General features: G+C 42.8%; 58 protein-coding genes, 1 other RNA gene and 1 riboswitch (2 of these 60 cut by a window edge). Of the genes, 28 read left to right on the top strand and 31 right to left on the bottom strand.

Features of this window, described 5'->3' with window-relative positions; all coding sequences use genetic code 11:
• On the top strand, positions 1–783 hold the 3' portion of the coding sequence (locus ACZIX4_RS14885; protein ID WP_463336423.1) for a DUF5672 family protein. Its footprint begins 15 nt before the window's first position; 783 of the gene's 798 nt are visible here — the last part of the coding sequence; its start codon lies off the left edge, out of view; its stop codon occupies positions 781–783.
• 3 nt (positions 784–786) lie between these two features.
• Here the strand turns inward: ACZIX4_RS14885 and ACZIX4_RS14880 are convergent, their stop codons facing one another.
• Positions 787–1,848: a glycosyltransferase family 4 protein gene (locus tag ACZIX4_RS14880; protein WP_463336422.1), complete on the bottom strand. Its 1,062-nt coding sequence runs from the start codon at positions 1,846–1,848 to the stop codon at positions 787–789.
• Between the two features lie 86 nt (positions 1,849–1,934).
• On the opposite strand from ACZIX4_RS14880, the gene ACZIX4_RS14875 reads away from it, so the two are divergent.
• The 7 genes from ACZIX4_RS14875 (at position 1,935) to ACZIX4_RS14845 (ending at position 8,803) form a co-directional block, all read left to right on the top strand.
• A complete protein-coding gene (locus ACZIX4_RS14875) occupies positions 1,935–3,038 on the top strand; it encodes a DegT/DnrJ/EryC1/StrS family aminotransferase (protein WP_463336421.1) in 1,104 nt (367 codons plus the stop codon).
• 1 nt (position 3,039) lies between these two features.
• Positions 3,040–4,170 (top strand): hypothetical protein, encoded by a 1,131-nt coding sequence (locus ACZIX4_RS14870; protein ID WP_463336420.1) that lies wholly within the window; start codon positions 3,040–3,042, stop codon positions 4,168–4,170.
• A 148-nt stretch (positions 4,171–4,318) separates the two neighbouring features.
• Positions 4,319–4,924 (top strand): L-threonylcarbamoyladenylate synthase, encoded by a 606-nt coding sequence (locus tag ACZIX4_RS14865; protein ID WP_463336419.1) that lies wholly within the window; start codon positions 4,319–4,321, stop codon positions 4,922–4,924.
• Entirely contained in the window at positions 4,925–6,355 is a 1,431-nt protein-coding gene (locus ACZIX4_RS14860) for a CCA tRNA nucleotidyltransferase (protein WP_463336418.1), read from the top strand.
• A 91-nt stretch (positions 6,356–6,446) separates the two neighbouring features.
• Positions 6,447–7,487 (top strand): COX15/CtaA family protein, encoded by a 1,041-nt coding sequence (locus ACZIX4_RS14855; protein ID WP_463336417.1) that lies wholly within the window; start codon positions 6,447–6,449, stop codon positions 7,485–7,487.
• 94 nt (positions 7,488–7,581) lie between these two features.
• Positions 7,582–7,764 (top strand): CsbD family protein, encoded by a 183-nt coding sequence (locus tag ACZIX4_RS14850; protein ID WP_411409640.1) that lies wholly within the window; start codon positions 7,582–7,584, stop codon positions 7,762–7,764.
• Positions 7,765–7,930: 166 nt separating this feature from the next.
• The gene (locus tag ACZIX4_RS14845) at positions 7,931–8,803 is read left to right on the top strand and encodes a cupin-like domain-containing protein (RefSeq protein ID WP_463336416.1); all 873 of its coding nucleotides are present in this window, start codon (positions 7,931–7,933) and stop codon (positions 8,801–8,803) included.
• Here the strand turns inward: ACZIX4_RS14845 and ACZIX4_RS14840 are convergent.
• The 3 genes from ACZIX4_RS14840 to ACZIX4_RS14830 all read right to left on the bottom strand — a co-directional run bounded on the left by ACZIX4_RS14840 (position 8,800) and on the right by ACZIX4_RS14830 (position 11,488).
• Entirely contained in the window at positions 8,800–9,225 is a 426-nt protein-coding gene (locus tag ACZIX4_RS14840) for a DoxX family protein (protein ID WP_463336415.1), read from the bottom strand. The genes ACZIX4_RS14845 and ACZIX4_RS14840 overlap by 4 nt on opposite strands.
• Before the next feature lie 88 nt (positions 9,226–9,313).
• Complete coding sequence (locus ACZIX4_RS14835) at positions 9,314–9,811, bottom strand: MepB family protein (protein WP_463336414.1); 498 nt, start codon at positions 9,809–9,811, stop codon at positions 9,314–9,316.
• Between the two features lie 3 nt (positions 9,812–9,814).
• Positions 9,815–11,488, bottom strand: a complete 1,674-nt coding sequence (locus ACZIX4_RS14830) for an amino acid permease (protein ID WP_463336413.1) — start codon at positions 11,486–11,488, stop codon at positions 9,815–9,817.
• Positions 11,489–11,711: 223 nt separating this feature from the next.
• On the opposite strand from ACZIX4_RS14830, the gene ACZIX4_RS14825 reads away from it, so the two are divergent.
• The 9 genes from ACZIX4_RS14825 (at position 11,712) to ACZIX4_RS14785 (ending at position 17,419) form a co-directional block, all read left to right on the top strand.
• The gene (locus ACZIX4_RS14825) at positions 11,712–12,350 is read left to right on the top strand and encodes a peroxiredoxin (RefSeq protein WP_463336412.1); all 639 of its coding nucleotides are present in this window, start codon (positions 11,712–11,714) and stop codon (positions 12,348–12,350) included.
• Positions 12,351–12,378: 28 nt separating this feature from the next.
• Positions 12,379–12,693, top strand: coding sequence for a thioredoxin family protein (locus tag ACZIX4_RS14820; protein ID WP_463336411.1), 315 nt, complete (start codon positions 12,379–12,381; stop codon positions 12,691–12,693).
• Positions 12,674–12,934 carry a DUF6952 family protein gene (locus tag ACZIX4_RS14815; RefSeq protein ID WP_322625781.1) on the top strand — a complete coding sequence of 87 codons (261 nt, stop codon included), beginning with the start codon at positions 12,674–12,676 and terminating at the stop codon, positions 12,932–12,934. Before ACZIX4_RS14820 ends, ACZIX4_RS14815 begins: the two co-directional genes overlap by 20 nt.
• Positions 12,935–13,180: 246 nt before the next feature.
• On the top strand, positions 13,181–13,687 hold the full coding sequence (locus tag ACZIX4_RS14810) for an N-acetyltransferase family protein (protein WP_463336410.1): 507 nt from the start codon (positions 13,181–13,183) through the stop codon (positions 13,685–13,687).
• 181 nt (positions 13,688–13,868) lie between these two features.
• Positions 13,869–14,222, top strand: a complete 354-nt coding sequence (gene rplS, locus ACZIX4_RS14805; RefSeq protein ID WP_411409631.1) for a 50S ribosomal protein L19 — start codon at positions 13,869–13,871, stop codon at positions 14,220–14,222.
• 243 nt (positions 14,223–14,465) lie between these two features.
• On the top strand, positions 14,466–15,884 hold the full coding sequence (locus ACZIX4_RS14800) for an alkaline phosphatase (RefSeq protein ID WP_463336409.1): 1,419 nt from the start codon (positions 14,466–14,468) through the stop codon (positions 15,882–15,884).
• A 66-nt stretch (positions 15,885–15,950) separates the two neighbouring features.
• Complete coding sequence (locus ACZIX4_RS14795; RefSeq protein ID WP_463336408.1) at positions 15,951–16,421, top strand: hypothetical protein; 471 nt, start codon at positions 15,951–15,953, stop codon at positions 16,419–16,421.
• Entirely contained in the window at positions 16,387–17,016 is a 630-nt protein-coding gene (locus ACZIX4_RS14790) for a YiiX family permuted papain-like enzyme (protein ID WP_463336407.1), read from the top strand. The genes ACZIX4_RS14795 and ACZIX4_RS14790 overlap by 35 nt, the downstream gene beginning before the upstream one ends.
• Positions 17,003–17,419, top strand: coding sequence for a hypothetical protein (locus ACZIX4_RS14785; RefSeq protein ID WP_463336406.1), 417 nt, complete (start codon positions 17,003–17,005; stop codon positions 17,417–17,419). The genes ACZIX4_RS14790 and ACZIX4_RS14785 overlap by 14 nt, the downstream gene beginning before the upstream one ends.
• Before the next feature lie 15 nt (positions 17,420–17,434).
• On the opposite strand, the gene ACZIX4_RS14780 is transcribed toward ACZIX4_RS14785, so the two are convergent.
• The 3 genes from ACZIX4_RS14780 to ACZIX4_RS14770 are packed head-to-tail and all read right to left on the bottom strand — an operon-like array spanning position 17,435 to position 20,610.
• Complete coding sequence (locus tag ACZIX4_RS14780; RefSeq protein WP_463336405.1) at positions 17,435–18,373, bottom strand: NAD(P)H-dependent flavin oxidoreductase; 939 nt, start codon at positions 18,371–18,373, stop codon at positions 17,435–17,437.
• A 17-nt stretch (positions 18,374–18,390) separates the two neighbouring features.
• Entirely contained in the window at positions 18,391–19,998 is a 1,608-nt protein-coding gene (locus tag ACZIX4_RS14775; RefSeq protein ID WP_463336404.1) for a S8 family serine peptidase, read from the bottom strand.
• 39 nt (positions 19,999–20,037) lie between these two features.
• A complete protein-coding gene (locus ACZIX4_RS14770) occupies positions 20,038–20,610 on the bottom strand; it encodes a CAP domain-containing protein (protein WP_463336403.1) in 573 nt (190 codons plus the stop codon).
• Positions 20,611–20,788: 178 nt separating this feature from the next.
• Between ACZIX4_RS14770 and ACZIX4_RS14765 the strand changes: the two genes are divergently transcribed.
• The 4 genes from ACZIX4_RS14765 (at position 20,789) to ACZIX4_RS14750 (ending at position 25,229) form a co-directional block, all read left to right on the top strand.
• Positions 20,789–21,652, top strand: a complete 864-nt coding sequence (locus ACZIX4_RS14765; protein WP_463336402.1) for an EamA/RhaT family transporter — start codon at positions 20,789–20,791, stop codon at positions 21,650–21,652.
• Between the two features lie 122 nt (positions 21,653–21,774).
• Positions 21,775–21,888, top strand: a riboswitch (SAM riboswitch).
• Positions 21,889–22,025: 137 nt separating this feature from the next.
• Positions 22,026–23,201, top strand: coding sequence for a trans-sulfuration enzyme family protein (locus ACZIX4_RS14760; RefSeq protein WP_463336401.1), 1,176 nt, complete (start codon positions 22,026–22,028; stop codon positions 23,199–23,201).
• Between the two features lie 51 nt (positions 23,202–23,252).
• Positions 23,253–24,476, top strand: coding sequence for a homoserine dehydrogenase (locus ACZIX4_RS14755; protein ID WP_463336400.1), 1,224 nt, complete (start codon positions 23,253–23,255; stop codon positions 24,474–24,476).
• Positions 24,477–24,638: 162 nt separating this feature from the next.
• Positions 24,639–25,229, top strand: coding sequence for an LURP-one-related/scramblase family protein (locus ACZIX4_RS14750; protein ID WP_463336399.1), 591 nt, complete (start codon positions 24,639–24,641; stop codon positions 25,227–25,229).
• A 67-nt stretch (positions 25,230–25,296) separates the two neighbouring features.
• On the opposite strand, the gene tpiA is transcribed toward ACZIX4_RS14750, so the two are convergent.
• The 7 genes from tpiA to ACZIX4_RS14715 form a co-directional block, all read right to left on the bottom strand.
• Positions 25,297–26,052, bottom strand: coding sequence for a triose-phosphate isomerase (gene tpiA, locus ACZIX4_RS14745; RefSeq protein WP_463336398.1), 756 nt, complete (start codon positions 26,050–26,052; stop codon positions 25,297–25,299).
• Entirely contained in the window at positions 26,052–26,552 is a 501-nt protein-coding gene (locus ACZIX4_RS14740; protein ID WP_463336397.1) for a TlpA family protein disulfide reductase, read from the bottom strand. The genes tpiA and ACZIX4_RS14740 overlap by 1 nt, the downstream gene beginning before the upstream one ends.
• 56 nt (positions 26,553–26,608) lie before the next feature.
• Positions 26,609–27,304, bottom strand: a complete 696-nt coding sequence (locus tag ACZIX4_RS14735) for a hypothetical protein (RefSeq protein ID WP_463336396.1) — start codon at positions 27,302–27,304, stop codon at positions 26,609–26,611.
• Between the two features lies 1 nt (position 27,305).
• The gene (locus ACZIX4_RS14730) at positions 27,306–28,382 is read right to left on the bottom strand and encodes an ABC transporter permease (RefSeq protein WP_463336395.1); all 1,077 of its coding nucleotides are present in this window, start codon (positions 28,380–28,382) and stop codon (positions 27,306–27,308) included.
• Positions 28,379–28,573 carry a hypothetical protein gene (locus ACZIX4_RS14725; protein WP_463336394.1) on the bottom strand — a complete coding sequence of 65 codons (195 nt, stop codon included), beginning with the start codon at positions 28,571–28,573 and terminating at the stop codon, positions 28,379–28,381. The genes ACZIX4_RS14730 and ACZIX4_RS14725 overlap by 4 nt, the downstream gene beginning before the upstream one ends.
• Positions 28,570–29,679, bottom strand: a complete 1,110-nt coding sequence (locus ACZIX4_RS14720; protein ID WP_463336393.1) for a MauE/DoxX family redox-associated membrane protein — start codon at positions 29,677–29,679, stop codon at positions 28,570–28,572. Before ACZIX4_RS14720 ends, ACZIX4_RS14725 begins: the two co-directional genes overlap by 4 nt.
• Before the next feature lie 223 nt (positions 29,680–29,902).
• The gene (locus ACZIX4_RS14715; protein ID WP_463336392.1) at positions 29,903–30,445 is read right to left on the bottom strand and encodes a DUF1599 domain-containing protein; all 543 of its coding nucleotides are present in this window, start codon (positions 30,443–30,445) and stop codon (positions 29,903–29,905) included.
• 82 nt (positions 30,446–30,527) lie between these two features.
• On the opposite strand from ACZIX4_RS14715, the gene folP reads away from it, so the two are divergent.
• Positions 30,528–31,355: a dihydropteroate synthase gene (folP, locus tag ACZIX4_RS14710; protein WP_463336391.1), complete on the top strand. Its 828-nt coding sequence runs from the start codon at positions 30,528–30,530 to the stop codon at positions 31,353–31,355.
• 175 nt (positions 31,356–31,530) lie between these two features.
• Here the strand turns inward: folP and ACZIX4_RS14705 are convergent, their stop codons facing one another.
• From ACZIX4_RS14705 to rpsA, 4 genes are all read right to left on the bottom strand, one after another.
• On the bottom strand, positions 31,531–35,466 hold the full coding sequence (locus ACZIX4_RS14705; RefSeq protein ID WP_463336390.1) for a choice-of-anchor I family protein: 3,936 nt from the start codon (positions 35,464–35,466) through the stop codon (positions 31,531–31,533).
• Between the two features lie 186 nt (positions 35,467–35,652).
• Positions 35,653–36,156 carry a hypothetical protein gene (locus tag ACZIX4_RS14700; RefSeq protein ID WP_463336389.1) on the bottom strand — a complete coding sequence of 168 codons (504 nt, stop codon included), beginning with the start codon at positions 36,154–36,156 and terminating at the stop codon, positions 35,653–35,655.
• A gap of 83 nt (positions 36,157–36,239) precedes the next feature.
• Positions 36,240–36,794 carry a fasciclin domain-containing protein gene (locus ACZIX4_RS14695; RefSeq protein WP_463336388.1) on the bottom strand — a complete coding sequence of 185 codons (555 nt, stop codon included), beginning with the start codon at positions 36,792–36,794 and terminating at the stop codon, positions 36,240–36,242.
• Positions 36,795–36,955: 161 nt separating this feature from the next.
• On the bottom strand, positions 36,956–38,740 hold the full coding sequence (rpsA, locus tag ACZIX4_RS14690) for a 30S ribosomal protein S1 (RefSeq protein ID WP_463336432.1): 1,785 nt from the start codon (positions 38,738–38,740) through the stop codon (positions 36,956–36,958).
• A gap of 338 nt (positions 38,741–39,078) precedes the next feature.
• Here rpsA and ACZIX4_RS14685 point away from each other — a divergent pair, with 338 nt between their 5' ends.
• Positions 39,079–42,390, top strand: coding sequence for a T9SS type B sorting domain-containing protein (locus ACZIX4_RS14685; RefSeq protein ID WP_463336387.1), 3,312 nt, complete (start codon positions 39,079–39,081; stop codon positions 42,388–42,390).
• 22 nt (positions 42,391–42,412) lie between these two features.
• Complete coding sequence (locus tag ACZIX4_RS14680) at positions 42,413–43,120, top strand: class I SAM-dependent methyltransferase (RefSeq protein ID WP_463336386.1); 708 nt, start codon at positions 42,413–42,415, stop codon at positions 43,118–43,120.
• Positions 43,121–43,176: 56 nt separating this feature from the next.
• Here ACZIX4_RS14680 and ACZIX4_RS14675 read toward each other — a convergent pair whose 3' ends face one another.
• The 13 genes from ACZIX4_RS14675 to ACZIX4_RS14615 form a co-directional block, all read right to left on the bottom strand.
• Complete coding sequence (locus ACZIX4_RS14675; protein ID WP_463336385.1) at positions 43,177–43,581, bottom strand: DUF2059 domain-containing protein; 405 nt, start codon at positions 43,579–43,581, stop codon at positions 43,177–43,179.
• A gap of 30 nt (positions 43,582–43,611) precedes the next feature.
• Positions 43,612–44,244, bottom strand: coding sequence for a 7-carboxy-7-deazaguanine synthase QueE (locus ACZIX4_RS14670; RefSeq protein WP_463336384.1), 633 nt, complete (start codon positions 44,242–44,244; stop codon positions 43,612–43,614).
• Between the two features lie 105 nt (positions 44,245–44,349).
• Entirely contained in the window at positions 44,350–46,038 is a 1,689-nt protein-coding gene (locus tag ACZIX4_RS14665) for a tetratricopeptide repeat protein (protein WP_463336383.1), read from the bottom strand.
• A gap of 34 nt (positions 46,039–46,072) precedes the next feature.
• Positions 46,073–46,999 (bottom strand): PstS family phosphate ABC transporter substrate-binding protein, encoded by a 927-nt coding sequence (locus ACZIX4_RS14660; RefSeq protein ID WP_463336382.1) that lies wholly within the window; start codon positions 46,997–46,999, stop codon positions 46,073–46,075.
• Positions 47,000–47,005: 6 nt separating this feature from the next.
• Positions 47,006–47,425: an energy transducer TonB gene (locus tag ACZIX4_RS14655; RefSeq protein WP_463336381.1), complete on the bottom strand. Its 420-nt coding sequence runs from the start codon at positions 47,423–47,425 to the stop codon at positions 47,006–47,008.
• 5 nt (positions 47,426–47,430) lie between these two features.
• Positions 47,431–47,670: a hypothetical protein gene (locus ACZIX4_RS14650; RefSeq protein ID WP_463336380.1), complete on the bottom strand. Its 240-nt coding sequence runs from the start codon at positions 47,668–47,670 to the stop codon at positions 47,431–47,433.
• A gap of 15 nt (positions 47,671–47,685) precedes the next feature.
• On the bottom strand, positions 47,686–48,519 hold the full coding sequence (locus ACZIX4_RS14645) for an energy transducer TonB (RefSeq protein ID WP_463336379.1): 834 nt from the start codon (positions 48,517–48,519) through the stop codon (positions 47,686–47,688).
• Between the two features lie 29 nt (positions 48,520–48,548).
• Positions 48,549–49,100: an ExbD/TolR family protein gene (locus tag ACZIX4_RS14640; protein ID WP_463336378.1), complete on the bottom strand. Its 552-nt coding sequence runs from the start codon at positions 49,098–49,100 to the stop codon at positions 48,549–48,551.
• A gap of 24 nt (positions 49,101–49,124) precedes the next feature.
• Complete coding sequence (locus ACZIX4_RS14635) at positions 49,125–49,787, bottom strand: ExbD/TolR family protein (RefSeq protein ID WP_463336377.1); 663 nt, start codon at positions 49,785–49,787, stop codon at positions 49,125–49,127.
• A gap of 85 nt (positions 49,788–49,872) precedes the next feature.
• On the bottom strand, positions 49,873–50,706 hold the full coding sequence (locus ACZIX4_RS14630; RefSeq protein ID WP_463336376.1) for a MotA/TolQ/ExbB proton channel family protein: 834 nt from the start codon (positions 50,704–50,706) through the stop codon (positions 49,873–49,875).
• 472 nt (positions 50,707–51,178) lie between these two features.
• Complete coding sequence (locus tag ACZIX4_RS14625; protein WP_463336375.1) at positions 51,179–51,895, bottom strand: hypothetical protein; 717 nt, start codon at positions 51,893–51,895, stop codon at positions 51,179–51,181.
• Positions 51,896–51,939: 44 nt separating this feature from the next.
• Entirely contained in the window at positions 51,940–54,423 is a 2,484-nt protein-coding gene (locus ACZIX4_RS14620) for a TonB-dependent receptor plug domain-containing protein (protein WP_463336374.1), read from the bottom strand.
• Positions 54,407–56,131, bottom strand: a complete 1,725-nt coding sequence (locus tag ACZIX4_RS14615; protein ID WP_463336373.1) for a M23 family metallopeptidase — start codon at positions 56,129–56,131, stop codon at positions 54,407–54,409. The genes ACZIX4_RS14620 and ACZIX4_RS14615 overlap by 17 nt, the downstream gene beginning before the upstream one ends.
• 175 nt (positions 56,132–56,306) lie before the next feature.
• Here ACZIX4_RS14615 and ACZIX4_RS14610 point away from each other — a divergent pair, with 175 nt between their 5' ends.
• The 4 genes from ACZIX4_RS14610 to rny all read left to right on the top strand — a co-directional run.
• Entirely contained in the window at positions 56,307–56,597 is a 291-nt protein-coding gene (locus tag ACZIX4_RS14610) for a hypothetical protein (RefSeq protein WP_463336372.1), read from the top strand.
• Between the two features lie 8 nt (positions 56,598–56,605).
• The gene (locus ACZIX4_RS14605; RefSeq protein ID WP_463336371.1) at positions 56,606–56,893 is read left to right on the top strand and encodes a cell division protein ZapA; all 288 of its coding nucleotides are present in this window, start codon (positions 56,606–56,608) and stop codon (positions 56,891–56,893) included.
• 66 nt (positions 56,894–56,959) lie between these two features.
• Positions 56,960–57,067, top strand: a non-coding RNA gene (gene ssrS, locus ACZIX4_RS14600) — 6S RNA.
• Between the two features lie 52 nt (positions 57,068–57,119).
• On the top strand, positions 57,120–57,671 hold the beginning of the coding sequence (gene rny, locus ACZIX4_RS14595; RefSeq protein WP_463336370.1) for a ribonuclease Y. 1,011 nt of this gene lie beyond the right edge of the window; only the first 552 of its 1,563 coding nucleotides appear in the window; its start codon is at positions 57,120–57,122; its stop codon lies off the right edge, out of view.

Genomic DNA, 57,671 nt, shown 5'->3' with positions numbered 1-57,671 from the left:
GTAGTAGTACCTATTTATAAAACAGCACTGAGCAATTATGAAATGTTATCGCTAAAGCGGTCGCTTAAAATATTAGGCAGCCACCCTTTTGCTATAATATGTCCTGAAGGACTGAACCTTAGCCCGCTGGAAAACCTTTTAAATACTGTACGGTACGAAATAAAAACTTTTAACCCCGATTATTTTACCGGGCTTGAAGGCTACAACAGGCTTATGCTGTCTGAAGAGTTTTATAATAGTTTAAGCAGCTATGAATACCTGCTTATATGCCAAACCGATGTGTATGTTTTTGAAGACAAGCTATTGTACTGGTGCAATAAAGGATATGATTATATAGGCGCACCCTGGATTGCCTCTAAGCAAACGTTGTTTAAAAAACTGGAACTGCGATTAAAAAACCTTATAAAGAAGAAAAAGAAAAACACAGACCATTTCTTTAAAGTGGGTAATGGTGGTTTTTCGTTGAGGAAAACTGCAACCATGGAGCGTATTGTTACCGGGCAAAAAGAGAAAATAGAACACGCATTACAACATCGCGATGAGCGCAACTACCATATAGAAGACGTATATTTTTCTATTGCCGCCCCACAGCATACCGAAATGAAAATACCGGGCTATATGGAAGCTGTGGATTTTGCCATGGACCGAAAGCCAAATATAGCTTACAAACTAAATAACAACAAGTTACCATTTGCCTGCCACAGGTTTTTCAATAAAAATGTAGATAAATTCTGGTTACCGATTATAGATAAAATTGAAAATTTTGAAGTACCTTCTTTATAAGGCCTAACCTAATACCGGTTTCCACCTTTTGGCAATAATTTTCGACCTGAATTCTAATGCCTTTTCCCTGGCTTTTTGCTGCAGGGTAGGATAACGTTTTGGGCATAGGATTACCAATGTTTCTTCCATACGGCCTTCATCAATAAGGTAACCGTTTTCCATATCCTTAATTATCTCAGCAGGACCGGTGTGGTTTGTGGCTACAGGCACGCATCCGCAGCTCATAGCCTCTATAAGCACAAGACCGAAAGCTTCTTCCCACCTTGGCGTTTTAAAGGAATTAAGCAATACATAGTGGTGCTGGCGGTATTCCTCTGCAATTTTTTTAGGGTCGCTTATATATCCTTTGTAATGGATGTTAGGATATTTAGCCGCATATTCTTCTACCTTACACTGCAAGTCGCCTTTGCCTATTATGGTAAATGTTTTATGGGGATTTACAGCAAAATATTCCAGCAGCCCTTCAAGTCCTTTTTCGCGCATAAACCTGCCTGCATATACAAACTTGTTTGGCACCTTTGCTTCATTGCACCTGCCTTCATCTGTAAACACTGCACTCTTAAACGAATGATATACTACCGAAATTTTTTCAGCATCTATTTTATAATTCTCCAGCAGTTGTTGCCTTGATTTTTCAGATACGGCAAAAATATGTTCTGTATCCTGCTCTAAAAAAAGCCTCCATCGGCCCATTACTTTTGGTGTCATTTTTTTAGACCTCGGTTGGTTACTACCATCCCATACGGTCCAGGATGTATGGTAAAACACCCTGTGGTTTTTCAGGAAAAACCACACAAATAATATTTTATGGTCATACGGGGCTATACCCAGTACAATCTTTTTGTTTTTAGAAAAGAGAAGGGATAGTAAGAAAAAAGCATTAACAACCTGCTTCCACGCACGTGCAAACCTGCCCTTAAAAAGGCTTTTAAAAAACTGGTCTAAAATAGAAAACTCCCTGTAATACACCTTACCGTGATTTTTCTCCAGCAGGAAATCTAACCCGGTATAATGCGAGTTTTCACCACGTTTGTGGAGTACATATACAATTTCTTTCGTATTCATTAATAGTTGTTTAGCCCGTGGTAAATATATAAAATTTCTTTATACTGTAATTTACAGTACATTTGTTTAAGAAAATTTAACCCTGAATGATAAAATTCCTCGACCTTCAAAAAGTAAACCTTATGCATCGTGATGCTATAGAGTCAAGGCTAATCAGTACTTTCAGAAGCGGATGGTACCTTTTAGGCGAGGAGGTAAAAAAGTTTGAAGCAAACCTGGCTGATTACATTGGCACACAGAATATAATCGGCGTAGCAAACGGCCTCGATGCACTCAGGCTTATCTTCAGGGGATATATAGAACTTGGCATTATGCAGGAATGTGATGAAGTAATTGTACCTGCCAATACGTTTATAGCATCGGTACTGGCACTGACCGATTGCGGCCTTACTCCCGTTTTTGTGGAGCCTGATGAAACCACCTTTAATATTGACCTCAATAAAATAGAGCATGCCATAACGCCAAAAACCCGTGCCATAATGATAGTACACCTGTACGGACGGGTAAGTTTTAGCAAAGGGCTGAAACAATTGGCACAAAAACACAACCTGAAGATTGTTGAGGATAACGCACAGGCCATCGGTGCCGAATGGAACGGCATTAAAGCGGGCAACCTGGGCGATGCTGCCGGATTTAGTTTTTATCCCGGGAAAAATTTAGGTGCATTGGGCGATGGCGGTGCTGTGGGTACTAATGACAATGCTTTGGCTAACGTAATACGTTCCATAGCCAACTATGGTACTTCCGCAAAATATGTGAACAAGTATAGGGGGCTAAATTCCCGCCTTGATGAAATACAGGCTGCTGTACTGGACGAAAAGCTAAAGCACCTGGACAACGAAAACAACCGCAGGCAACAAATAGCAGCATATTACATTAACAATATTACAAATCCGCTAATTGTTACACCTACGGCACCCGAAGATGCAAAGGAACACGTATGGCACCTGTTTGTTATCCGTACCGCTGAACGCGACAGGCTACAGCAATACCTTACCGATAATGGTATACAAACGCTGATACACTACCCTATCCCTCCGCACAAGCAGGAGGCTTACACAGAGTACAACCATTTGTCTTTCCCTATTACAGAGCTAATACATAACGAGGTACTAAGCCTGCCTATAAGCCCTGTATTAACCGATGAAGAAATAGCAACTGTTGTTAATGCTTTAAATAAATTTAAATAACATGAAAAAGATAATTATCCTGTTATCCTTGACTGTGGGATTTAAAGGATATACCCAGGAGAGTGTCGGAAAAACAATGAATATTAAACCGGGGACAAACTACCCTGAAAACATGCCCAACATCCAAAAATGGATAATCGAAACTATAGGAAACAAAAAAACTATTAACGACTTTAAGGATATCGGACCCGGTGGTAAAAATTTCTCATTTGTAGACGCAAAGCCTAATGTCATTAATTTCCCCTTCACTAACGGAATTAAACTTTCGTTTAAAACTGACAGTAAAAAAACTGACGGTGCCCAGGCTTCGCAAACTCTCGGTTTAAATGCCCAACTGCCCGTCTTAGAAATAGACCCCGACTTCAACCCCTCAACGCTAAGCTATACAGCTAAAGAATATTTTGACACCACAATTAAGGCTAAATCTGTTAGTGGTATAGACCTCATTGATGGTGCTGCTAAACTTTTGCCACGTAATCGTGAGAAAGATAAAATGCTGGTTTTGATTGACACCATAAATAGTTTTTACCACGTGGCGCTCCCCTATCCTAAAACAAATACAGCAGAGGGAGTTGCTGATGTATTATCTCAAAACAAGCAAACCCATACATTACAATTATTCTACGACATATTTATTGCCGATGCCAACGAAGAAAAATCGCTAAAAAAATTAAATGCCTTTTATAAAAAAGTTTATCTTTTTAGTGAAGACGCTACAAAACAAATTGACGAGCTAAGAGTTTACAACATAAAAGTTAATATGCATAAGCAACCTGAAACGCTGGATTTCCCTATCAGTTTGGCAAAATCAGGGACTGCTGCAAGTAAAGCAACACCTTTGAAATTTCAATGTAATGATGTAGAAGCAAAACTTGATTATAAGAACAAAAATCTTACTATAGTAATTAATTCAAGGAATGAACAACCCGTAGTCCTTGTAAATGCATTTAAATCTCAGGTTACAATTACACAAACGTCTAACAGCACAACGAGGGTTGAGGAATGGATCCCGGTAAAAAATGAAGCAACTATGGTTAAACAGTTCGTTATCGTAGTCACAGAAACTTCAGTAACCGTTTTAGCCAAGGGAAGTGCAAAAATATACAAGCTTGTAGAAAACAAAAATAACTGAACCACATCTTTTTACCATAGCAGAAAAGATTCTTGTTTTTCAAGTACGGGCTAAGATCTGCATATATAATTGTGGTTCAATTTAAATTTAGATGAATGCCCACTGTATTCACACCTAAAAAGCAGTAATTTTGCCATAAAATTGTACCATGATGCATCCATTAGACCGAATGAATATGAATGAGGATGACCTCATAAAACAGGAAGTACACAATGCTTACGAAGCCATTAAGGCGGGTGGCATTATCCTTTACCCTACCGATACCGTTTGGGGTATAGGCTGCGATGCAACAAATCCCGAAGCAATAAAGAAAATATACGCCCTGAAGCAGCGCGAGGAAACCAAAAGCATGATAGTACTGGTTAACGGCGACCGCATGATGTGGGATGTTTTTAAAAATATTCCTGAAACTGCCTGGCAGATACTGGACCTCAGCGAGAAACCTACCACGCTTGTTTTGGACAACCCAAAAAATGTAGCTCAAAACATTATAGCTCCTGATAATACACTGGGTGTACGCCTCGTGAAAGAACCGTTTTGCTATAAGCTTATGGAACGGATGAAAAGGCCACTGGTTTCCACCTCAGCTAATATAAGCGGGCAGCCTACCCCTACACAATTTAAAGAAATTGACCACCATATTTTGGACGGCGTAGACTATATCGTAAATTTGCAACACGAAAAAGTTGCCGCTAAGCCATCGGCTATTATAAAGCTGGGCAACGACATGACGGTTAAAGTGATACGCCCTTAAATGGAAAACAAAACTTCATATAAAGAAGCCCTTAATAACAAGATTTTTGAAATAACCTCGCAGGCTGCTGCATCGCTTAATGTAAAAAGCTATGTAATAGGCGGTTTTGTACGCGATTACCTACTGCAACGCGGCCTTAAAAAGGACATTGACATTGTAGCGGTGGGTAGCGGTATAGAACTTGCTAAAGAGGTTTCCGGCCTAATAAAAGGCAAACCGAAAGTCCAGATTTTTAAAACCTATGGCACTGCCATGCTGAAGTACGAGGATATTGATGTAGAGTTCGTAGGTGCCCGCAAGGAAAGCTACCGCAGCGACAGCCGCAACCCTATTGTGGAAACCGGCACGCTGGAAGACGACCAGAACCGTCGTGACTTTACCATAAATGCACTGGCGCTTTCACTTTCTGAAGATGATTTTGGCACTTTGGTAGACCCGTTTAACGGCGTGGAAGACCTTGCCAATAAAATCATCCGTACACCGCTTGACCCGGACATTACTTATAGTGATGACCCGCTGCGTATGATGCGTGCCATACGCTTTGCTACACAGCTTAACTTTACCATAGAGGAAGAATCGCTGAAAGCTATTGAGCGTAATAAAGAACGCATCAAAATCATTACCGGTGAGCGTATTACCGACGAACTTAATAAGATACTATCGGCTCCCATACCATCTATAGGCTTTAAGCTGTTATACGATACCGGGCTGCTGGACATTATATTGCCTGAACTCACGGCACTAAAAGGCGTAGAGGAAGTAGAAGGCCAAACCCACAAAGACAATTTTTACCACACCCTTGAAGTTGTTGACAATATCAGCCGCAATACGGAAGACGTTTGGCTGCGTTGGGCAGCACTACTTCATGATATAGGTAAAGCACCCACGAAGCGTTTTGTAAAAAAACAAGGGTGGACGTTCCACGGGCATGAGTTTGTGGGTGGAAAAATGGTAAAAAAACTGTTTGAACGCCTGCACATGCCGCTGAACCATAAGATGAAGTTTGTATCTAAAATGGTAATGCTGAGTTCGCGCCCTATTGTATTGGCACAGGACATTGTTACCGACAGCGCCGTACGCAGGCTGGTTTTTGATGCCGGTGAGGACATCGACAGCCTGATGACGCTTTGCGAGGCCGACATTACCACCAAGAACCCGAACAAGTTTAAAAAATACCACAATAACTTTAAGATTGTACGCCAAAAGATTGTTGAAGTGGAAGAGCGCGACCACGTGCGTAACTTCCAGCCGCCTATTACCGGGGAGGAGATTATGGAATTGTTCAACCTGAAGCCTTCAAGGGAAATCGGGGTGCTGAAAGAAGCTATTAAAGAAGCCATACTTGAAGGTGAAATACCGAATGAGTATGAAGCAGCCTACTCATTTATGATGGAAAGGGCGAAAAAGCTGGGATTAGAAGTTGCAAAATGATAAATATCATAATCCGCTTTTAGTTCCTGAACTATTTTTGCGCACTAAATTACTTTATAACCCTGCTACTTTGCAGCTTTGAAATTTTACTATGAAACGAATGTTCCCAAAAATCACCAAGACAGCCCTTATACTGGTTTACCTAGTTATTGTTGCGGGTGCACTGGTACGTATGACCGGCAGTGGCATGGGTTGCCCGGACTGGCCAAAATGTTTTGGGTATTACATTCCGCCTACTGATATAAAAGAGCTGCAATGGGCACCGAACCGTGATTTTAAGCACGGGCAGGTGATTATTAAAGACGATAAGCTTTGGGTAGCACGACAGGATTTTAAAACCGGGGCAACTTATAACGAATCCGATTGGGAGCATTATACCAAACATGACTATGCTGAGTTTAACCCCGTACATACCTGGGTAGAATACATTAACCGCTTAACGGGTGCTCTTGCAGGTGTGGCGGTATTCTTTATGGCTATAGCGTCGTTTTCATTTTTCAGGACTAAATCGAGTATCATACTATTGTCCTGGCTTGCGGTTTTCCTTATGGGATTCCAGGCGTGGCTCGGTGCCACCGTGGTGTACAGCGTACTTAATCCGGTAAAAATCACCCTGCATATGGTAGTGGCACTTATTATTGTAGGTGTTATACTGCTGATATTAGATAAAGCCAAAGAAATAACCCATACCGAAAAAGCATACAAATACGACGGTTTCTTTAAAAAACTGCTTTGGGTTACACTTATCGCTACACTTATACAAGTGGTACTGGGTACCGAGGTACGCCAATTTGTAGACGACCGCATCAAGCTACTGGGTCATGAAAACATACATCTGGTAATGCAGGATCCCATTATCAATTTCTATATCCACAGGTCATTCTCCATAGTGGTACTGGCACTAAATATATGGCTGTTCATAATGAACAAACAAAAAGACCTTGGCTTCAACAAAACATCATGGGTACTGGTATTACTGCTTGTAGAAGTAGCTTCGGGTATTGCCATGTACAACTTTGATTTCCCGTTTGCATCGCAAAGCATACACGTAGTTACGGCTTCTATCCTATTCGGCTTACAGTTCTATATGATACTGGAAAGCAGGAGGAGTAAACCGGCTATTACGGCATAAAACTTTAGCATCCCTTTATAAAACCCTTGGCAGTCTTTTAAGGTTATACGGTGTAATTTTACACTACTGAAATAACCTAAAAACAAAAATTGTTATGCCAAATTCAACAGAAATAAAAGGCCACTGGGATGAGCTGAAAGGAAAGCTTAAACAAAAGTATGCCGAACTTACCGACGACGACCTAACGTACGAAGAAGGTAAAGACGATGAAATGTGGGGACGCCTGGAGCAGAAGCTGGGCAAAGCGAAAAAAGAAATACTTTCTATTTTTCAGTAATTGAACCCTTTCCCTCACGGGCACATAACCACATTACATAACTGTCCTGTAAACAGAAAGATACTGTTTGCCGGACAGTTTTTATTTACCCCTATTACAAAAAATTATGCATTCATAATAAGGTGTCAGTATTTTCGGTACATTTGATGTACACGAAACCAGTATTATGAATTTTGATTTTAATGAGATAGACCGGGTAGAAAAACTAACCCGCGACGAATTTGTGGAACGTTACTACAAACCTCAGAAACCTGTAGTTATTACACATCAGCTTGAAGACTGGCCAGCTTTTGAAAAATGGAATTTTGCCTTCCTGAAAAAGGAAGCCGGTGATAAGATAGTACCGCTCTACGATAACCGAAAAACCGACCATACCAAAAAGGTAAACGAACCCGACTTTACCATGACCATGGCTGAGTATGTTAGCATACTGGAAAAAGGCCCCACACAATTACGTATTTTCCTTTTTAACCTGCTGAAAGAAGTACCTTCTATGAAAGCTGACATACGTTGGCCTAAGCTTGGGTTACGCCTGATAAAAAGCCTGCCGCTTGTATTTTTTGGGGGTGAGGGCGCTAAGGTATTTATGCACTACGATATAGATTTCCCAAATATACTGCATATACACTTCCAGGGGCGAAAACAGTGTGTACTGGTAAGCCCTGATGATACCAAATACATGTACCGCCTGCCCTACTCATGGATATGCAATGAGGACATTGATTTTGACAATCCTGATTTTGAGAAATTCCCGGCGCTGAAAAAAGTAAAACCTTACATCACCCACCTGGAACATGGCGAAATGCTGTACATGCCCGAAGGCTGGTGGCATTACATGAAATACGAAACACCGGGATTTTCGCTTAGCCTGCGTTCGCTTGCCGGCCGCCCTAAGAACCTGCTGAAAGGCCTTGCAAACGTAACCTTTAACCGTATATACGATAACTGGATGCGCCGCCGCAAAGGCCAGGCATGGCTGGACCATAAGGCCGAAGAAGCCATACGCAGGACTAATAAACTGTTGCAGGAAGAGGCTTAATCTGTTTTCTTTTTCTTTAAAGCCTGTAAAGAACCACAGCTCCATAACGGCCATAATACTAACAGCGGGTGCAGGAATAAACGGGTAAGCCTAAGGCTGTCGCTATTCAGCCCGAAAGCATCTACGTGGTTGGCATACTGGGCGTAGTTGCCCGGGAAGATTGCCACAAAAAATGCAGCTACTACCCAGCCTACCGTTACCCTGTATTTGGTAAGGGCAAGTAATGACAGTCCAAGCAGTATCTCTACCACTCCTGAGAGTATTACAACAAGATCGGGATCCAGCGGTACCCAAGATGGTACTTGTGCGCTAAAGGTTTCTCGGACAAAAGTCAAGTGGCCTGTACCGGTAAAAAGCAACAGGCATCCCAACAATATCCTGAAGATATTTTGGGAGGTGGAATAGGTTTGAGGAGTTTCCATAAGTATTGGTTAAATTTTGTAACATAAAGTTAGCCAAATATTTAACACAAAACATATTCAGAAAAATCTTTCGTTGAATTTTGATTTATTATCGACTAAACAACCCGGCTACTTTTTCAGGATTAGAAAAAGTATTGTCTTTAGTTGGAACAAAATAGAGTAACTGCCACTTTTGGGTAGTTGCAGCCCGTTTGCTTTGTGGTACATCCCATGGAGGATATACCCTGAATGCACGCTTGCCTTCTTTTCCGTTGGCGGTAAATATCTTTTGGTTACAAAGCACCGCGCACGAAAAAATAAAATATCCGCTATGCGCGTCATTTTCCACACAGATAATAACGGTACTTATGTTATCCTCTTCACTAAAAGGTTCAATCGGGCCATTACCCTCCCTTTTCCACAGCGTTACAAACTGTCCGTTTTTGGTAGGCGTAATTTTGCTTTTACGAAACAGCATTTTACCATGGTCTGCCGTAGTGAATTGGCAGGCATTGTACTCTGCGCTTTCTTTTTCGGGGACGATATGAGTAATAGTAAGCCCTACAGACTCGAATATATTTAATTCAGCAGAAAAGTCTGTTGCCATTTATCAGGCCTTTACATTCAGCTTGCTGTGGCTTCTTCCGTAAGCAAAGTAGAAGATAAGACCAAGCACCAGCCATAGGCCAAACCATGCCCAGTTGCCCAATGACATGCCTGTAAGCAGGTAGCAGCACGATACCAAGCCAAGCACCGGTATCAGCGAAAGGTTTTTAAGGAACGACAGCACCGCCATAACTATGCACAGTACAAAGAATACCAGCATGGTTACGTTTGCAGTGGCATCTCCGGAAAAATCAAAGGTATTGGTAAAGAAGTCCGGGAATGCATACTGTATTACAGCTACACCTCCCACTACAATAAGCGGGAATATAAACTTAGCGTTGATATACGGAATCCTGAATTTACCCCGGGTCTTATTTTCCTCACTTTCGGCTTCGCTGTGCGGGCTAAGTAGTAATACACCACCACACACCAGCACAAATGCAAACAGCGTACCTATACTGGTAAAGTCAAGCACGAACGTCTCATCAGTAAAGAATATTGGTAATCCCACCACAAAACCGGTTACTATCGTAGCAAAGCCCGGCGTTTTAAACTTAGGATGTATGTTAGAGAATTTCTTTGGCATAAGGCCGTCGCGGCTCATGGTCATCCATATACGCGGTTGCCCTAACTGGAACACCAGCATTACACTGGTCATGGCTACCACAGCAGCGATTGAAACTATGAACAGCATCCATTTTACGCCTTTAAGAGCAAAGATTTCAGCAAGCGGGTCGGTAACACCAAGCTTATCGTAAGGCACCATACCGGTAAGCACAAGCGCCAGTATTATATACAACACGGTACAGATTACCAGTGAGTATATCATACCCTTAGGCAGGTCGCGCTGTGGGTTCTTTGATTCCTCCGCAAGGGTAGACACGGCATCAAAACCTATATAGGCAAAGAACACCGCCGATACACCACCCATAACGCCACCAAAGCCGTTTGGCATAAAAGGTGTCCAGTTATCTATGTCAATGTAGAAACAGCCTACCACAATTACTAAAACAATGATGATAAGCTTCATATATACCATAAGGTTGCTCAGGTTTTTAGATTCCTGTGTGCCACGGTATACAAGATAGGTAATCAGCACATTTATAAGCACAGCAGGTAAATCGAAGATAATCTTCAGGCTACCCAGCATAGGCGCGTTTTGCCATGCTGTAAACCCTTCTCCCGCTTTATTTTCAATGAAGTTACGATGGGCTTCGGTATAGTTAATAGTAAGCCATTGGGGAATGTGAATATGGAAGGCTTCGAGTAACTTAGTAAGATAACCGCTCCATGAAAATGCGATATAAATGTTACCAATGGAATATTCCATAATCAGCGCCCAGCCGATTATCCAGGCGAATAGCTCGCCAAAAGATACATAGGCATACGTATAAGCACTGCCCGATACAGGCACACGGCTGGCGAATTCGGCATAGCACATGGCGGTAAATCCGCACGCTACAGCACACATAATATACAACAATATTACACCCGGCCCGCCTGAAAAACAGGCATTGCCTATGGCACTAAAGGTACCACCGCCTATGATGGCTGCCACCCCGAAAAATGTAAGATCTTTTACTGTAAGTACCTTATGCAGGCCGGTATGTTCGCCGTCGCCACCCTGTTGCAAAATTTTACTTAAGGGTTTGGTACGGAAAAGGTCTTTTAATGCCATTTGTGTAAAATTATTGGTATAACAGACAAATATAGAAAACTAAAAATAAATGTGAAACCCGCTTGCATAATTCACTATTTATAGTTAAATTAAATTTAATAGATTTTGTCTATTTTAAAATAAAGAAATATGATGCTTATCATGCCCTGAAAGCGGCTTTTGCGTGTATTTTTGCAAAAGAAATTTTAAGCCGATTTACATTAAAACTTTAAAATAACAAACTATGGCATTAGTAGGAAAAAAATTCCCAAACATTGCAGTAGACGCTATTGACCACATGGGCGACTACCTTTCTATCAACGTTTTTGAAAAAGCAGTAAATGAAAAGAAAAAAGTACTTCTTTTCTGGTACCCTAAAGATTTTACTTTCGTATGCCCTACTGAGCTTCACGCTTTCCAGGCTGCCCTTGGCGAGTTTGAAAAAAGGAATACAGTAGTTATAGGCGCTTCTTGCGATACTAACGAAGTACACTTTGCATGGCTAAACACTGCTAAAGATAATGGTGGTATAGAAGGTGTTACCTACCCTATTATTGCAGATACTAACAGGAACCTGGCTAACATTCTTGGTATCCTTGACATAGAATCTGGCGAATACAACGACGAAACAGACACAGTTATCCTTAAAGGCAGCAACGTTACCTACCGTGCTACATACCTTGTAGACGAGGATGGTAAAATATTCCACGAAAGCGTAAACGATATGCCTCTTGGCCGTAACGTAAATGAATACCTGCGCCTTGTAGATGCTTACACTCACGTACAGGTAAAAGGTGAAGTATGCCCGGCTAACTGGGAAGAAGGCAAAGAGGCCATGACAGCAGACCGTGATGGTGTTGCTTCTTACCTTGCATCTAACTAATTTTTTTAACCGATAAACGATTACCATCATGTTACAGGAACTTGATAAAGATAACCTTGCCGAAATTGTAGCGGCAGAGCCGGTTGTTGTTGTGCAATACTCGGCAGGATGGTGCGGTAACTGCAGGATCATGAAGCCGAAGTTTAAGAAACTGGCAGGCGACCATGAAAATGTAACCTTTGTACTTGCAGATGCCGAAAACTATCCTGAATCGCGCAAGCTGGCCAAGGTAGACAACCTGCCTACATTTGCCACCTTTAAAGGCGGGCAGCTGGTAAGCCAGGTGCAGACAAACAAAGTAGAAATCTTAACCGAACTTGTAAATGAAGTTACCAGTAATTAAGCACCTTACGGAGTTTATAGAACAAAATGACCAGGACTATATTATAGAAACCCTGGAAGTTTTGGAAGCGCTTACCGAAGTGCCTTCGCTTAAAGACGAGGAGCTTGATGTGGTGGGAGAACTTATCTCTAACATGTATGGTGCGCTTGAGGTACAAAAACTTATGAAAGACGGAATGAGCAAAAAGGAAGCGCTGAATGCATTTATGATGCGCGTACTTGGAGCCATAGATAAAAACTAAATTATTCCATACTTTGGGAAAGGCGCTTCCGGAAACGGAGGCGCTTTTTGTTTTCTTCCATTTCGACCACAGCGCAACGACAAGAGGGCTTTGCCCGAACTGGCGAAGCAAGTGGAGAAATCTCAAATACTTATATAGAGATTTCTCGACTCCGTTTCTCTTCGCTCGAAATGGAAAACGTATGACCTTCCACTTTGCTAAAACAATTTTAATGTAGACTTTTGTGTAACCAAATTATAAGCAAACATGGAATATTCTTTCAGGCAGGCTATTGCCAATGATGCCCCTGAGATATGGGAAATTTTACAGGCCGCCATAGCGCGCCGTAAAGCCGACGGCAGCAAGCAGTGGCAGGACGGCTACCCCAACCCCGATGTGGTAAAGGCAGATATAGACAAACAAATAGGCTACGTAATTACCGTTGACGGTACAGTAGCCGGTTACAGCGCTATATTGATTAACGATGAACCCGCCTACGCAGATATAGATGGCAAATGGCTTACCGACGGCGACTTTGTGGTGTATCACCGTGTGGCGATTTCAGAGCAATTTTTAGGGCTGGGGATTGCGCAGAAAATGTTGGGCTATATTGAAGATTATGCCCTTCAAAATAATATTAAGAGCCTTAAGGTAGACACCAACTTTGACAATCCCGGCATGCTGAAAATACTGGATAAGCTTGGTTATACTTATTGCGGCGAAGTCTTCTTCAGGGGCAGTGCAAGGAAAGCTTTTGAGAAGGTATTGGAGTAACAACATGGCTCGGCAGGCAGCTAATCCCAAGACACTCAAAATATTAAATTACTGCAAATTAGGATATAATTTTCCTTTGCATTTCAAAAAATAGATTTATATTTGCACCCTCATTCGGGCCAACCTCTGGCGAAAATCGTGAAAACGTTGCCCCGGTTAAACTATTTTAAACTAAAAAATCATGTCTGATCTTTTAAAATTCGTTCAGGACGAGTTCATCGGAAAAAAAGATTTTCCTGAGTTTAACTCAGGTGACACAATCACTGTGTACTACGAAATTAAAGAAGGTGAAAAAACCAGGACTCAGTTCTTCAAGGGTGTAGTTATCCAGAAGAGGGGTGCAGGTGTTACCCAAACATTTACCATCCGCAAAATGTCGGGTGCTGTAGGTGTAGAGCGTATCTTCCCACTTAACATGCCGGCACTTCAGAAAATTGAAGTTAACCAACGTGGTAAAGTTAGAAGGGCACGTATATTCTACTTCCGCGAACTTACCGGTAAAAAAGCTAAGATCAAAGAAAAGAGAAGAAGGTAATTTTCCATCTTATCAGATACAAAAATCCTCATACGCAAGTATGGGGATTTTTTGTTTAGAGACTGAATCAGATTATTAGAATTTTAGATTGTTGGAGTTTTCGACACTTTACATGAGGCACACTCTTCATCGAACAATCTAAAATTCCAATAATCGAATGATCAAACCCACGTTAATTTACCTCTTCTTAAAACTACATTCCGTTTTTGTGGTTAACTTTGGCAAAATTCCAATACAATATCCATGGACAGGAGAAGGTTTTTCCGCAACGGTTCGCTCTTTACACTTGGGGCTACCCTTATCAACCCGTTTGAAAGTACTGCCCGCGTATTAGACGACGGCATCAACAATAAAAACAAGAAGGCCAAAAATATCATCTTTATGGTGAGCGACGGTATGAGTACCGGTACGCTTAACATGGCCGACCTGTACCTGAACCGTAAAACCGGTAAGGGCAGCAACTGGATCCAGCTATATAAAGACAACCGTGTAGCCAATGCCCTTATGGATACCGCTTCGGCAAGTTCTATAGTTACTGATTCGTCTGCAGGTTCATCATCTTGGGGTGGCGGCCAGCGTGTGAAAAACGGCGTACTGAACATTGGCGCTAACGGCGAGAAGTACATGCCAATTTGGCAAAAATTCAAAAAAGCAGGTAAAATGGCCGGTTGTGTAACCACAGTGCCTATTACACACGCTACCCCGGCAGGCTTCTGCGTGAATAACGACAGCCGTAATGCGATGGAGGATATCGCTGTAGATTACCTCAACTTAGGTTTCGACATTATGATGGGTGGCGGTAATGACTACTTTAACGCAGACCACCGTAAGGACAAACGCGATATGTATGCCGAATACAAAGCCAAAGGATGGCAGGTAGCCCGCACACGCAACGAAATGCTGGCTACACAACCGGGCAAGCCTGTACTGGGCGTTTTTGCTGATAATGGCTTACCTTACAGCATTGACAGGCGCAGCAGCAAGGAACTTACCGAGAACACCCCTACCCTTGCCGAAATGGCACAGAAGGCAATAGACCACATGAAAAACCACAAGAATGGTTTTGTACTGCAAATAGAAGGCGGTAAGGTAGACTGGGGTGCACACGCCAATGACATTGGTGCACTGCTGTATGACCAGATAGCCTTTGACGAAGCTGTGAAGGCAGTAATCGACTTTGCTGAAAAAGATAAAGAAACACTTGTTATTATTACTACCGATCACGGTAATGCAAACCCGGGTGTGATTTACGGTAAAAGTGCCAATGATAACTTTGACAACATACAGAAGTTTACCAATACCAATGAGTGGCTGCTAAATGAAATAAAACCCGACTGGACTACTGCTAAAGTACAGGAGTTGGTTAAATACGCCAATAACCACACCATTGCCGAAGATGAGGCTAAAAGTATACTAAGCCATTATACCGGTATTGACAAGGAAGAAGGCGGGCTGTACAATTACAAAAAACTACCGTTCAAGGCTTTTTCAGAAATGCAGCAGGCGTATACCAGCGTGGGATGGATAAGCATGGACCACAGTGCAGACTATGTAAACCTTGCTATGTTTGGGCCAGGAAGCGACCTGCTGAAGCCGTTTGTAAAAAATACCGACCTGCACTACCTGATGCTTCAGGCTGCGGAAGTGGAGAATAAGTTTTAACATAAAAATTTCTATATTAGATGCCACGTTAACCACGTGGCATTTTTTATTTAGAACCAACCCGACATGGCAGCAACCGGTAAAGTACCTGAAAAATTTATCATTAGGAACAGCTATGCAATGGGCATATTTTTAGTGCTGTTTGCTCTTGTTGCCCTAATTATTGTTCTTGCTTCCGGCAACCAAAAATCAGCCCAGGAAGGTTTCTTTCTATATGTTATGATAGCAATTGCTGTTTTCACATTGTTTAAGGGACTTAAGCTCATTATAGACCAAAAACCTAAAATAATTATCAGCGCTGAAGGCATAGATTCTGAAAAAGCAGGTTTTGTTTCCTGGGAATATATAACAGACGAAAGGATGACTGAAAATGATAACAGTGACAGCTCATCGTTTTTCCTTGAATTTAAAAACCGTGGGGTTGATAAAAAAATTGAAATCAGCTACATGTCTGTTAAACCAAAAAGATTAGCCGAAGTATTACCCATTTACCGTCAAGCTTATGAAGAAAATACTGCTGCTCATAATCATTTGTAGTGTCGCATTTGCCTGCAAAAAGAACCACGTTGCCAAGCCTGATAAGCTGCATAACGGCGACATTATTTTCCAAACCTCAACATCGGCACAAAGCAAGGCGATACAACTGGCTACGCATTCTGAATATTCGCATTGCGGGGTTGTGTATGAAGATGATAGCAAATGGTACGTATTTGAAGCCATACAACCGGTAAAGAAAACACCGCTTAAGGACTGGATAGACCGCGGCCAAAACGACGAATATGTAATAAAGCGGCTTAAAGACACTACTGCCCTAACCCCGGCAGCACTGAAAAAGATGAAGGCCGTAGCCAATACCATGAATGGCAAGGGTTACGACCTGTATTTTGAGTGGAACGACGACCGTATTTATTGCAGCGAACTCGTTTGGAAGCTCTATAAAGAATCTACCGGGCTGGAAATAGGCCGCCTGAAACAGCTCAAGGATTTTGACCTTACCGCACCTGCTGTGCAGCAAAAGCTAAAGGAACGCTACGGTAACAATATTCCTATGGATGAAAAAGTGATTTCCCCGAAGGATGTATACGACAGTGAATTGCTAGAAACGATAGTAGGTAAATATGAAGCTCCATAAACAAACTATAGTAGGTACTATTGCCCTGATGGCAGTTGCCTATGTATTTATGCAAAGCTGTTCATTTGACTATCTTAGTTCAATAATTCCGGGATGGCATACTACACTATTACCTAAAATGCTGTTTACCCGTATAGCGGGGCTTTGGCTGGCAGTAGTTTTATTAATCTATTTTCTGCTGTTGCGAAAAGAAACCAGTAGTACCACTGCCTACACCTATGTCTTTATGACGGTACCTTTTATTTTATGCGATGTGCTTTTATCCCTTTCGGATGTTTTAGGCATCACCATCCTGCATTTATACATCCCACTGTTTTTCATTACTTTAATTCCGTTTGCAGTAGCACAGATTATATTTGTAATAAAACTGTTTTCTTTTACAATAAAAAACCGCAGTAATTAACTGCGGTCCTGTTTTTTATAGTGAAACCATGTCTGCCTTCGCCTGCTCGAACTCTGCCATCATATCGGTTACAACATCGGCAGCAGGTTTTATATCGTGAATTAAACCTGCAATCTGGCCTATTTCAAGTTCGCCTTCTTCCAGGTCACCCTCAAACATGCCTTTTTTGGCACGGGCACGGCCTAATAACGCTTTAAGGTCGTCCGGGGTACAGCCTTTCGCATACAGCGCCATAAGGTCGTTGTAGAATTTATTCTTTATCAGCCTTACAGGAGCCAGTTCTTTCAGGGTAAGGTGGGTATCGCCCTCCTGCATATTCACAATCAAATCCTTAAAGTTTTGGTGTGATGAAGCCTCGGGCGTAGCCACAAAACGGCTGCCTACCTGTACGCCATCGGCACCGAGTACCATAGCAGCCAGCATGCCCCTGCCTGTAGCAATACCCCCCGCAGCTATAAGCGGAATGCCCAGCTGCTCCTTAACCATAGGTATCAGGGTAAAGGTAGTGGTTTCCTCGCGTCCGTTGTGCCCACCGGCTTCAAAGCCTTCGGCAACTACGGCATCCACACCGGCTTCCTGTGCTTTCAGGGCAAATTTTACACTGCTTACCACATGCACCACAGCAATACCTTTTTCTTTAAGGAAAGCCGTCCAGGTCTTGGGGTTACCGGCGCTGGTGAATACAATTTTCACACCTTCCTCTACAATGATGTTCATTATCTCATCAATGTTAGGGTACAGCATGGGTACGTTTACCCCAAAAGGCTTATCGGTTGCGACCTTGCATTTCCTGATATGCTCGCGAAGCACTTCGGGGTACATAGACCCTGCGCCTATGATGCCCAGGCCACCGGCATTACTCACGGCACTGGCCAGTTTGTATCCGCTGGCCCATATCATCCCGGCCTGGATAATGGGATATTTAATGTTAAACAGTTGGGTTATTTTATTCATGGGTTTGGGTTATAGTATCAGTTTTTAACCAGCTTGCCAATGCTGTTGCCAGTGGAATTTTCTACGCGGTAATTATATATACCCGAAGATAATTGGCTTATGTCCACCTGGTTTTTAGCAGTGGTCAGTTGTGTTTTCAGCACTACCTGCCCCAGGTTGTTGTATAATACAAACGGGCCCGTTTCATTTTCGGGGAGGCTTATGTTTACTACATCATTTGCCGGATTTGGGTATACAGTTATACCGTCTTTGTCTGCCTTAGGTACGTCAAGCGTGCTTTGGTACGCTGCCCAAAAATCAGGGATACCGTAACCGTAATAGGCATCAGGATTTGTATATCTGTCGGCAGATTGCTTTATAAGTTGTAGCAATTCAGCATTGGTAAGGTCGGGCAAAGCCTGCCACAAACAAGCCACAAGCCCTGCTGTAATGGGACTGGAAAACGAGGTACCGTTACCCGTGTAAATGTTGCCATCGGTAGCGGCGTAAGCACTGCCCAGGCCCATAGCCATAACATCGGGTTTTATGCGGTTGTCGGCACTTGGCCCCGTCGAGCTGAAATATGCATACTGCTCACCACTATCCACAGCGCCTACGGTAAGCACGTTTACAGCATCAGCCGGTACGCCTATGTGGGGGTTTGATCCAAAGCCTGTATTGCCCGCCGAAACCACTATAAACATGCCTCGGCTAAAGGCAATATCTGCCCCACGTGAAATGAAAGCTGTTTGCCCGTCCATTTCATCATAGCTATAACTATAAGCGGCATTTTCGTAAGTAAAATATCCCAGAGAAGTATTGATAACATCCACACCAAGGCTGTCGGCTTCTTCTGCGGCTTCTACCCAAAACGATTCTTCTACAGGGTTTTCGTATGTCATGCTTTCGGTTACAAAAAGGTAGTAAAACGCATCAGGAGCTGTGCCCACCAGATGATTATCAACATAACCGCCCATAGTACTCAGTACCAGTGTTCCGTGCGTGCCGCCGGTATATACATTATCTGAATTTTCAACAAAATTATGCCCGCCCAGTACCAGGTTGTTATCATACAAATGCTGCATAACAGGCGATGTATCGGTATTAGGAAAGCCTGCATCGAGCACCGCAATGGTCATGCCTGTACCGGTAAAATTGGCCTGGTGCAGCAGGTGGCCGTTCAGCATTTGTATCTGCGCAGCCGCCGAACCGTAGTTGTATTCCGTTTGTACTTCGAGTTGTTTATTGGTGGTTTTGACGTTGGTTTTCGTCTTTGCCGGTTTGCTGTTCAGGCTGTCGTCTGCAAAATCTATTGATACTACATAGGCCAACGAAGTAAGCGCCGAAATATCTGCTATACTACCCCGGATGTGCAATGCATTTAGCCACTTGCTTTTTGCCATAACGGTAATGCCGGCTGCAGTTGTAATACCGTCTATGTATTCGGGGTGTATGGGTACGTCTTTTTCGTCCAAAGCTATGCCCTGTGCGGTACGCCTGTCCAGTGCTTTTTGCGACAGCATTTCCAGCGGGTTTGCCAGATAATAGTCGGCATCGGGCTTATCAGTAAAGTATACCCAGGCATCTTGCTGGGCATGCAGGGCCAAAGCAAAAAGGAAACATAACAGTATGTAAAGCTTTTTCATAGCAAATCAGGTCAATATTCAGCAAATCTACGAGAAACGTTAGTATTCATCAATATCTTCTCCAAACCAAACAAGAGCAACCCCTTTATACATACCAATACCAATAGCTTGCCAAGGATGATTAGCCCATTCACCTTCATTAATAATTACAGCATTATGCCCAGGGCTATTTTTCCAATTTTCCAGTGCTTCTTCAGCACCCATTGTTTTATTTCTGCCGCTTGAAGAATATGCTGTAGCTATTTCATAACCATTATCTGTATAAGACGTGAGTTCACTGGGTTTATTCCATAAGCAGGCTGCGTTTGCATGGTCTTCTGTATAACAACAAGATGTCCAGTCTCCTTTATCAGACCAACTATGCAGGTTACAATTACCGACATCAGGTTTGTTATCAACTAAATCCTTAGCGTGTGTTTGCGCAACAAAATTCAATGAGTTAGATATAGGAATTGGAGGCAATCCTTTCTCATGGCGATATTGCATTATCAATCCATATAATTTGGCTTCAGAATTAGTGCTTTCGCCAGAGCTTACCGAATCATCATCTTCTAATACAAGCGAGCAGGCCAAACAGCTAAATAATAATAAAAAAGATATAATTTTTTTCATAATGTGGGGGAATTAAATAAACATACATTTTACCAAATGTAAACAATATGCTGTAAAGCGCTATACTAAAAATTCAAAAAAAGGTTCGCTAACTCAATTAGTTAAACCCTTTATGAAAAAACAAAAACGATTACAAATGTTATGCATTCTTAGATTATTTTTGTGGAAATTTTTATAAATGTTATTTTTATTGTTAAGCATACTATGCAGCGTATCGGTGGGGATAATCTTTAAAATTGCGGGCAGGAAAGCACGCCGCAGTACCCAGCTGATATTGTGTAATTATGTAGTGGCACTGCTGCTGTGCTACCTTTTTTTTAAGCCGGAGGCTGACGTATCTTACATGGGGCAACACTGGCCGGTTTATGTACCGCTTATGGTTTTGCTGCCCTCTATATTCCTCTTTTTGGCAGCATCTGTAAAGCATGTGGGCATTGTAAAAACCGATGCCGCCCAAAGGTTGTCTTTGTTTATTCCCATACTGGCTGCATGGCTTATTTTCCATGAGGCATTTAACACCTGGAAAATACTGGGGCTTGTAGTGGGTTTCCCCGCACTAATGCTTATACTGAGTAAGAAGGAAGAAACCGGGAATACAGGCCGGGAATGGATATTCCCTACGGTTGTATTGCTGGGCTTCGGGGTGGTAGATACGCTGTTTAAACAGGTGGCACTGCTGGAAAAACCGGGCTACACCACATCGCTATTTATGATATTTACAGGGGCACTTGTGGTTACCCTCCTCATCACAATTTACGAAGCTATTTTCTTAAAGAGGAATATAGAGCCTATCAACTTTGCATTTGGGCTTTTGGTGGGTATTTTTAATTTTGGCAACATCCTTTTTTACCTGAAAGCACATCAGGCTTTTGCCGAAAACCCGTCGACGGTTTTTGCTGCCATGAACATGGGGGTTATTGTCTTGGGCAGCCTTGCAGGTGTTTTTTTATTTAAGGAAAAACTTACAACTAAAAATTACATCGGGATATTCTTAGCACTGGTGGCGATTGTTTTGATTACGCTTTCGCAAATTTCCACATAACACAACTTTCTTAAAACCAATAAGTTAAAACAAAAAAACCAAGCGGGTTGAAATTTTTTCACGAAAATATTTGGAAAATAAAAAACTCCTCCCTTACCTTTGCAGCAAGTTCTTCAAAATTATTCTTATCCAGAAAGACCGAGGGAATTGACCCGATGACGTCTTGGCAACCTGTCCTGCATTTGTGCTGATAAGGTGCCACATTCAACCACGCCTATGGCGGGGAAAGATAAGTAAGAAACAGCAAATATATAATTTACCATATATGCCTTTCTGACTTGTCGGGAAGGCTTTTTTATTTTATGCCTTTTCGATACCTGGCTTTGAATAGTTTTTGAGAAACGAAATGTTTAACAAAAATTAATTCGAAAAGATGAAAGAACAAACTGCAATCCTGAACAACCTGCCTATCGACCCGCTAACCGGAAGTATTTCGGTGCCTATTTACCAAACTTCAACATTTGTACAGGATGCACCGGGTGTTCACAAAGGCTTTGATTATGCACGCAGCAACAACCCTACCCGCAAGGTACTGGAAGATACTATAGCCCAGCTTGAAAACGGTACTAACGGTTACGCTTTTGCCAGCGGCCTTGCAGCGATAGACGCCGTTATAAAACTACTTAGCGCCGGTGATGAGGTTATTGCAGTAGACGATATTTACGGTGGTGCCTTCAGGTTGTTTACCCATGTGTACCAAAAATTCGGCATCAGCATTAAGTACGTAGATACTACCAATGCACAAAACGTAGCCGATGCCGTAACCGACAAAACCAAACTGATCTGGATAGAGTCGCCTACAAACCCTACACTGAAAATTTCTGATATTGAAGCCATTGGCAAGATTGCCAAGGCAAATAACATACTGCTTTGCGTAGACAATACTTTTGCTTCGCCAATAGCGCAAAAGCCGCTTAACCTTGGTGCCGACATCGTGGTACACAGTGCTACAAAATACCTTTCGGGCCATAGTGACCTTATTGCCGGCCTTGTGGTTACAGCCACCCAGGAACTTGGCGACAAAATAAAATTCATCCAGAATGCTTCGGGTGCCATCCTTGGGCCGTTTGACAGCTGGTTGGTTATCCGCGGTATAGAAACCCTTAGCCTGCGCATTAAGGCACATGCCGAAAATGCACAAAAAGTGGCTGAATACCTTCTTGAAGAAAAACTGGTTAAAAACGTATACTATCCGGGCCTTACTACGCACCACAACCACGAAATTGCCAAAAAGCAACAGAAGTACTTTGGCGGTGTGGTAACGTTTGACCTGGTGATAGACGACAAAGAACTGGCCAGCAAAATAGTAAGCAGCACCAAGTTGTTTAAACTTGCCGAAAGCCTTGGCGGGGTGAAAAGCCTGCTGTGTTTACCGTGTGAAATGACCCACAAGTCTATCCCGGCAGAAAAGCGTTACCAGGCAGGTGTTACCGACAGCCTTATACGCCTTAGCGTAGGCCTTGAAGATGCAGACGACCTTATCGAAGACCTGAAACAGGCTTTTGCAGTGGCAATAAGCGTTCAGGAAAATGCATCGGCAACCGTATAATTAAAAAGAAGAAAAATCACCTCAGGATAGGGAAAAATGGCTAGAAAACAATTGAATATAGGCTTATTTGGGTTTGGTGTAGTAGGGCATGGCCTGTATGAAGTACTGCAAAAAACTCCGGGCCTTCAGGCAACAATCAAGAACATTTGCGTAAAAGACAAGAACAAGCAGCGTGAAATAGGCCCGGAAAATTTTACGTACGATAAAAACGACATCCTTAACGACGACAGCATTAATGTTGTGGTAGAGCTTATAGACGATGCCGATGCTGCGTACGAAATTGTAACGGCTGCACTGAAAAAAGGCAAGGCTGTGGTAAGCGCCAACAAAAAAATGGTGGCCGAACACTTTGCCGAACTGCTGCAACTGCAACGCGAGTACAATGTACCGTTGCTATATGAAGCGGCTGCTTGTGCCAGTATGCCTATCATCCGTAACCTGGAGGAGTACTACGATAACGACCTGCTTGATTCTATAGAAGGCATTGTAAACGGCAGTACAAACTATATACTTACCAAGACCTTTTCCGAAAACCTTAGCTATGCGGATGCGCTGAAGCAGGCTCAGGATTTGGGCTTTGCCGAAAGTAACCCGATACTGGATACCGGCGGTTTTGATGCTAAATACAAGCTACAGATATTACTGGCGCACTCGTTTGGCTACATAGCTACCCCTGATGAGATATTCAACCTGGGCATAGACAATATAGGCGAACTTGAACTGAAGTACGCCAAAGAAAAAGGCTTTAAGATAAAACTGGTAGCACAGGCTTTTAAAGGTGCAGACAATACCATTTCGGCATTTGTGACGCCTAAGTTTGTAACCCCGGAAGACCGTCTGTATAACGTAGACGATGTGTTTAACGGTGTGCTTACCAAAACGTACTTTGCCGATACACATTTCTTCGTAGGCCGTGGTGCGGGTGCTTACCCTACAGCATCGGCTGTATTGTCTGATATTTCGGCACTGAGCTATGACTACCGCTACGAATATAAAAAGATACTGCGCCAGGAAAACCTGAGCCTAAGCAACGATGCCGAGCTTAAGGTACTATTGCGTCACCTTAAAGACGATGCGGAAGCCCTGAAACTGAAATTTAATACTGTAGAGGAAGCCTACCTTAATAACAGCGCGGGCTACATTACAGGAGATATTACGCTGAGCAACCTTAAACAACTGCAACAGCAATACGGCAGCGATGTTTCGTTTATCCTTATCAATGTGGTTAAGGAAACGAAGAACGCCTCCACAGCGCAGGTAGCCGTGCCTGCATAACAAACAAAGGATTTTCTTTCAACTATTTTCCAATTACCGGAAGCCTCCCTACTCCACTGGGGAGGTTTCTTTTTTTAACAAAAAGCGGTTTGTATTGAACTTTTGAATATATTAGCGCTGCTAATTTTTAAAACATTCACAAATTCATTTAACCGACCTTTTATGGAATCAAACTTTTTTAGTGGCAACACTTACTTTATTGATGAAAAAGTAAACATGTTCAAATTTGAAAATGCGTACCGCGTATACGATGGCGATGGCCAGCAGCTGGGTAACATCAACCAGAAACTTACCGGTGGGCAAAAAGCTCTAAGGCTTATACTGAACAAAAAAATGCTGCCTTTCCTTCTTGAAATCCGTGATGCACAAGGCCAGCTACAGGCTACTATTTCGCGCGGGTGGACATTCTTTATGTCTAAAATTACCATAGCTGATGCAAACGGTACACCTGTGGGCCAGATAAAACAAAAATTCACGCTGCTTAAACCTGCTTTCAACATTACCGATATGGCAGGCATACCACTGGGCTATATTAAAGGCGACTTTGTGGCCTGGGACTTTAAAATTACCGATGCCAAAAACCAGCCTATAGGTGTAGTAAACAAAAAGTGGGCAGGTGCATTAAAAGAGCTTTTCACCACTGCTGATAAATACCACGTGCACATAAGCGGTGCGCTTGAAGATACAAAAACACGTATCGCGATTATTTCTGCTGCGGTAACCATAGATATGGTACTTAAAGAAAATAAGTAATCATTACTTTATACAACAACAAAGGCGGCCCGAAAGAGCCGCCTTGTTTATTTTTATGGTAAAGATATTATTCTATACCTTTAAGGATTCCAAGGAAATCATCCGCTTTAAGCGATGCACCGCCTATAAGGCCGCCATCTACATCGGGCTTACCGAAAATTTCAGCTGCATTATCAGGCTTCACGCTACCACCGTAAAGGATAGAAGTAGCTTCAGCTATTGCAGGGCTTACTGCTTCTGCAATTAGGTTACGGATAAACGCGTGCATTTCCTGAGCCTGCTCCGGTGAAGCCGTAAGGCCTGTGCCGATAGCCCAAACCGGCTCATAAGCAAGTACTACGTTTGCCCAGTTTTCCTGCGCAATGTGGAAAATACCTTCGCGAAGCTGGCTTTCTACCACCGCAAAGTGGTTTTCGCTTTGCCTGTCGGCAAGTTCTTCGCCAAAGCAGAATATAATTGTAAGGCCATGTGCAAGGGCTGTATCTACTTTTTTGGCAAGGATTTCATTGGTCTCGCCAAAATAAGCACGCCTTTCAGAGTGGCCAAGGATTACAGTATTAATGTGTGCGCTTTTAAGCATACCTACCGATACTTCACCTGTATAAGCGCCGCTTTCGGCCTGGTGCATGTTTTGTGCAGCAACAATAATACCGGTACCGTTAGTTTTGGCTACAGCAGTAGTAAGGTTGATAAAACTTGGTGCTACTACCAGTTTAGCAGTAGTAGTTTCAGGCTTTTTAGCTATTAGTTCATCAAGCAGGGCTACGGTCTGGTCAATGTCGTTATTCATTTTCCAGTTACCTGCAACGATCTTCTTTCTCATTATTGTATTGATTTTAGTGTACTGATAAGTTTCTCATCGTCGGCTTCAATAGCACGGAACAGCGCTATCTTACCGTTTTTGTCTATCACCATATAGCGCGGAATCCAGTCCAGCTTAATGTCTTCGCTAAAAGCACCTTCCTTCATGCTGGTACCTACGTGGTAATTGTCGCCGCCCTTAGTGTTGAACGACTCTATACCTGCTTTCCATTTTTCGATAACACGGTCATACGACAGGAACAGGTACTGCACATCAGGGAACTGCTTTTGCAGGTCGTGTACCTTTGGCATGCCCTTTTTACAGTCCGGGCACCATGATGCCCAAACGTCTATAACCACAACCTTGCCTTTATACTGGGCAAGTATGTCTTTAAAAGCTATCTGGGTACCGTCTACAGCGGTCATTTTTGCTTCAAGCGCTTCATTACCGAAAGCGGTTTTATCCTGTGCCTGGCATGCTATCATTATAAACAGTATTGGCAGTAAAAATAGTTTTTTCATTTTAATATATAGTTAATTGTAGCAAATTTACGACATCGCCTCTAACAAAAAGCGCGTTATTTAATTTTAATAACATTGCCGTTCTCGTCAGACAATGTCCTTTCATAAGTCCTTAATACATATTTACTATTACGCTTTGCTACCACTTTGCACCTGCTAATATATGTATAAGCAACCTGATTTGGAGAATGCAGGTTGGCACCAAAGCTAAAACTGTTATCTTCATTTTTAGCAAGTCCAAAATAGGTAACATGGCCTGTAAAAAGGCTGTCCGGTATTTTATAGGTTTCAGACGAAGGCTCCTCTTTTACAGGGTATGCTTTATTTTTGGCAATGTCAAGCGAATACAAATACCCTTGGGTATGCCCATATGTATGATCTGAGCTTACATAAATAAATGGCTTCCCCTGAAGTAAGAGCACCTCAGCACCGGAAATATAATAGTCACTAAAATCAGCTTCGTTAAGTGAAAACAAGGTATCCTTTACAGTACCGTTTTTCATATACACTACAAATTTCTCTGTCGTCCAGTCATTAGTCTTGTAACTGTCGTATGCAATTCTTTTTCCTGAAACAATCCCTACCTGAACTCCAATCTCGGGCTTACGGATTTCAGGTTCAGCCGGCGGCACTATAGGTTTTTCTTGTTCTGTTACCGAATCTTTATTTGTCTTTACAGCAAAGGGTACTGCTTTGTTCTTTTGGCAAGCCGTAAACACAAGTAGTCCGTATAGTATAAAAAGCCATTTCATCTTATTCCAATCGAATCCTTGGGTCCAGCCATGCATAAATCACATCTACCAATATGTTTATCACTACAAAGGTAGCGGCGATAACCAGTACGCTGCCCATAATCACGGGCAGGTCGAGTGTATTAAGTGCTTCCACCACTTCCTTACCCAAGCCGTTCCACCCGAAAATATATTCAACGAATACCGCTCCGGCAAGCATACTTGCAAACCACCCCGATATGGCAGTTACCACAGGGTTTAGCGCATTCTTTAGGGCATGTTTACGGATGATGCGTATTTCACTTAAACCTTTCGCACGGGCCGTACGGATATAATCCTGACTGAGTACCTCAAGTAATGAGTTTCGCATCAGCTGTATCACCACCCCAAGCGGACGTATGCCCAGCACTACGGCAGGCAGTAATATGTTTTTCCATTTTATGTGGCTGCCTTCGCCAAAGTCGTCCACTTCGTACAGGCTGCCGGTCATGTTCAGGTTGGTAAATTCATGCAACAAGTATCCGAATAACCATGCAAACAATATGGCTGCGAAGAAGGACGGCAGGCTCATGCCCAGTGTACTCAGTAAGGCTATGGTGCGGTCTATCCAGGTGTCTTTATACAATGCCGAAACAACGCCCAGCACTACCCCTATTACAATAGCTATAACTATGGCAAAACATGCCAATACTACGGTATTTGGCAATGTGTCGCCTATTACCTGTGTTACTTTCTTGCCACTTTTCTGGAAGCTTTCTCGTAAATAAGGCGCTTTTAGTACAGTAGTTGTATTGCCCGTGGTGAACAGTTTTGCAGCACTGTATTTCCCTTCTGCTAAAAACGTATAGTCATCGGCATTGGTACTGTGGAACGACAGCGGCGAGAGGTCATTAAGGTAATACAAGTATTGTGTACTTATGGGCTTATCAAAACCATATTTTTTACGGATGAGTGCCAGCTGTTCGCTGTTCTCGTTTTGGTCCAGCATCATTCGGGCAGGGTCGCCCGGCAGTACGGTAAACAAAAAGAAAATAACTGTAACCACCCCAAACAATGTTAGGAGTGCGTACCCGGCTTTATGTAGAAAATAGCGTATCAATTCTTTCTGTTAAACACGTCTTTAAACACCTTAACCATAAAAATAACATTCATTATCAGCCCTGCAAGCATGAATAAAGCGCCAGGAATAACCATTACCAGATTACCCTCTGAGCCTTTATACAGGAAAAAGCCAATGAAGTATAAGATAAGTGAACCTATAAGCGGTTGTATCCTTTTATTCTGTATCATTTTTTATTGAGTTCTTTCATAAGGGCGGCCCCGGTAAATTTATTACCTGTTATACCTTCCCAGTCTTTAATGATATTGCCGTTCCAAAGGTAAATAACCCCCGGGGTATCTTTACTGCCACCCAGCAGATTCCAGAACGCGGCTACATCCATAATCTTGTATGGGTACTTAGCCCCGGCAAAGTCAAAGAATTCCGGTATCTTTTCGGCTTCCTCATCCATAAAGATGATTTCCAGTTCAGGGAAGTCCTTGTTTTTCTTCCTAAGTTCGGTTATTTCTTTGGCGGCATCACGACAATGCTCACAGCCCGGTACAAACAGCCCGATGATTTTTTTACCCTTATCGGCATTGGCAAAAAACTGCGAGTATACCGATTTTTTCTGCGCAGGCCCTACAGGCTTGGCTTCTACAGGTTTTTCCTGCGATGCGGCAGGTGTAACAGCAGCATCCGTTTTTGCAGGTGCATTATCCACAACAGGTGCAACAAGGGTATCTTGTGCTTCTGTAACAACAGTATCATTGGGGAAAGCAGCGGCTTCTTCGGGTATCGGTTCGCCTACTTCAAACGTAGGTGTAGTGCTTGCTTTAGGCATCGGGGCCACCATGAACACTCCAAGTATTGAAGCAAACAACACGGTTGTAAGCACCCAGAAGTTATTTTTATCTGAACCTGATGGCAATAACCTGTACAGCCATACAAGCAACGCTACAGTGGCAAGGTTTTTAAACACCGATTCCAGCGGGGTCATAGGCAGCAGCGAACCGAAGCAACCGCAGTTGCCTGAATTTCCACCACCGGCTATGGTTATCAGCAGGTGGATAATGAATACCACAAGCAGTGCTATGGTAGACGGTACCACAAACCTTTTAAGGTAATGCGGCTGCAACAGTAGTAATCCAAGTGCTATTTCTATACCGATTAGTGTACGCGAAAAATATACGGCAAGCGATTGTGAGAAGCCCAGCGGCACCAGTTGCTTTACTTCAAAGGTGGAAATAGCAAAGTACGGTGAAGGGAACATTTTGGCTACAGCCGAAAAAAGGAACAGGAATGCTACCAGCCCCCTTATGGCGTATGCTATGTTTTGCTTATTGGAATTGACCATTTTTTAATTAGTTTTCCTCAAAATTAAGGCTTAAACCAATGCGTTTTGTTAATGACTTGTTATTGAACTGACTTAAACTTTTTCCGATTGGCTGCAAAAAGGTCTTTTTGCCCCATATTTCACCTGTTTTCTTACTCCGTAGCGCTGCTATGCAGTGCAAAAAAGCTAAAATCTGGAACAAAAATCCCTGTTTTTCGCTTCAATCAAAAAAGTCCAAGTCAGTTCATTGTGCGTACCCAAGATGGATTAGCGCAAAAACACCGTAATTCAGCATGTCCTGGTAGTTGGCATCTATGCCTTCGCTTACCAGTGTCTTGCCTTTATTATCTTCAATCTGCTTTACACGGAGTATCTTCTGCAAAATCAGGTCGGTAAGCGAACTTACACGCATGTCCCTCCAGGCCTCACCGTAGTCGTGGTTTTTAGCCATCATCAGGTCTTTGGTCAGCGTTACTTTCTCATCGTATAGCTTCGTGGCTTCTTCAGCAGTAAGGTCGGGTTGTGTGGCTACTCCCAGTTGCAGCTGTATCAGCGCCATGATGGAGTAGTTTACTATGGCAATGAACTCCCCCGTTTCGTCCTCGTCTACCATGCGTACCTCATTTTCCTGAAGGCTGCGTATACGCTGGGCTTTTATAAAAATCTGGTCGGTAAGCGATGGCAAGCGGAGTATACGCCAGGCGGGGCCGTAGTCTTTCATTTTATTGGCATAAAGCTGTCGGCATGCGGCTATCACCTTATCGTACTGCTGGGATGTATTGCTCATTTAGTAGTATCTTTGCTTTGAAATTTTTTCAAATGTAGTAAAAAACGCCCCAACCCCAAAGCGGGGCACCAAACTACCGCTTATGTATATAAACTGCAAAGGAAACCTCATCGACCTGAGTACCCCGAAAGTAATGGGGATATTAAACGTTACGCCCGATTCATTCTTCGACGGGGGGAAATATAAAGACGGAACCACAATGCTCAACCAAACCGAAAAGATGCTGGCCGAAGGTGCCACGTTTATCGACCTTGGAGCATATTCCAGCAAGCCAAATGCCGAGTTTGTAACTGAAGATGAAGAGCTGCAAAGGGCTGTACCTGTAGTTGAGCTGTTACTGAAGCATTTCCCGGACACGGTTATTTCTATTGACACGTTCAGGGCAAAAGTAGCGGCTGCCTGTATAGAAGCCGGTGCTGCCATAATAAACGACATTGCCGCCGGTTTACTCGACGAAGCCATGATACCTACCGTGGGCAAACACAAAGTACCTTATATAATGATGCACATGCGTGGCACACCGCAAACCATGGTGAAGCTTACGCACTATGACGATATCATAGGCGAAATGCTAAAATACTTCAGAGAGCGTATTGCTGTAGCGCGCCAGCATGGTATAGATGATATAATTATAGACCCCGGCTTTGGTTTTGCCAAAACATTAGAACAAAACTATGAGGTTATGGGTAAGCTGGAGCTATTCAGCACCATAACCGGGCTGCCATTGCTAAGCGGTATTTCTCGCAAGTCGATGATTTATAAACTGCTTGGCACTACCCCACAGGAAGCACTTAACGGCACTACGGCACTAAATACCATTTCCCTTATGAAAGGTGCCAAAATACTCCGCGTACATGATGTAAAGGAAGCGATGGAAACGGTAAAATTATTTAATATAACAATGAAGTAATGTAGCGATTAGCCGATTGTTTAATATACCAATTGATACATTGATACATTGATACATTGATACATTGATACATTGATACATTGATACATTGATACATTGTATAGCAAAAAAAATCCCGCCAAGAATAGGCGGGATCATTTTTCCGGATGGAAAAATTAAAAACACGAAACTAACACTACTTTACAATTAATTTCTTCACAATACCTTCAGATGTTTTTACAAGGTAAATACCTGTAGCAAAACTGTGGGTATCTATAGTATAGGCTTGCTTTGCAGTATGCACCAGCTTACCTGAATAATCATATACATTAATATCAGCTACACGGTTAAAGTATACAATACCGTCTGCAGCAGGGTTAGGGAACAGTGTAAACGCTTTTGGCTGTTTCACTATCTCACCTGTAGAAAGGTTTTCAGTATTGATACCGTATATACTTAGCGTACCACTGATTTCATTAGCAACAATAATGTACGGAGTACCTGTAGGGCTGTTTTCTGCATCGATATATGTGATACCTTCAGGACCGTTATCGCCACCGTAAGCAGAAACCATACGGCTGTTTTTGTAGTCTACAAACTCAGCATTTGCTGGGTCGGTAACATCATAAACCATAACACCACCTACCCTTTCAAGGCCTACGAAAGCAAATACCCTGTCGCTTATGTGTGCAAGGGTCAGGCCTTCCGGTTCAGGACCTTTAGCACGGCTACGGCTCTTAAAGCTGTTGTCTTCGCTGTCTGAGTTAAACAGTGCACTGATAGACGGCTCAGCGGCAGTATACCTTTCGAAATCATCACCACTGTCAAACACTATCTGCTTGCTGTCGGCATTGAAGATTGAGAACGAACGTGTACCTACGGCATAGATTTGCTCGAAATCTGCATCGGCATCGGTATTACCGTTAAGGTTAGTTACCCTGAAACGGCCTGCATTGAATGACTTTTTAAGCATTTCAGCCTGAGGATACAGCGCGCTGTCCAGTGTGTAAGAAGAAGCACCAATAGTAGTCCTCTCTACAAAACCGTCGTATTCTTTTTCGTCGCCTTCGTTAGCTGTAACTATATAGTTAGTACCGTTTACGTTGTAGTTACCCATACCGTCAGGGATAAAGTACGCTTGTACCGGCCAGTTGGCTATAAGCACTTCGCCGTTGTTGTCAGATATATCAAAACCGTTACCCGGCAGGCTCATGTCTTTAGTTCCAAGACCCCAGATGCTTGTAATAGCACCTGTAGCAAGGTTGATTTCAGCAACAGCGTTGTTTTCCTGAAGTGCAACCCATGCTTTTTGAGAATCAGCACTTATAGTAATGTACTCCGGCTCAAAATCCTGAGACATGGTGCTGGTAAGCTTCAGTTTACGTACACCCGATGCAAGAAGCGTAGCTTCGGCCTCAGGAGTGTTGTATGCAGTAAAGTAAATTGTATTTACGTTAGCATTGGTAAGGTTAGCCGCACCGCCTGTAATATCGATGATACTTACCGAACCTTCAGGGTCTATACTGTAGTTGGCATTCGGCTGGCCTTCGTTGGCAGTAAGTACTTTTGTACCGTCCGGAGTGAATGAAATGTTATCCGGCAGGGCACCTACAGTTACCTGGCTAAGGAATGTACCGTCTGTATCAAAGAATACTACTGAGCCGTCTTCGTCTTCAGGGTCGGCAGGAGAAGCTACAGCTACTACACCGTTTTTAACCGCTACGCTGGTTACACCACCGTAAGAAGTCATGTCTATAGATGAAAGCGTAGTTGGAGTTTCAGGGTTAGCAAAGCTTATAATATCAAGCCTTCCTTCTACTGCACTTGTAGTGAACAGCTTTTGTGAAGCAGCATCGTACACTACGATTTCGCAAGTACTGTCGTTTGCACCCGATGGGTCAAAGCTGCCTATGTAGTCAAGCTCTATAGCATGGCTTGGCTGTGGCGCTACGTTGTCATTGTCTTTAATATAAATGGTAGCAAAAGTATCACCTGTTATAGAAAGTCCCTGAGGGTTTTCAAGGCTTACCACAAAATATTCTGAATGCTGCTCAGCAACCTCATCATCAATTACAGGGATGCTCACGGTAAATGTGTTACCTGTACCCGGAATGTTCAGGGTTTGCGTAGCAAGGGTAAAGTCGTTGCTGTCTGCAGTACTGAACGGTGCAGGTTTCACCACAAGTTCTACCGTACCGGCAGCAGGGCTTTCTACATTCAGTACAAGGTTTATAGTACCGTCACCTTCGTTTGCTACGATAAATGTTTCGTCGAAAGCAATGGTAGTGTTGAAGCTGAATGTGTACACATAAGGGCAAGCCATGGTAAGACCGGCCTCATCTTCAATATTGTTTACAGTAAGCTCATAAGCAGTACCTGAAGCAAATGCAGTACCGTAAGTAAGTACCACAACATTTCCTGTAGCTACAGCAGATACAAGGCCATTGATACCACTGTAGTTAGTAAGTACAGCCGCAGCAGTAGCATCAAGCTCATTGTTAAACGTAAGCTGGATTGTTGTACCGCTTAGTACGGTAGCAGCCTGTACAGCAGGCGAAGATGGGAATGCCCAAGCAGGCCATTGCTGTGCAGCAGTTCCGGCAGCAACACCCACCCAGTTAGCAGGGTTCAGTATCGCAGCTTTAAGCTCGGCTACAGTACCGGTTTGTATACCGTTGTAGTATGCGTTTACAGTGTTACCTGCATCATTACCAGGGGCAGTGCTAAGGTTAGAAGCTGTAACAAGATCTGTAAGGGCAGCAGGAATCATAGAGTCGCTGCCGCTGCATGATGTATTTGCAGCAACCCATCCTTTAGATGAAAGTGCTGTAATATAGTTAGGGTTTGCAGCCGTACCTGTATACACCATTACCTGGTCGCCACCAGAGCTAAGGCCAAAGCCGCTTCCGGTTGCAGTACCTGTATTGGCTACAAGTGTATCGGTTTGTATGGTTATAACCGAACCGGCAGGCAGGCAGCTGTTAGCTGTCCAGGTAAAACCACCTGAACATTGCGCCTGTGCATTGGTAGTATATTTTGCATCGGTAAAGTTAATCATGGTACCGGCAGCAATATCTACAAATGTTATAAGTGCTATCTGGTCTTCGGTAGATGAAGCATTCATCCTGTAAGCTACAAATGCCATATCTCCCGCTTCAAACTCTGTCTGAACCGAAATAGTAGTAAATGTAGCAGCTACAGTAGCAGCCACAGCATTATCGCTAAGGTCTTCAACCGTGTTCGGAAGAAGCGCTACATAATACTGCTGGCCGTTAGCCAGTGCAGCAGCAGGGGTTATAGTAATAGTGTTGTTTGCATAAGTAGCATCAAAAGCTACAGCAGGGCCGTTAGCACTGCCTGTATGAAGGCTTACTACAGCATCAACGTTAGTATTGTTTATAGCTGTGTTATCGGCAAGTCTTACAGCTTCGTTAAATGCTATGGTTATCGGTGTGTTTACCGCTACGTTAGCAGCAGCATCAGCCGGGGTAACAGTTACTACCGGAGGTGTAGTATCTGTAGTACCTTCCATCGGCGTAGCTTTAAGGGTAAAGTTATCAAAACGGTTGTTACCGCCATCGCCACCCGGGCCTACAGCAAATTCAACTTTTAGCTTAAAGTCAGGGTTGTTGTCAGCAGCAGGCACAGCACTGAAATCAAGTGTGGCCAGTGCCGGGTTACCGTTATTAGGGTCTACCGTAGTAAATACTGTATAAGTAGTACCGTCTGTAGAGTATGACCAGGTTTGAGTACCTGCGCCAGAGCCTGAACGCCTTGTAGCGAACTGCACTATAGCATTTTCATAACCTGTAGTAGGCAGTGAAAATACAAGCGCACTGCCTATAGGATCATTAAACCTAAGGTGTGTACCTGCTGCATCGCTGTTTTGTGCATTAAGGTTATCAACATCGAAGTTTTGTCCGGTTCCGCCGGCAAAGTCTATAACTGTACTACCGCTGATAACGGTAGCAATAGAAGGTGTACCTACTATAGACTGGGATACTGTGGTAATAGCAGCTTCGCTACTGTTGTTGTTAAAATTCCAGTAATGCAACAGTGTCTGTGCACCGGCTGCATTAGCGGCAAGCAAACCGCCAAGGAGCAGGAAGCTTTTCGTGTAGTTTTTCATCATGGTCGTGTAGTTAAAATATTGCTGCAAAATTCCACGACCAGTGTTATACAAACTTTAACTTAAAAACAAAGCTACATTACCATGATGTTACTTATGTTTTGTAAACGTAACCGATTGCGTAATATATATTAAATAGATATTAAGCCCGTTACTTTACCGCCTAATTACGAGGAAATTCACCTGTATTTAAAAGAAGTTGGGATTTACGGCACCCGAAATTGTATTTCTCATTTCATCAACCTGTGTTGTATACTCTTCCTTATCAATTGAAAAATAATGTATCTCCTTATCGGATTGATTTAAATCCTGAAAAACCGTATCCGTATTATGAAGCCTCCATACCAAATGAATCACATTATTACCATCCAGATACGCAAATATTATAAAATCATCCGATGCCGTTCCAAAACCTACCAGATAACCATGTATTACATCATCATCTATATCACTTAAACGATTATAGAAATAACTGAAAAGCGACTCTTTATCTTTAATATCTATATCTGCCCTCTTTGCATTGGCTACCCTCTTTAACCCGTTAAAAATATAGCCGTCAAGATAAACAAGATCTTCTTCAGTACACATAAAGTTACCACCAAACCACACTTTAGCATACCCCATAACGGGTTTTCTAAAATTAGTTATCTTATAATCTAAACCAAAATGTAACTTATTACCCAGTGTAATCATGTTGCAATACTATATAGCAAATAAACAAAAACCTCCGCAATTGCGGAGGTAATTATAACAGATTCAATACGCATTTTACTATATTACGGCATCAATACGGTATCTACTACATGGATTACGCCATTGCTTTGGTTTACATCAGCTATAGTTACTTTAGCCTTATTGCCCTTTGCATCTATAACCCAAAGGTCTTTGCCATCCATTTTAAACCAGAGCTTTTCACCCTGTACGGTTGTTGCCTCATATTTTCCACCGCCTTTTTTAATGGCTGCCATAATATCTGCCGCACTCCACTTGCCTGCCACAACATGATAGGTAAGCACGCTTTGCAGCATTTTTTTGTTTTCAGGCATCAATAGTTTATCTACCGTACCTTTTGGCAATTTATCAAAAGCAGCGTTTGTTGGCGCAAAAACAGTAAAAGGTCCTTTACCGCTAAGGGTTTCTACCAATCCTGCTGCTTTTACTGCTGCAACAAGCGTTGTATGGTCTTTAGAGTTTACGGCGTTTTCAATAATGTTTTTGGTAGGGTACATGGCCGCGCCACCTACCATTTTAGTTTTTTGTGCAAAAGATGTCCCGCTGATGAGCATGGTTAACGCGATTACGGCTGTAGCTAAAAATTTTGAAGTTTTCATAATGTTCTTTGTTAATGTTATAGTAGCAGTTACGCGGCAAAGAACAGGATGGTTTTTTAGTAAGATGATTTTTGCAAATTATTAACGTATTCAATACAACTATATAAAAACAAAAAACCTCCGCAATTGCGGAGGTTCCTGTATTAAAAGAAAATCAGAGATTAGTTGTTCTCCCCTCTTTCCATTCTTTCTTTAAGCTGAGACAGCGCATCGATATCACCAAGGGTGGTTTTCTCTACGTTGTTGCTAGAAGAAGTTACGTTGTTGTTATTGTCATTGTTGTTTGACCTTACGTTTCTTTCTTCTTCGTCTTTAAAGGTAGCAGTGTGAGAAGCTACAACGCGCTTGAATTCTTTGTTGAACTCAATTACTTTGAAGTCTGCAACTTCACCTTTTTTAAGTTTTTTACCGTCTTCTTTCTCAAGGTGACGTGCAGGGATGAAAGCAACGATATCGTCACCAAACTCTACAGTAGCGCCTTTGTCTACGATTTCAGCGATAGTACCGTTGTGTACAGTACCTACAGCAAATGAATCTTCGTACTTATCCCAAGGGTTAGGTTGGGTTTGTTTGTGGCCAAGAGAAAGTTTACGACCATCTACATCAAGTTCAAGAACTACAACATCAAGTTTGTCACCTACGTTTACAAACTCACTTGGGTGCTTGATTTTCTTAGTCCAAGAAAGGTCTGAGATATAGATAAGACCATCGATACCTTCTTCAAGTTCTACAAAGATACCGAAGTTAGTAAAGTTACGAACGATACCTGTGTGGCGAGAGCCAACTGGGTATTTAGTAGTAATATCTGTCCATGGGTCTTGAGAAAGCTGCTTAATGCCAAGAGACATTTTGCGGTCTTCACGGTCAAGAGTAAGGATTACAGCTTCTACCTCATCACCTACTTTAACGAAATCCTGAGCAGAACGCAGGTGCGTAGACCAAGACATTTCGCTTACGTGGATAAGGCCTTCTACACCTTCAGCAACTTCAATAAATGCACCGTAGTCTGCAATAACAACTACTTTACCTTTTACTTTATCACCTACTGCAAGGTTTGCGTCAAGCGCATCCCAAGGGTGGGCGTTAAGCTGCTTAAGACCAAGCTGGATACGTGTTTTCTCGTCATCAAAGTCAAGGATAACAACGTTAAGTTTCTGGTCAAGTTCCAGTACTTCACTTGGGTGGTTAATGCGGCTCCAAGAAAGGTCAGTGATGTGGATAAGACCGTCAACACCACCAAGATCGATGAATACACCGTATGAAGTAATGTTTTTAACAACACCTTCAAGTACCTGGCCTTTTTCAAGCTGGCCGATAATTTCTTTCTTCTGAACTTCGATATCAGCCTCAATAAGAGCTTTGTGAGATACAACAACGTTTTTAAATTCGTGGTTGATTTTCACAACTTTAAACTCCATAGTTTTGTTTACGTACTGATCGTAATCCCTGATAGGTTTTACGTCTATCTGAGAACCAGGAAGGAATGCCTCGATGCCGAATACGTCAACGATCATACCGCCTTTAGTCCTGCACTTAACGAAACCATTAACGATTTCGCCTGTTTCATTAGCATTGATAACCCTGTCCCAAGCCTTGATAGTACGTGCTTTCCTGTGAGAAAGAACAAGCTGGCCTGATTTGTCTTCGCGAACGTCGATAAGTACTTCTACTTTGTCGCCCACTTTAAGAGCCGGGTTGTAACGGAATTCGTTAAGTGAAATAACACCTTCCGATTTTGCGTTGATATCAACGATTGCATCCCTGTCAGTTATCCTTACTACTGTACCTTCTACAACTTCATCACTGTCAGTTGAGATGAAAGTTTCCTCAACAAGGTTTTCGAATTCCCTAAGGTTTTGCTCATCTACAGCATCAATACCTTCTTCAAAGTTGTGCCAGTTAAACTCCTGTAGGAATTCTTCTTTTGTTTTTGTTTGTTCAGACATGTCTGATCCTAAAAATTTGTATTCTGCCATTTGCGGGTTTTTATTGTATAAACAAATCAGCAGAAGCGTTTTACATATAAATTATTTTAATTCCCCTTTCCGAAACCCATTATACCCGAAAAGGTGCGCAAAATTACAACTATTTTCATGATTTACAAACATTTATTCTATTTATTGCACCCAGGGCAAATCAGAAATAATACACATACATCTTATTTTGTGATACGCGTAACATTTAAGAAATATTTAATTTTCAGTATTTGGCTTAATAAATTTTTATCTATCTTAGAAACCGGAAAAAAACTTGAAATTAAGTGCCATGAAACTTAATTTTTGCTATGATTATCACAATCGAAACCAAGGGCTCATTACATCCCATAAAGAGGCTCTTATTATTAATATCGCTGCTGTGCCTGCCGGTTTTAAGCAAAGCACAGAACATTGACCTCGCAGTTACCGTAGGAAACGAAACATGCGCCGGTAATGGTATGCTTACCTTTAGCCTTACAGGGGCCGATGCTACTGCACCGGTTAACTATAAGGTATACAAGCTACCCAACACCACAACCCCTATTGCCGATGGTTCGCAACCGTACATACAAGGACAGCAGGCCGGCCTGTACCGTGTAATTGTTACACAGGTAGTAAATGGGGTTACATATACCGATACTGTAGACGAAGTAGAAATACTTAACACAATAACACCGCTGGAGTTCAATATTATAGGTAACAATGCCGTATGTGGGTCAGACGGTAGTATTGCAGTATCTGTAACTGAAGGCCAAGCGGAAAGTTATGAAATAATATCAGGCCCGGTTACCGCACCTGCACAAAGCAGCAACGTATTTAACAACCTGCCTGCCGGTTTTTACAACATAAAAGTAACCGACATCTGCGGCTCTGCACCGGTAACAGCATTTACCCTTTTCTCAGGCCATACAGAGCTTTTTGTAAGCCCCGCCGGTTTCCCTGACGGCCCACTGCCCGATTGTGACCATATTACCGCACAACATATAATAACCCATGAACCGGACAAACCGTTTCAATTTCCTATAGATGTCATATTTACTGTATACCCACCCGACGGGAGCGCTCCTTTAACGTTTACACAATATAACGTTCCTACAATGGACCCCCAGGCGATGGCTGTAAACATGGTCATACCATTTTACTACGATACACCATATTACTATGACCTGGTAGTTATAGATCCTTGCGGAATAGAATACCCTGTACTTAACAACCTTGTACAGCAAACAATTGACCCTTCGTTTACTTTTACCGTGGCGATGTGTGCAAAGACAATTACTACCTCACTACTTAAGTATGTGGCACCCTATACGCTTACATTCACACAATCGCCCCCGGGATTTGACCCTGAAGCACTTAACCCTGCATATCCCGGCCCGTTTACAGACCAAAACCTTACCTTTGGCGATGCCGAAAACGGCGTACCACTGGGTGTTTATGAAATAACTGTGACTGATGCCTGTGGCCATACTGATTCTTATTCAGCCGAACTGGAACCTGATCCGGAGCCTATTGCTATTTCGCAATCTTCTAACAACGACTGCCTTACTAACCTTGGGAAAATAGAAATATTTACACCCCCGAAAATTATAGAAACTATAATAATAACAACGGCTCCTACAGCCTATACTGACAATAACACACTGCCGCAGGATGTATCGCAGTATGTAGACGGGCAGGAAGGCCTTACCATGATAGGCATGCCTCCGGGGCTTTACATTTTTACAGTTATTGATGAGTGCGGTATCGTATACCCGCCGGTAGAGGTTAACGTACCTAACTATGGCGGTACTACACTAACATGGCTGCAAAGGCCTGATTGCGAACCGGGACTGGGCAGTATAATGCTGAGCCAAAGCCTTACATCGGCTGTTATAACAGCTGCACCCACAGGTTATCCGCACACACTGCCGCACGATGTATCGGCAGGGATAGATGATAATGGGAACATGTACCTGGACGAGCTGCTACCTGGTAACTATACCGTAGTAATGAATAGCCCCTGCGCACCACCCGATACCGTTAAAAACATAACGGTTATAGGCAATAACGTTACACAAAATGATTTTGTATATACACCGCACTGCGGTTCTTTTGACCTTGGGGTAAACCACGTAAGCACCACTACAGCTTCTGTTAAGTTCTGGCTGCAACGAGAATATAGCCCCGGCGTATGGGGGCACCCTGATGGAAGTGGTGTTTATGATGAATCGGCCGGAATACCCGAAAGTACTAATGCCCATGTACTACAAAACAATGCGGTAAACTACAGCCTTATGTTCCCTACAGGTAACTACCGGGTTATAAAAAGCTTCCGTTCGTTCAGCAGCACCAAACCGGGTGGATTAAAAGATTGTATGGTTCAAATATATGATTTCTCTTTTTATACCGATTTGCACGTGTTGGGCGCACAGAACCTTACCTGTAACGGAACCGTATCTGACGTGCAGATAAATGTAGAGGGTGTACAACCGTTTATATTCAGCATTATTAAAATTGACAACAATGATGTAAACATACCTAATGGCAGCAGTAACATATTTACAGGACTTGCCCCCGCTACATATACAGTACAAGTAAGCGACCCGTGCCTGCACGACGAAACCTTTACCTTTAACGTGGCCAACCTGCCATCATTGGTTTCGGCAGGCAACGCCCCTACCCTTGATACTTGTGATACAGATGGCGATGGCACGGAAACATTTGACCTGTCAGAGCAAACCCCATACATACTGGGCAGCCAGGATGCATCGCTTGTAACAGTTACCTATCACGCTTCGCTCACAGATGCTGTACAGGACATGAACCCTTTACCACTAAGCTACACCACAGGCACAACTATTGTATACGCACGTACCGAGCATTCAAGTAATCCTACGCAGTGCTATGAAACCAGTAGTTTTTCTATTATAGTACGCACCTCACACTCACTAAGCTTACCTACTACATTAAGGGGATGTGAAGGCCAGCCGAACGAGATAAATGCCGGTGGTAATTTTGTAAGCTACCTGTGGTCTACTAACGAAACTACGGCAAGCATATATCCTGAGCATGCAGGCACTTACAGTGTAACGGCTACTGACAGCAATGGCTGCATAAGCACCGGGCAGGTGGTACTTGCCACATCTGAAGTACCCGTTGTAGCACAAATAGACACTGCCGACTGGACCGATTACAATAACGCTATTACTGTATACCTTGAAAATGCTTCGGTAGCTGATGAAGATGTGGAATATTCTGTAGACGGGATTAACTGGCAAACTGAAAATACTTTTATAGGCTTGCCTCCGGGCAAATACTTTGTGTATGTACGCGACAGCCACGGTTGCGGCTATGCACCTGCCGAAAGTATATTCCTGCTTACATATCCTAAGTTTTTCACGCCGAACGGCGATGGCTCTAACGAAACCTGGAGGATACGATTTGCTGCCGTTGCAGAACCCGACTTAATGGTATTTATATACGACCGCTACGGCAAGCTGATTACTGGCTTTGATACCGGCAGCCAGGGATGGGACGGCATGTACAACAATGCCCTCCTGCCAAGTACTGATTACTGGTTTGTAGTAAAACGCCAAAACGGTAAAGAATACAAAGGCCATTTTTCATTAATTAGGTAACTTTGCACCAAATTAGTGTACCATGAAAGACCTTTTCGGGCAGGCAATACTGGATTACCAAACCGGTAATAGTCCTGAAGATATTATTACTGAAACTTCTATAAGCGAGGCCGACGCTATGGAAACAGCCTATCTGTTCCGTAATTACAGCCAAATGCCGGGCATTGAAAAAAAGGCGCTGTCTTTGGCAAAAGGCCGGGTGCTTGATGCCGGGTGCGGTGCGGGAAGCCACAGCCTGTACCTCCAGGATGAAAAGAAACTGGGAGTTACCGCGCTTGATTTTTCGCCTAAGGCAATAGAGGCTTGTAAACTAAGAGGGATAAGAAACACCGTTTGCAGCAACATCGTTGATTATAACGGAGGTACTTTTGATACCATAATCATGATGATGAACGGCATAGGCATTACCGGGAAACTGACAAATCTTAGCCTATACCTAAAAAAACTGAAATCACTTTTAGCAGAAAACGGCCAGGTATTACTGGACTCTTCTGACATTATTTATATGTTTGATGAAGATGGCGACGGCGGACATTGGATTCCTGCTAACGGATATTATGGCGAACTTACCTTTATTGTAAGTTACAAAGGCCAGCACGAGCAACCGTTTGACTGGTTATATGTAGACTATAACACACTTCAAAACGCCGCTTTTGCCAATGGCCTCAATTGCGAACTGGTAATGGAAGGCGAACATTATGATTACCTTGCAAAGCTCACCCATATATAAAAAACAACAAAGGCCCTGAAATCAGGGCCTTTGTTGTTTTTATAACGGGCAGTTTATTACTGCATGTATTTCATGATAACTTCCTGCATCTGCATACCCAGCTCCTGAGAGTCTGCTATGCTGCTTTCGGCAAGTTTCACAGCTTTTTCAGCCATCTTTTTACCTATCGGAGATTCGTAGAATTTGATGATTTGTTTTACTTCATCATGAGTAAACTCAGTAAGGTAAAACTTCTCCTGCTTCTCTACAACCGGTTTCATGATTAGGTCGAAGTCTTTATTGAAAGCCTCTTTTTTATCAGCAGGCACCATAGCACTTACTTGTTTTTTGGCCATTTCCATTTGGTTATTGGCACCTGAAAGCTGAAGCAGTTTCTTTACATCGGCTTTAAAGGCAGTATCCTGGGCCACAGCAAAATTAGCAACAAGTAAGAATGCGAAGGCCAATAGAATTTTTTTCATTTTTTTTGATTGTTTAAAGTTTGTATAAAATTAAGGAATATTCAGGTATTTGTGTGTTTGAAGTGATACGCGCCATTTAGGGTTTTCCATTACGTAGTCTACAATAAGCGGCGTCATGGCTTCTTTTTTGCTCCATTCAGGCTGCAGGAACAAGATGGCATTTTTATTCACCTTTTGGGCCTGCTCCTCGGCAAAAATAAAATCGTGCTTATTGTGGATTATTACCTTAAGTTCGTGGGCATGCTCATAAACATCATCCACAGGTAATTTATTTTTTTTAGGCGAAAGGCATATCCAGTCCCATTGGCCACTAAGCTTGTACGCCCCTGAGGTTTCTATGTGTACACGCATACCTTCGGCTTTAAGCGCATGAGTTATCGGGCCCATATCCCAGGTAAGTGGTTCGCCGCCTGTTATTACTATGGTTTTGGCATATTTTGCAGCATTTTGCACTATGGTAGGTATTGCAGTAGGCGGGTGCAGGTCGGCATTCCAACTCTCCTTTACATCGCACCAGTGGCACCCCACATCGCAGCCTCCTACCCTAATAAAGTAGGCAGCCGTACCAGTATGGAAACCTTCACCCTGTATGGTGTAAAACTCCTCCATAAGCGGCAGCATATCCCCTTTCTCTACAGCAACCTGTATATCCTTCGTCAGCATTGTAATATAAATAGTGTGCAAAGATATGCAATAAAACAACGCCAAATGTTAAAAACAAAAAGGCCCTGTTTCCAAGGCCTTTAGTATATAATTTTCGAAATATGATTATTTCAGTTTAGCAAGCTCACCTTTTGCATAAGCATCGTTAGGATCTATAGCAAGTGCTTTTGTAAAGTAATCTTTAGCTTTAGCCTTATCAGCCACAGCGTAATAAGCACCGGCATTAGAGTACGCCTCAAGAAGGAACTTGTTGTATTTTGCAGCATCGGCAGTAGCAGTTACTATCCTGATGTACTCATCATAAGCCTTAGCCATCTCTACATACGACTCGTTAGTTTGCAGGTTTTGGTTAAGCCTTGCCTTGTACAGGTAAGCATCCTGTGCACCGCTTGAAGCAGCAATCACACTATCAAGGGCAGCAATACCTTTCTTAAGGTTCTCAGCATTCTGCTTTTTAGCTTCAGCTGTTTTACCTACGTGGTCAAAATAGATAGAATATGCAAGGAAGAAGTTGTCCATAAGGGCATTTTTATCTTCCGGAGTAGCAGCAGCTGTTTCATATACGGCAGCAGCAGCACTATACAATTTCTGGTCGAAAAGCTTTTTACCAATTTCGCTAAACTCGTTAGTGATGTTCGGGTCTTTAGCAGCAGCAGCCTTAAGGTCGGCAATAGCCTCATCAAAAGCAGCCTGGTCTTTTACAACCGATTTACCCCTTTCGTCAGCACCTATGCTTACAGCAAGCTTAGCAAGGCCAGAGTACATATAGTCCCTTGCAATGATACGCTTAGGCTCTACATTAGAAAGGAATTGCTTAATAGCAGCAATACTTTCTGCATAGTTACCATTTTCGTAAGCGGCATAAGCAAGGTAGCGGTAAATACGCTTGTTTACGTTATCCATTTGCTGCATGGCCTTAGCCTCAGTCTCAAGGGCTTTATAATCGCCTGTAAGTAGTAGGAAGTCCGCATACCTCATACGCGAGTTAAGCGAGTAATCCGTAAGGCTCATGTATTTCTTATAGAATTCAAGCGCTTTTGCGTTGTACTCTTTTTTCTTTTTATAATCTGTGTTACCCCACTTGTAGTAGGTTTCGGCAAGCTCACGGTATACGGGACCGTAGTTAGGGTTTTTAGCTACAATGCCTTCAAAAAACTTAACCGCTTCAGGGAAAGCAGCACCGGTGTTCTTGGTGATTACACCAAGCTGAAGCTGCGCCCTAAGTAGTGACGGGTCAAGCTCAGATGCAGTACGGTAGTTTTTGTAGGCGTTGTTTTGGTCCCTGTCCCTATAGTAAGCCTCACCAAGGTTAAGGAATACCTGGGCATTTTTAGCGTCTTTAGCAACAGCCCTGTTAAGCACTTCAATGGCCTTTTTGTAATCTGGCTTTTCAGAATAGATATAAGCACGGCCTATGTATACCAGCTGCTCAGTATCTTTTTTCTTAAGGTCTTTTTCTACAGCGGCAAATTTAGTTTGTGCACCTGCAGCATTGCCATTATCAAGGTCAATCTGGCCAAGGCCGATTTCGTTGTAAGCAGCGTTATTTTTTACAGCCTTACCTTTGTTAAAGAAAATGGCTGCCGAATCCTGCTCAGACTGGGTAAGGTAAATATCTCCCAAAAGGAAATAGTTTTTACCCTCGTCAGGATTTGAAGTTATAAGAGATTTAAGGGTTGTCTTGGCTTTCTGGTATTGCTCGGCATCAATAGCTTTTTTGGCATCATTAGCGTCCTGCGCGTTTGCTGCACCAAAAAGCAATAATGACAAACCGAGGAATTTGAAATCTTTCATATTAGTCATTTTAGTTTCTTCTTTTTATAAAAGGTTATTTGTTTATTATCTCAATTTCACGGAAAGGTATCTTTACCGGGAGCAATCCCGACTTTAAAACGATACGCTGTCCGTCAGGGTTTGTTATATAATTTGCAAAACCCATGCCCAAGCCGTCGCGCCCCTGGTAATTTAACACGTAAAGCGTACGGGTAAGAGGGTATAAACCCGCGCCAATATTGCTTTGAGACGGTTTATAATATTTTTTTCCGGGAACGCCGTTTTTAACATTATTCACTGCCAAAACCTGCACTTCGCTAATAAGCGGTTCCAGTTCGGCAGAGGGTTGCACAAGCCAGTTCACACCTATAACCCCAATGCTACCGGGGTTGCTTTTTACAAATGTAAGGACTTCAGCAGTATTTTTAAGGGTATAAACCTTTTTTTCGGGTACATTACTCACACCTGCCCTCTCAAAAAGGTAGCGTGTAGTACTGGAAGCAGCATTATCAAAAATAAGCTGTTTTATTGAAGGTGCATCTTCACCTTTCAGTACTTTGTAGATATCCTGAAGGTTTACTATACTGTCAGTCTGTGTTTTTGAAGCCACAAAAGCAAGCCCGTCCTGGGCAAAAGCAGTTGTACGTGCTTTTATACCCAACTTTTTAAAATGAGCCTCTTCGCCTGAAGTAAGTTCACGGCTGAGTACGGCCACCGAAGTGGAATTGTTCAACAATGCGCGTACTATATCTGCCTCATTGCGGTTTACCTGGGTAAGTTTTGCTTTTGGGTAGTTGCTTTGAAAAACAGCGGCAACATCTTCCACAATGGGTTGAATGGTATTATCTACCTGAATGGTAAGGCTACCCGAGGTCATGGTTTCTTCAACCGTTTCCTGCTGTGCTTCACTGTTTTTGCAGGAAATAAACACCAGTGCCAACACAGCCAGAGTTATTGATCCAAAAAGAATAATCTTTTTCATTTCAGTTTAGTTTTGCTTTGGAGGTTCAGGACCTTCAATATTTATGGTAAGTGGCAGGTGGTACTGCGCCCTTACCACTTTACCATTCTGTATACCTGGTTTCCATTTTTCGGGGCAGGCCTTTAAAACACGTAAGGCTTCCTCGCCAAATCCGTAGCCCGGGTCGCGTACTATTTCAATATTACTAACGGTACCATCTTTTTCCACCACAAAAGTAAGCAGTATTTTAGCCACCATATCGTGGTCTACATTCGGCACCTTAAAGTTGTCCATTACATAATTATAAAAGGCCTGGATACCGCCCGGATACTCGGGCTTAACCTGTAAGCCTTCAGAAGCCGTTACATCCGGCAGCTTAGCATCATCTGTTTGGGCAAAACCCGAAACAGCCAGCAATAGCATAAACGACAAAAACAGCTTTTTCATATATACTAATAGTCCTCCTTATATTTTTGTATGGCACGTACCAGCCTTAAAATTCCGTAAATAACCACAATGATACCTAAGGCCAGCCTGCCGTTAAAAGTAAGCCACATAGACATCCTGTCGGTAAAGATAAGGAGGTAGCCCATGGCTATATAAATTACAAATGAGAATGCGCCTAAAACAAACAGAAATCGCTCTATGGGCGATTTCTGAGTGTTATAGCGGCGCTGCCTGTATGAAGCCATCGCGCTGTATTTTAATTACGATTTAATGTTAATGGTAATAGGCAGGTTGTACTGCGCCCTTACCGGCTTACCATTCTGTATACCCGGAGACCATTTGGTTTTTAAGCCTTTAAGCACACGCTCAGCCTCTTTACCAAGGCCGTAACCCGGATCCCTAAGTACTTTAATCGCAGTAAGTGTACCGTCTTTTTCAACTACAAATGATACATAAATCTTTGCAGTCATGTCCTGGTCTACCTCAGGCGTTTTAAAGTTCCTTGTTACATAGTTGTAGAAAGCCTGGATACCACCCGGGAATTCCGGCTGAACCGCAAGACCAGCAGAGTTATATACTGCGTTATCTACCTCAGGCACTTCAACACCCCTGTCAAGGTCACCCGAAGGCTTACCGATGTTGATATCTCCTGTAGGGCTGGCCTCAGCGTTACGAGAACTTGGGTCAGCTTCCTTAAACTGCTCAATCTTTGGTGGATCTTCAGGAACTTCTTCTTCCCTTGCAGCTTCAAGAGGCTTAAATTTCACCTCTTCTACAATAGATTTTGGTGCCTGGTACACCTCAATTGGTGGCGGCGGCGGTGGCAGCACCTCTACAGGTGGCTCCACTATCTCCTTAACCTCTACCTCTTTTACAATTTCTTCTTCTTTAGTGTTATCTGCTATACCGGCACGTATCTCACTAATGATGATAGGCGCAGCTACGGCAACAGCAAAGAAAAGAGAACCTGCTATAAGGGCTACAGTGGTTGTCTTAGGATTTTCTTGCCTTAGTGCATAAGCACCGTATTTTTTGTTACGGCCCTCAAACACCATGTCAATCCACCCGTTTCCGAATATATTAAGTTTAGACATAATTTTTGTTTTTAGTTATTAGGCCGGGATTATAGTAATCCTGATTTCGTTAATAAGTCTATCTCTGCAGGTGTAATATCACCTATAGCATACAGCTGTACTTTGTTTATTGCCATTTCGTCAAGGATGTCTACCAGGTTTTTGTAGCTGGCTGCATCACTCGCCTTAATGTTTACGATAAGCCCTTCATCCGGTTTCTTAGCGTATTTTTTAGCAACAGCAGTGTTCTCAATAATATCTTTCCTGATACCGTCTTTACCAAATTTGGCTTCGGTAGGAGGAAGTGTAGGGGTTTCAAATTTACCCATATACCACAGTATCCTGTTATCTTTACCTATAAGGATGGTCATCATCCTTTTTTCCGGTACAGGTGTAGGACTATCATCTGGCGTTTCCGGATTTTTGTCCGGCATTACAAGTGGCATACTTTGCGGTTTAGACAGCGTAGTGGTAAGCATGAAGAAGGTAATCAACAGGAACGCAAGGTCCACCATTGCAGTAAGGTCAACCCCTGGGTTACTCTTCTTACTTCTTACTTTCTTGCCGTCGCCACCGCCGCCGCCGGTATTTAATTCAGCCATTTCTTTTAAATGTTTTAAATGGGATTAAAAATCTTTGTTACGTAATCCTGTTACAAGGAAGAATTTGTTCTTCTTTTGTTTCTGCAGGATGTCTATCACACGTTTTACGGTTGGGTAGCTCTCTTTGGCATCTGCTTTAATCGCGATAGCCAAATCACCTTTTTGTGCAAATTCTTTCGCATCAATTTCACCAGCGTCAAACTTGGCGCCATATACTTCCTTGTTAGCTTCACGCGCTTGTTTAATCCAAACGCTCAGCTGGTCGTTAAGGCTGTCTTTGTAAGGTATACCTTCCTGTACACCTTCTTTGGTCCTGTCGTTCAGGGGAAGCGCAAGCCAGCCCTGGATTTTATTTAGCGGCATACCAAAACCATCAGTACGTACAAAGGCTTCAACCTCCTTATTTGTAACTGTCATACCTTTTTCCTGAGCCACACGCTTAAAGGTAGATTCCCTAAGGTCGCGCGGAATGGTGAAGAACACTTCTTCATCACCTACAGTAATAACAGCAACACCATCTTCAGGAAGCTTGTCCTGCACGGTAGAAGCAGGAGCATCAACCGCTTTTGGCTCAGGCTGCCTTGCTGTTGCCGTCATTACGAAGAACGACAACAGAAGGAATGCCACGTCGCACATCGCGGTCATGTCTATCCTTGTGCTTTTTCTTGATATTTTTACTTTAGACATTATTATTTTTTTAGCTACGGAAAAAACTGTCGTATAAATATACGGTTTTTACCCGATTAAATAAATTACTTTAACTCTAAGACAATTATGCGTTGTTAGCGCGAGCCCTAAACCTCCTGTAGGTTTGAGTAATTGCGAAACCAGCCTCGTCAATAGAGTAAGTAAGCTTGTCAATCTTAGTAGTAAAGATGTTGTAAGCGATGATAGATATAGTAGAAGTACCGATACCTGTAGCAGTGTTAATAAGTGCTTCAGAGATACCTACTGCAAGCTGAGCTGAATCCGGTGTAGAACCTGCACCCATCGCAGAGAACGCCTTGATCATACCAGATACTGTACCAAGTAGGCCCATTAGGGTACCGATAGATACAAGAGTAGAAAGGATAACAAGGTTTTTCTCAAGCATTGGCATTTCAAGTGAAGTAGCCTCTTCAATTTCCTGCTGAATAGCAGCTTCTGCCCTTTCGCTGTCAAAACCTTCACGTTTTACTTCTTCATATTTAAGAAGACCGGCTTTGATTACGTTAGCTACAGTACCTTGTTGCTTGTCGCACTCAGCAAGAGCTTCGTTAATGTTACCGGCTTTGATTTGAGACTGAACTTTAGCCACGAAAGCCTGAACGTTACCTTTACCGGCAGCTTTAGTAATTACGATAAACCTTTCAATAGAGAACACAAGGGCGTTAAGAAGAAGTCCTAGTAGAACTGCTACGATAATACCACCTTTGTAAACCGTACCAAGGAAGCCGTTAGGGTGGCCTTCTGTAGTACCGCCTTCAAAGTTAGAAGGGCTACCCATGATAAATTCCCATACTAGGTAACCAATTAAAATACAAGTAAAGACTGCAAGTCCGGTGAAGATGTTTGATCCACCTGATTTCCCTTTTGTTTCAACCTTTTGAACAGATGCGTTTGCCATTTTTTTAAAAATTTAGTTTTCTGATTTTTTAATAATAGTTCTTATTTGTTAAATAATATTTTGCATAAGATTGGCAAATTTATACGATTAGGTGGTAAAAAAAAACAAATTAATTTTTTTTCTCTATTCTTAACATTAATTTATTCTTAATTGCCCCCACTGCCATTGCTTCAATCTTTATCGTTTTCTTATGCAAAATCAAATTTTGACAAATTAAAACTACCATCCGTTAATGAATTGTTCAAATTAATTTAAATTGCATATAAATAACACAAATCGTACTTATTTATTGTATCACTACTTCGTTTTAGTAAAATTTATCTTGCCAACCCATTTTACTGTGCGAAAACACGTAATAAATAAGTTAAAAATGAAATATTTTCCTACAAAATAAAAACAATAACGTTATAGCAATAACAAAAAAAGCACTCCAATAATTTCACGTAAATAATATCCCCAAAAAACAAGCCTGTTATTTTACAGGTTCATAGTCGGACACCTCCCACCCTGCCGAAAGCAGGTCTACATAATGGTAGTGCATGGCATCGTTTTTATCGAATGCGCCATTTTTGTTTATATCCTCCAGCGTACGGAAATATACGCGGTTTTGGGCTTCAATCACATTCCAGTCTACAAGTTCCTGGGTTTCGCCACTCAGCTTTTTAAAGCCGGTGCCGTTGATGTTGCTTATATAAAAAGCCTTTATATCGCTGCCGTCTACCTTACCATCCTGGTTGGTATCACTATCTATGAGCGAGTACACCAGTATCTGCTTTTTAGTACGCTCTGCTATCGTATTAAGGTAGGTTACTGTTTGTATCTGCACTTTTTTATCGGTAAGCGGGCGCAACGCGGTAGAATCAGCATGTTGGAACTTCAGGTTAGCAAAATAACCCGTTATTTCATACCGGTTATAATTTGATATGGCATAACTCACTGCCGCACGGCTGTCGGTAGCATCCCGGTCTGTATCGTATATGCGCAGATCACCTACGGGGTGTATCAGGTATTTTGTACCTTCCATAAGCACAGGCAGGTCGGCCACCTTAATTTGCGATGAGTCTATTTTCTTTGGCTGGGCTGCTACAGGCTTGTCCCTGTATATAACCTTTGGTTTAGGGCTGTCGTTTTTACACCCTGCCAGCGCCAGTATGGCCAAGGCCGCCGATATGATGGTAACTTTTTTCATAAACATAAGGATATATCCCAAAAATACTAAAAAAGCCGGTACTATTATATTTTTGCAATAAGCTTAAGGCTGAATACACGGCTGGTAAGGTAGTTCGGTATAGCATAAGAACTTTTGGTATACACATCCCTCACCCAGGTATTGGTTATCGCATTCTGGTTATTAAACAGGTTAAATATTTCAAGGCCAATAGCCAGCTCTTTCATTTTGGCAACAAAAGTACCCGGCTTCGCCTTTATCTTATTATCTACAAACACATACGAGAAACCGGCATCTACCCTGCGGTAATCGTTAAGCCTTGACTGGTATTTATACGTATCGGCATATGATGGCGAGCCGCCCGGCAGCCCGGTATTGTACATCATATTAAGGTATACACGTATATTGGGTATGTTCGGCACATAGTCCTGGAACAGTACGGCAAACTTCAGCCTTTGGTCCGTAGGGCGCGGTATATAGCCTTTACCCTGATAGTCCTCTTCGGTTTTCATATAGCCTACGGTAATCCACGACTCCGTGCCCGGCACCAGCTCACCATTAAGGCGGGCATCAAACCCATAAGCATAGGCCACAGCATCGTTATTGGCACGGTAGCGTATACGCACATTCTCCAGCGTATACGTATTTATATTATCCATACTCTTATAGTAGGCCTCGGTAATTAGCCTGTACGGACGTCCTTTCATCCTGAAGTTATAATCGTTGCCCAGCACCACATGGTATGAGTTCTGTGCTTTTACATTAGGCCGTACTACTCCCATAGAGTCGCGCAGCTCCCTGTAAAACGGTGGCTGGCTGTAGCGCCCGCCCGAAAGGCGGAAAAGCATATTCCTGCTCCAGTTGGGTTTAAGCGATACCTGTGCACGCGGGCTCACCACTACCTGGCTTTTGCCCGGCTCGCTGGCACCGTCTACCTGCCACTGATGTACACGCACACCGGTATTTACAAACAATTCGGCATTGCCTATATTAAACTCACGCGTCCATTGCCCATAGCCCGAAAGGCGGTTTATCACTACAAAATTAGTAGCACGTACATTTTGGTACGGTACCAATTCGCCAGTATAAGGGTTGTACGGCTGGTCGTTCGGAATGTAATCAATAACCGGCGGGCGTATAGAAAACCCTGCCGAGTCTATCACCTCCCACTCCACCAGGCGGTCGCGGAAGTCTTCACGGGTGTATTTGGCACCCCATTCAATATTATTATTACCAAGCCTGTGGTAGCCTTTTACTTCTGCATTGGCTATCAGCGCATCAAGGTCGTTACGGCCGTGGTTCAGTTGCGACCCCACCGCACGGGCAAACTGTATATCACCAAAGGTATCGCTGCCTATATTAGTATCTACATCGCCCAGGGCATATTGGGCAAGGATATCAAAGTACTCCTGCTCCTGAGTATGGAAGCCCGATGCTATAAATTTCAGGTCGAAATTCGGCTTGACCTCATAATCCGCCGTAAATGCACCGAACATGGTACGGTAACGGTCTTTCTCCTGCCCATCGTATACTATTTGTAAGGCAATAGGGTCTGATATGGTACCGAAATTCGTTTGCCTGAACAGCGGTTGGTAATCATAGTTATTCTGGGAAATATTTCCGATAAAGCTATACGTAAGCTTATCGCTGTATTTATAGGTAACCAAAGCCTGTACATCGGCAAAAATAGGCTTATAGCGGGTCTCGGTTTGCTGGCTGTTTACCAGAAGGCTGTTGTTACGGTAGCGCCCGCCAACCATATAGCTCCATTTTCCATTCTTCGAAGCATTTTCAAGGGTAAGGCTTCCGCCCAAAAAACTGGCTTCAAGTGCAGCGCCAAATGTTTTTGGGTCGCGGTACTTAATATTAAGGACAGACGACATTTTATCTCCAAAACGCGACTGGAACCCACCTGCCGAAAACTCCAGGCTTTCTACCATCGAGGTATTGGGAAAGCTTAAACCTTCCTGCTGGCCCGAGCGCACCAGGAACGGACGGTACACTTCTACATCATTAACATAAATAAGGTTTTCGTCGTAATTACCTCCACGCACATTGTATTGGCTTGTTTCGCTGTAGCCTGAAGCACCTAAACCAAGTTTCACGATACTTTCTACACCACCCGCCATAGACGGTATATTTGCTACATCCTGATATTTAACCTGAATAATGCCTTCACGCCTGCGGTGCCCGTCTTCATCTACTATAATTTCCACTTCCTTCAGCTGTGTACCTGTGGTAAAATTAAACTGCCAGCTCGAACCTGCCGGCATGGCATCTGTCTCCACATAAAGTTCGCCTTTATAGCTCGGGTGGCTGAACCAAACCACTACTTTAGTATTTACAGGCAAGTCCAGCTTATAAAACCCTGTACGGTCGGTTACCGTTTGCTTGCGGCCTTCAGGCCCGTCATAATATACCGTAACACCCTGTAGCGGATTTTGGTCGCTATCAATCGCAAGGCCGTAAATTATAGGTTTTTTTTGTGCAAAAGCGGCACAGGAAAGCAGTAGTATTGTGAGCGTTATAAGCTTATTTATTGTTCTCAACAGGGTTTGTGTTTTGTGTTCTGTAAAAATACGTTTCAAAGGTAGTAGAATTTCCTACATTATCGGTCACTACAATTTTTAATTCATTTTTGCCGTCGTCAGTAATCGCATCACTGAAAAAATACGTAAGGTTGCGCGTTTTATAATCGTAATGCGTAAGCGCCCACTTGCCGTTTATAAAAGCATCATAGGTACCTATCCCCGAAAGGTCATCGCTAATTTTTACCCCCAGGGTATCGCGCTTGCTCAGGTTATCACCCGGTTTAAAGGTAGCGCTGTAGATACGCGGCGGGGTAATATCCTTCATCAGCTTAAACTGCCCGAGCGTTTTCACCTTGGCGGTAAGGCGGCCATCTTCCATCACACTTTCATTGTAATGCAGCTTTTTACCCGCTGTACCCGCTATAAAGGTTTTGGCCAGTTCTTCCCGGCTTAAACCGCTTACATCATACGACACCTGCACGTAGCTGTGCACAGGTACCGTAGGGTGATGCAGGTACAGCATGGAATCCTTCACATCAAAATCCATATAGAAATCTTCATAGAAGGCATTGGCCGGCACAAATACCGAAACGCCACCTTTAGTATAATTATTGTCACTGCCTGCTTTTACCCTGTACGGGGTTACGTGTTTTGGGTCTCCGGTTATGGCCGGCGCAGGGCTGTATTGTATACTGCCGTTCACTACGGTTTTATTACCGTGGTAGTCGCTTATTACTATGCGGTAGTTTTGCACGGTAGAATCCTGCACTACCTCAAACTGCCCGTTACTCTTATTATGTTTCAGCAGTGACAGCGGGTACGGCGTTTGCACAAACAGCCTCTGGAAGCGTTGCCCTGTGTTGTAATAACGCTCGTAGTCGATATAATTATTCACGTAGCGCGACTCGTCAAATGCAAAGGTGTTAAACTCGCAACTGAAATGCGGGCTGCCGTTAAAGAACAGCTCAGCTTTGTAGATACCATTATTAGGTGTACTTCCGGTAGATTTATCGGTAGCATTTACCGCAAAGCCTATTTTACCCCGCGCCTGTATTTTGTCAGCAAGGTATGTACCGTCGTCCAGCTGCTTTATGCTTAGCAATACCGGCGAGCGCGAACCTTCGGCCACAGCATTTTCACTAAGCGGGTATACCATTACACCATATACTAAAGGCAACTTGGTATCCTTCATTTTTTTATCAAGCCCAAACAACAGCGGATTGATAATCATTTCAGTCTTGGTATCGCGAATTTCAAAATGCAGGTGCGGCCCGCCCGAGCCACCGCTGTTACCCGAATAGGCAATTACTTCGCCTTTGGTAACGGTTATCTCACCCGGCTTTGGGAACAATTCTATTTCAAAAGATTTTTTCTCGTATTGCTTTTTACGCACGTACTCCTCTATTTTGGGTGCGTATTTCAGTAAATGCCCATATAAAGTAGTGTAACCATTAAGATGGTCAATGTAAATAGCCGTCCCGTAACCATAAGACGAAACTTTAATACGCGAAATATAGCCATCTGCCGCCGCAAATACGGGATAACCTGTTTTTTGATTGGTACGATAATCCAGCCCCGCATGAAAGTGGTTTGCCCGCAATTCGCCAAAAGTACCCGAGGTATGCAACGCAATATCCATAGGCGCACGGAAGTAATCCTGCGGGTAAGGGTTTTGCGCCGAAACGCTTAGGGTAAAAATATAAAGTAAGGCTACAAAAAATCTCATAGGGCTAAAATAAAAAAACGAAGGCAAAATTTCGCCCAAAATTCGTTAATGTTATAACTATTGCGCCGCTAAAATAGTACCCTCCGATGAAAAAAAAGCGGTTTTTTACGTAAACCTATTGTTTGTAATTAAAGTAATATTAACTTTGTAAAAGATGTAACGAAATATCTGCGGCATGAGTGAATTATCCAAAATAGTTGAATCACTGGAAAATAAACTCGGAATGCTTCAGCAAAAGCTGGTGCAGCTGCAGGCGGCTAACCATGAACTACAGCGTTCGGCTGCCGATGCGAAAGCGCATATGGGCAGGCAACAAGATGAAATTGCTGCATTAAAACAGCAAAACGAATCGCTGAGGATGGCCAATTCGTTACTGGGCAGTGATGAGAGCAAGAGGGAGACGAAACTCAAAATAAATTCATTGATCCGCGAGATCGATTACTGTATAGCCCAACTTTCAGACTGATAAACGTCATGGACGATAAACTGAAGATAAAAATATCGATAGCAGACAGGGTATACCCGCTTACGGTAGACCCGTCGCAGGAGGAAGGCCTCAGGACCGCCTCTAAAAAAATCGATGCCATGATAAAACAGTTCGAAGAAAACTATGCCGTAAGGGATAAACAGGATGTGCTGGCCATGTGCGCACTGCAATTTGCAGCGCTGGCCGAACAGCAGGTTATAGACCGCTCTGCGGAAATAGACGATGCCACCGAAAGGCTGAAGCTGATGGATGAAAAACTTGGGAACCTCCTATAAAATATAGCTTAAGACACGTTCTTTACATAGCAAACAAAACTGCCTGCATTAGTAAATATTTGATAAACTCAACGCCAATTCTTTAAAATGGGCGAATCGCCGCTTCTATGGCATGCTGCCTTTGTCGCAGATCCCTGAACAGCGGGTTAGCCCAAAACTTGTCAATACGAGTTTATACAATTCATCCTGATGCAGGCTTTTTTATATATATACATAAAACCAACATATGGAGATTCTATTATTGATAATTATCGGGATTGTAGGCCTGGGCGCAGGATTTGGTATAGCTAAATACCTTGAAAAGAACAGCTCTACCGGTATACTTGCAGAGGCAAAGAAAGAGGCATCTATCATTGTGAAAGATGCGACCAACCAGGGTGAAACGATTAAGAAAGACAAATTACTGCAGGCTAAAGAAAAGTTCCTGGAACTGAAAGCCGAGCACGAACAGGTTATACTTGGTAAAGACAAAAAGATAGCTGAAGCTGAAAAGCGTACACGCGATAAAGAGTCGCAAATATCAAGCGAACTTGCCAAAAACAAAAAACTAAGCGACGAACTGGAGCATAAAGTTGCAGACTACAACAACCGCCTGGAGCATATAGACAAAAAGCAACAGGAAGTAGACAGGCTACACAAAAGCCAGGTAGAACAGCTTGAGGTAATATCAGGCCTATCGGCTGAGGAAGCAAAAAACCAGCTTGTGGAAAGCCTTAAGGCTGAGGCCAAAAGCAGCGCTATGAGCCATATTCAGGACACTATTGAAGAGGCTAAGCTT

This window comes from Flavobacterium niveum (assembly GCF_055231775.1).
The sequence above is the reverse complement of the archived record's forward strand: the minus strand, read 5'-3'. Positions and strand labels throughout refer to the sequence as shown.

Bases quoted from the DNA above. Each gene is read 5' to 3' on its own strand.
- ACZIX4_RS14880 (WP_463336422.1), bottom strand. From the start codon at position 1,848: ATGAATACGAAAGAAATTGTATATGTACTCCACAAACGTGGTGAAAAC.
- ACZIX4_RS14875 (WP_463336421.1), top strand. From the start codon at position 1,935: ATGATAAAATTCCTCGACCTTCAAAAAGTAAACCTTATGCATCGTGAT.
- ACZIX4_RS14870 (WP_463336420.1), top strand. From the start codon at position 3,040: ATGAAAAAGATAATTATCCTGTTATCCTTGACTGTGGGATTTAAAGGA.
- ACZIX4_RS14865 (WP_463336419.1), top strand. From the start codon at position 4,319: ATGATGCATCCATTAGACCGAATGAATATGAATGAGGATGACCTCATA.
- ACZIX4_RS14860 (WP_463336418.1), top strand. From the start codon at position 4,925: ATGGAAAACAAAACTTCATATAAAGAAGCCCTTAATAACAAGATTTTT.
- ACZIX4_RS14855 (WP_463336417.1), top strand. From the start codon at position 6,447: ATGAAACGAATGTTCCCAAAAATCACCAAGACAGCCCTTATACTGGTT.
- ACZIX4_RS14850 (WP_411409640.1), top strand. From the start codon at position 7,582: ATGCCAAATTCAACAGAAATAAAAGGCCACTGGGATGAGCTGAAAGGA.
- ACZIX4_RS14845 (WP_463336416.1), top strand. From the start codon at position 7,931: ATGAATTTTGATTTTAATGAGATAGACCGGGTAGAAAAACTAACCCGC.
- ACZIX4_RS14840 (WP_463336415.1), bottom strand. From the start codon at position 9,225: ATGGAAACTCCTCAAACCTATTCCACCTCCCAAAATATCTTCAGGATA.
- ACZIX4_RS14835 (WP_463336414.1), bottom strand. From the start codon at position 9,811: ATGGCAACAGACTTTTCTGCTGAATTAAATATATTCGAGTCTGTAGGG.
- ACZIX4_RS14830 (WP_463336413.1), bottom strand. From the start codon at position 11,488: ATGGCATTAAAAGACCTTTTCCGTACCAAACCCTTAAGTAAAATTTTG.
- ACZIX4_RS14825 (WP_463336412.1), top strand. From the start codon at position 11,712: ATGGCATTAGTAGGAAAAAAATTCCCAAACATTGCAGTAGACGCTATT.
- ACZIX4_RS14820 (WP_463336411.1), top strand. From the start codon at position 12,379: ATGTTACAGGAACTTGATAAAGATAACCTTGCCGAAATTGTAGCGGCA.
- ACZIX4_RS14815 (WP_322625781.1), top strand. From the start codon at position 12,674: ATGAAGTTACCAGTAATTAAGCACCTTACGGAGTTTATAGAACAAAAT.
- ACZIX4_RS14810 (WP_463336410.1), top strand. From the start codon at position 13,181: ATGGAATATTCTTTCAGGCAGGCTATTGCCAATGATGCCCCTGAGATA.
- rplS (WP_411409631.1), top strand. From the start codon at position 13,869: ATGTCTGATCTTTTAAAATTCGTTCAGGACGAGTTCATCGGAAAAAAA.
- ACZIX4_RS14800 (WP_463336409.1), top strand. From the start codon at position 14,466: ATGGACAGGAGAAGGTTTTTCCGCAACGGTTCGCTCTTTACACTTGGG.
- ACZIX4_RS14795 (WP_463336408.1), top strand. From the start codon at position 15,951: ATGGCAGCAACCGGTAAAGTACCTGAAAAATTTATCATTAGGAACAGC.
- ACZIX4_RS14790 (WP_463336407.1), top strand. From the start codon at position 16,387: ATGAAGAAAATACTGCTGCTCATAATCATTTGTAGTGTCGCATTTGCC.
- ACZIX4_RS14785 (WP_463336406.1), top strand. From the start codon at position 17,003: ATGAAGCTCCATAAACAAACTATAGTAGGTACTATTGCCCTGATGGCA.
- ACZIX4_RS14780 (WP_463336405.1), bottom strand. From the start codon at position 18,373: ATGAATAAAATAACCCAACTGTTTAACATTAAATATCCCATTATCCAG.
- ACZIX4_RS14775 (WP_463336404.1), bottom strand. From the start codon at position 19,998: ATGAAAAAGCTTTACATACTGTTATGTTTCCTTTTTGCTTTGGCCCTG.
- ACZIX4_RS14770 (WP_463336403.1), bottom strand. From the start codon at position 20,610: ATGAAAAAAATTATATCTTTTTTATTATTATTTAGCTGTTTGGCCTGC.
- ACZIX4_RS14765 (WP_463336402.1), top strand. From the start codon at position 20,789: ATGTTATTTTTATTGTTAAGCATACTATGCAGCGTATCGGTGGGGATA.
- ACZIX4_RS14760 (WP_463336401.1), top strand. From the start codon at position 22,026: ATGAAAGAACAAACTGCAATCCTGAACAACCTGCCTATCGACCCGCTA.
- ACZIX4_RS14750 (WP_463336399.1), top strand. From the start codon at position 24,639: ATGGAATCAAACTTTTTTAGTGGCAACACTTACTTTATTGATGAAAAA.
- tpiA (WP_463336398.1), bottom strand. From the start codon at position 26,052: ATGAGAAAGAAGATCGTTGCAGGTAACTGGAAAATGAATAACGACATT.
- ACZIX4_RS14740 (WP_463336397.1), bottom strand. From the start codon at position 26,552: ATGAAAAAACTATTTTTACTGCCAATACTGTTTATAATGATAGCATGC.
- ACZIX4_RS14735 (WP_463336396.1), bottom strand. From the start codon at position 27,304: ATGAAATGGCTTTTTATACTATACGGACTACTTGTGTTTACGGCTTGC.
- ACZIX4_RS14725 (WP_463336394.1), bottom strand. From the start codon at position 28,573: ATGATACAGAATAAAAGGATACAACCGCTTATAGGTTCACTTATCTTA.
- ACZIX4_RS14720 (WP_463336393.1), bottom strand. From the start codon at position 29,679: ATGGTCAATTCCAATAAGCAAAACATAGCATACGCCATAAGGGGGCTG.
- ACZIX4_RS14715 (WP_463336392.1), bottom strand. From the start codon at position 30,445: ATGAGCAATACATCCCAGCAGTACGATAAGGTGATAGCCGCATGCCGA.
- folP (WP_463336391.1), top strand. From the start codon at position 30,528: ATGTATATAAACTGCAAAGGAAACCTCATCGACCTGAGTACCCCGAAA.
- ACZIX4_RS14705 (WP_463336390.1), bottom strand. From the start codon at position 35,466: ATGATGAAAAACTACACGAAAAGCTTCCTGCTCCTTGGCGGTTTGCTT.
- ACZIX4_RS14700 (WP_463336389.1), bottom strand. From the start codon at position 36,156: ATGATTACACTGGGTAATAAGTTACATTTTGGTTTAGATTATAAGATA.
- ACZIX4_RS14695 (WP_463336388.1), bottom strand. From the start codon at position 36,794: ATGAAAACTTCAAAATTTTTAGCTACAGCCGTAATCGCGTTAACCATG.
- rpsA (WP_463336432.1), bottom strand. From the start codon at position 38,740: ATGTCTGAACAAACAAAAACAAAAGAAGAATTCCTACAGGAGTTTAAC.
- ACZIX4_RS14685 (WP_463336387.1), top strand. From the start codon at position 39,079: ATGATTATCACAATCGAAACCAAGGGCTCATTACATCCCATAAAGAGG.
- ACZIX4_RS14680 (WP_463336386.1), top strand. From the start codon at position 42,413: ATGAAAGACCTTTTCGGGCAGGCAATACTGGATTACCAAACCGGTAAT.
- ACZIX4_RS14675 (WP_463336385.1), bottom strand. From the start codon at position 43,581: ATGAAAAAAATTCTATTGGCCTTCGCATTCTTACTTGTTGCTAATTTT.
- ACZIX4_RS14670 (WP_463336384.1), bottom strand. From the start codon at position 44,244: ATGCTGACGAAGGATATACAGGTTGCTGTAGAGAAAGGGGATATGCTG.
- ACZIX4_RS14665 (WP_463336383.1), bottom strand. From the start codon at position 46,038: ATGAAAGATTTCAAATTCCTCGGTTTGTCATTATTGCTTTTTGGTGCA.
- ACZIX4_RS14660 (WP_463336382.1), bottom strand. From the start codon at position 46,999: ATGAAAAAGATTATTCTTTTTGGATCAATAACTCTGGCTGTGTTGGCA.
- ACZIX4_RS14655 (WP_463336381.1), bottom strand. From the start codon at position 47,425: ATGAAAAAGCTGTTTTTGTCGTTTATGCTATTGCTGGCTGTTTCGGGT.
- ACZIX4_RS14650 (WP_463336380.1), bottom strand. From the start codon at position 47,670: ATGGCTTCATACAGGCAGCGCCGCTATAACACTCAGAAATCGCCCATA.
- ACZIX4_RS14645 (WP_463336379.1), bottom strand. From the start codon at position 48,519: ATGTCTAAACTTAATATATTCGGAAACGGGTGGATTGACATGGTGTTT.
- ACZIX4_RS14640 (WP_463336378.1), bottom strand. From the start codon at position 49,100: ATGGCTGAATTAAATACCGGCGGCGGCGGTGGCGACGGCAAGAAAGTA.
- ACZIX4_RS14635 (WP_463336377.1), bottom strand. From the start codon at position 49,787: ATGTCTAAAGTAAAAATATCAAGAAAAAGCACAAGGATAGACATGACC.
- ACZIX4_RS14630 (WP_463336376.1), bottom strand. From the start codon at position 50,706: ATGGCAAACGCATCTGTTCAAAAGGTTGAAACAAAAGGGAAATCAGGT.
- ACZIX4_RS14625 (WP_463336375.1), bottom strand. From the start codon at position 51,895: ATGAAAAAAGTTACCATCATATCGGCGGCCTTGGCCATACTGGCGCTG.
- ACZIX4_RS14615 (WP_463336373.1), bottom strand. From the start codon at position 56,131: ATGAGATTTTTTGTAGCCTTACTTTATATTTTTACCCTAAGCGTTTCG.
- ACZIX4_RS14610 (WP_463336372.1), top strand. From the start codon at position 56,307: ATGAGTGAATTATCCAAAATAGTTGAATCACTGGAAAATAAACTCGGA.
- ACZIX4_RS14605 (WP_463336371.1), top strand. From the start codon at position 56,606: ATGGACGATAAACTGAAGATAAAAATATCGATAGCAGACAGGGTATAC.